At 34.8% G+C, this 57,671-nt stretch carries 47 protein-coding genes; 16 read left to right on the plus strand and 31 right to left on the minus strand.

Annotated features, from left to right (window positions below):
* Positions 1-307: 307 nt before the first annotated feature.
* Together ABEG63_RS18255 and ABEG63_RS18260 are read right to left on the minus strand one after the other, a co-directional pair.
* Positions 308-1,858 (minus strand): GMC family oxidoreductase N-terminal domain-containing protein, encoded by a 1,551-nt coding sequence (locus tag ABEG63_RS18255; RefSeq protein ID WP_346586717.1) that lies wholly within the window; start codon positions 1,856-1,858, stop codon positions 308-310.
* Positions 1,859-2,027: 169 nt separating this feature from the next.
* Positions 2,028-3,434: an aldehyde dehydrogenase family protein gene (locus ABEG63_RS18260; protein ID WP_346586719.1), complete on the minus strand. Its 1,407-nt coding sequence runs from the start codon at positions 3,432-3,434 to the stop codon at positions 2,028-2,030.
* A 103-nt stretch (positions 3,435-3,537) separates the two neighbouring features.
* On the opposite strand from ABEG63_RS18260, the gene ABEG63_RS18265 reads away from it, so the two are divergent.
* The gene (locus ABEG63_RS18265; RefSeq protein ID WP_346586721.1) at positions 3,538-4,407 is read left to right on the plus strand and encodes an AraC family transcriptional regulator; all 870 of its coding nucleotides are present in this window, start codon (positions 3,538-3,540) and stop codon (positions 4,405-4,407) included.
* A 380-nt stretch (positions 4,408-4,787) separates the two neighbouring features.
* Here ABEG63_RS18265 and ABEG63_RS18270 read toward each other — a convergent pair whose 3' ends face one another.
* The 11 genes from ABEG63_RS18270 to ABEG63_RS18320 form a co-directional block, all read right to left on the minus strand.
* Positions 4,788-6,917 (minus strand): DNA topoisomerase 3, encoded by a 2,130-nt coding sequence (locus tag ABEG63_RS18270; protein ID WP_346586723.1) that lies wholly within the window; start codon positions 6,915-6,917, stop codon positions 4,788-4,790.
* A gap of 367 nt (positions 6,918-7,284) precedes the next feature.
* A complete protein-coding gene (locus ABEG63_RS18275) occupies positions 7,285-9,951 on the minus strand; it encodes a DUF4365 domain-containing protein (RefSeq protein WP_346586725.1) in 2,667 nt (888 codons plus the stop codon).
* A gap of 101 nt (positions 9,952-10,052) precedes the next feature.
* On the minus strand, positions 10,053-10,928 hold the full coding sequence (locus ABEG63_RS18280; protein WP_346586726.1) for a pirin family protein: 876 nt from the start codon (positions 10,926-10,928) through the stop codon (positions 10,053-10,055).
* 444 nt (positions 10,929-11,372) lie between these two features.
* Entirely contained in the window at positions 11,373-11,957 is a 585-nt protein-coding gene (locus tag ABEG63_RS18285) for a Crp/Fnr family transcriptional regulator (protein WP_267406957.1), read from the minus strand.
* Between the two features lie 10 nt (positions 11,958-11,967).
* The gene (locus tag ABEG63_RS18290; protein ID WP_346586728.1) at positions 11,968-12,279 is read right to left on the minus strand and encodes a hypothetical protein; all 312 of its coding nucleotides are present in this window, start codon (positions 12,277-12,279) and stop codon (positions 11,968-11,970) included.
* A gap of 188 nt (positions 12,280-12,467) precedes the next feature.
* Positions 12,468-14,078 (minus strand): Na+/H+ antiporter, encoded by a 1,611-nt coding sequence (locus tag ABEG63_RS18295; protein WP_346586730.1) that lies wholly within the window; start codon positions 14,076-14,078, stop codon positions 12,468-12,470.
* A gap of 118 nt (positions 14,079-14,196) precedes the next feature.
* Positions 14,197-14,544, minus strand: a complete 348-nt coding sequence (locus tag ABEG63_RS18300) for a hypothetical protein (RefSeq protein ID WP_346586731.1) — start codon at positions 14,542-14,544, stop codon at positions 14,197-14,199.
* A gap of 237 nt (positions 14,545-14,781) precedes the next feature.
* Positions 14,782-15,402 carry a dienelactone hydrolase family protein gene (locus ABEG63_RS18305; RefSeq protein ID WP_346586733.1) on the minus strand — a complete coding sequence of 207 codons (621 nt, stop codon included), beginning with the start codon at positions 15,400-15,402 and terminating at the stop codon, positions 14,782-14,784.
* Between the two features lie 2 nt (positions 15,403-15,404).
* Positions 15,405-16,358, minus strand: coding sequence for a VOC family protein (locus ABEG63_RS18310; protein WP_346586735.1), 954 nt, complete (start codon positions 16,356-16,358; stop codon positions 15,405-15,407).
* Positions 16,359-16,410: 52 nt separating this feature from the next.
* Positions 16,411-16,707 carry a GNAT family N-acetyltransferase gene (locus tag ABEG63_RS18315; protein WP_346586736.1) on the minus strand — a complete coding sequence of 99 codons (297 nt, stop codon included), beginning with the start codon at positions 16,705-16,707 and terminating at the stop codon, positions 16,411-16,413.
* Positions 16,708-16,766: 59 nt separating this feature from the next.
* The gene (locus ABEG63_RS18320; protein ID WP_346586737.1) at positions 16,767-17,699 is read right to left on the minus strand and encodes a ring-cleaving dioxygenase; all 933 of its coding nucleotides are present in this window, start codon (positions 17,697-17,699) and stop codon (positions 16,767-16,769) included.
* Positions 17,700-18,272: 573 nt separating this feature from the next.
* Here ABEG63_RS18320 and ABEG63_RS18325 point away from each other — a divergent pair.
* From ABEG63_RS18325 to ABEG63_RS18340, 4 genes are all read left to right on the plus strand, one after another.
* Entirely contained in the window at positions 18,273-19,301 is a 1,029-nt protein-coding gene (locus ABEG63_RS18325; RefSeq protein WP_346586739.1) for an ATP-binding cassette domain-containing protein, read from the plus strand.
* A complete protein-coding gene (gene metI, locus ABEG63_RS18330) occupies positions 19,294-19,950 on the plus strand; it encodes a methionine ABC transporter permease MetI (protein WP_346586741.1) in 657 nt (218 codons plus the stop codon). Before ABEG63_RS18325 ends, metI begins: the two co-directional genes overlap by 8 nt.
* A gap of 170 nt (positions 19,951-20,120) precedes the next feature.
* Positions 20,121-20,930, plus strand: a complete 810-nt coding sequence (gene metQ, locus ABEG63_RS18335) for a methionine ABC transporter substrate-binding lipoprotein MetQ (protein WP_346586743.1) — start codon at positions 20,121-20,123, stop codon at positions 20,928-20,930.
* A gap of 751 nt (positions 20,931-21,681) precedes the next feature.
* Positions 21,682-23,946, plus strand: coding sequence for a glycoside hydrolase family 3 C-terminal domain-containing protein (locus ABEG63_RS18340; protein ID WP_346586745.1), 2,265 nt, complete (start codon positions 21,682-21,684; stop codon positions 23,944-23,946).
* Between the two features lie 443 nt (positions 23,947-24,389).
* On the opposite strand, the gene ABEG63_RS18345 is transcribed toward ABEG63_RS18340, so the two are convergent.
* The 10 genes from ABEG63_RS18345 to ABEG63_RS18390 all read right to left on the minus strand — a co-directional run bounded on the left by ABEG63_RS18345 (position 24,390) and on the right by ABEG63_RS18390 (position 37,366).
* A complete protein-coding gene (locus ABEG63_RS18345; RefSeq protein WP_346586746.1) occupies positions 24,390-25,346 on the minus strand; it encodes a Fic family protein in 957 nt (318 codons plus the stop codon).
* 113 nt (positions 25,347-25,459) lie between these two features.
* A complete protein-coding gene (locus ABEG63_RS18350) occupies positions 25,460-26,008 on the minus strand; it encodes a DUF2652 domain-containing protein (RefSeq protein WP_346586748.1) in 549 nt (182 codons plus the stop codon).
* Positions 26,009-26,066: 58 nt separating this feature from the next.
* A complete protein-coding gene (locus ABEG63_RS18355) occupies positions 26,067-27,485 on the minus strand; it encodes an efflux transporter outer membrane subunit (RefSeq protein WP_346586749.1) in 1,419 nt (472 codons plus the stop codon).
* 151 nt (positions 27,486-27,636) lie between these two features.
* Positions 27,637-30,777: an efflux RND transporter permease subunit gene (locus ABEG63_RS18360; RefSeq protein WP_346586751.1), complete on the minus strand. Its 3,141-nt coding sequence runs from the start codon at positions 30,775-30,777 to the stop codon at positions 27,637-27,639.
* Positions 30,778-30,786: 9 nt separating this feature from the next.
* Complete coding sequence (locus ABEG63_RS18365) at positions 30,787-31,932, minus strand: efflux RND transporter periplasmic adaptor subunit (protein ID WP_312395487.1); 1,146 nt, start codon at positions 31,930-31,932, stop codon at positions 30,787-30,789.
* 443 nt (positions 31,933-32,375) lie between these two features.
* Entirely contained in the window at positions 32,376-33,293 is a 918-nt protein-coding gene (locus ABEG63_RS18370) for a helix-turn-helix domain-containing protein (protein WP_267405298.1), read from the minus strand.
* 48 nt (positions 33,294-33,341) lie between these two features.
* Complete coding sequence (locus ABEG63_RS18375) at positions 33,342-34,034, minus strand: hypothetical protein (protein ID WP_346586754.1); 693 nt, start codon at positions 34,032-34,034, stop codon at positions 33,342-33,344.
* Between the two features lie 3 nt (positions 34,035-34,037).
* Positions 34,038-34,397 carry a saccharopine dehydrogenase NADP-binding domain-containing protein gene (locus tag ABEG63_RS18380; protein ID WP_346586755.1) on the minus strand — a complete coding sequence of 120 codons (360 nt, stop codon included), beginning with the start codon at positions 34,395-34,397 and terminating at the stop codon, positions 34,038-34,040.
* Between the two features lie 569 nt (positions 34,398-34,966).
* A complete protein-coding gene (locus tag ABEG63_RS18385; RefSeq protein WP_346586757.1) occupies positions 34,967-35,713 on the minus strand; it encodes a metallophosphoesterase in 747 nt (248 codons plus the stop codon).
* 264 nt (positions 35,714-35,977) lie between these two features.
* Complete coding sequence (locus ABEG63_RS18390; protein WP_346586758.1) at positions 35,978-37,366, minus strand: MFS transporter; 1,389 nt, start codon at positions 37,364-37,366, stop codon at positions 35,978-35,980.
* Positions 37,367-37,509: 143 nt separating this feature from the next.
* On the opposite strand from ABEG63_RS18390, the gene ABEG63_RS18395 reads away from it, so the two are divergent.
* Together ABEG63_RS18395 and mnmE are read left to right on the plus strand one after the other, a co-directional pair.
* Positions 37,510-37,980 carry an Lrp/AsnC family transcriptional regulator gene (locus ABEG63_RS18395; protein WP_346586760.1) on the plus strand — a complete coding sequence of 157 codons (471 nt, stop codon included), beginning with the start codon at positions 37,510-37,512 and terminating at the stop codon, positions 37,978-37,980.
* An 87-nt stretch (positions 37,981-38,067) separates the two neighbouring features.
* Positions 38,068-39,453, plus strand: coding sequence for a tRNA uridine-5-carboxymethylaminomethyl(34) synthesis GTPase MnmE (gene mnmE, locus ABEG63_RS18400; RefSeq protein ID WP_346586761.1), 1,386 nt, complete (start codon positions 38,068-38,070; stop codon positions 39,451-39,453).
* A 66-nt stretch (positions 39,454-39,519) separates the two neighbouring features.
* On the opposite strand, the gene ABEG63_RS18405 is transcribed toward mnmE, so the two are convergent.
* From ABEG63_RS18405 to ABEG63_RS18425, 5 genes are all read right to left on the minus strand, one after another.
* Positions 39,520-40,215 (minus strand): DUF1826 domain-containing protein, encoded by a 696-nt coding sequence (locus ABEG63_RS18405; RefSeq protein WP_267405292.1) that lies wholly within the window; start codon positions 40,213-40,215, stop codon positions 39,520-39,522.
* Positions 40,216-40,532: 317 nt separating this feature from the next.
* On the minus strand, positions 40,533-41,111 hold the full coding sequence (locus ABEG63_RS18410; RefSeq protein ID WP_346586763.1) for an NAD(P)H-dependent oxidoreductase: 579 nt from the start codon (positions 41,109-41,111) through the stop codon (positions 40,533-40,535).
* On the minus strand, positions 41,108-42,133 hold the full coding sequence (locus tag ABEG63_RS18415) for a saccharopine dehydrogenase (protein ID WP_346586765.1): 1,026 nt from the start codon (positions 42,131-42,133) through the stop codon (positions 41,108-41,110). Before ABEG63_RS18415 ends, ABEG63_RS18410 begins: the two co-directional genes overlap by 4 nt.
* A gap of 54 nt (positions 42,134-42,187) precedes the next feature.
* Positions 42,188-42,754: a Crp/Fnr family transcriptional regulator gene (locus ABEG63_RS18420; RefSeq protein ID WP_346586766.1), complete on the minus strand. Its 567-nt coding sequence runs from the start codon at positions 42,752-42,754 to the stop codon at positions 42,188-42,190.
* Positions 42,755-43,070: 316 nt separating this feature from the next.
* Complete coding sequence (locus ABEG63_RS18425) at positions 43,071-44,840, minus strand: aminopeptidase P family protein (protein ID WP_346586768.1); 1,770 nt, start codon at positions 44,838-44,840, stop codon at positions 43,071-43,073.
* 593 nt (positions 44,841-45,433) lie between these two features.
* Here ABEG63_RS18425 and ABEG63_RS18430 point away from each other — a divergent pair.
* The 5 genes from ABEG63_RS18430 (at position 45,434) to ABEG63_RS18450 (ending at position 49,922) form a co-directional block, all read left to right on the plus strand.
* Positions 45,434-45,871, plus strand: a complete 438-nt coding sequence (locus ABEG63_RS18430) for a DUF6526 family protein (protein ID WP_346586770.1) — start codon at positions 45,434-45,436, stop codon at positions 45,869-45,871.
* A 205-nt stretch (positions 45,872-46,076) separates the two neighbouring features.
* Entirely contained in the window at positions 46,077-47,180 is a 1,104-nt protein-coding gene (locus ABEG63_RS18435; RefSeq protein WP_346586772.1) for a DNA topoisomerase IB, read from the plus strand.
* A gap of 248 nt (positions 47,181-47,428) precedes the next feature.
* Complete coding sequence (gene pruA / locus ABEG63_RS18440) at positions 47,429-49,054, plus strand: L-glutamate gamma-semialdehyde dehydrogenase (RefSeq protein WP_346586774.1); 1,626 nt, start codon at positions 47,429-47,431, stop codon at positions 49,052-49,054.
* Positions 49,055-49,284: 230 nt separating this feature from the next.
* Entirely contained in the window at positions 49,285-49,476 is a 192-nt protein-coding gene (locus tag ABEG63_RS18445; RefSeq protein WP_346586776.1) for a cytochrome C551, read from the plus strand.
* Between the two features lie 248 nt (positions 49,477-49,724).
* Positions 49,725-49,922 carry a hypothetical protein gene (locus ABEG63_RS18450; protein ID WP_312395443.1) on the plus strand — a complete coding sequence of 66 codons (198 nt, stop codon included), beginning with the start codon at positions 49,725-49,727 and terminating at the stop codon, positions 49,920-49,922.
* 108 nt (positions 49,923-50,030) lie between these two features.
* Here the strand turns inward: ABEG63_RS18450 and ABEG63_RS18455 are convergent, their stop codons facing one another.
* The gene (locus ABEG63_RS18455) at positions 50,031-50,924 is read right to left on the minus strand and encodes a hypothetical protein (protein ID WP_346586778.1); all 894 of its coding nucleotides are present in this window, start codon (positions 50,922-50,924) and stop codon (positions 50,031-50,033) included.
* Between the two features lie 319 nt (positions 50,925-51,243).
* Positions 51,244-52,080 carry an AraC family transcriptional regulator gene (locus ABEG63_RS18460; RefSeq protein WP_346586780.1) on the minus strand — a complete coding sequence of 279 codons (837 nt, stop codon included), beginning with the start codon at positions 52,078-52,080 and terminating at the stop codon, positions 51,244-51,246.
* A gap of 236 nt (positions 52,081-52,316) precedes the next feature.
* Here ABEG63_RS18460 and ABEG63_RS18465 point away from each other — a divergent pair, with 236 nt between their 5' ends.
* Entirely contained in the window at positions 52,317-53,477 is a 1,161-nt protein-coding gene (locus tag ABEG63_RS18465; protein WP_346586782.1) for a thioredoxin family protein, read from the plus strand.
* A gap of 121 nt (positions 53,478-53,598) precedes the next feature.
* Here ABEG63_RS18465 and ABEG63_RS18470 read toward each other — a convergent pair whose 3' ends face one another.
* A complete protein-coding gene (locus tag ABEG63_RS18470) occupies positions 53,599-54,621 on the minus strand; it encodes a beta-ketoacyl-ACP synthase III (protein ID WP_346586784.1) in 1,023 nt (340 codons plus the stop codon).
* A gap of 72 nt (positions 54,622-54,693) precedes the next feature.
* Here ABEG63_RS18470 and ABEG63_RS18475 point away from each other — a divergent pair, with 72 nt between their 5' ends.
* The 3 genes from ABEG63_RS18475 (at position 54,694) to ABEG63_RS18485 (ending at position 57,658) form a co-directional block, all read left to right on the plus strand.
* Positions 54,694-55,593, plus strand: coding sequence for a CorA family divalent cation transporter (locus tag ABEG63_RS18475; RefSeq protein ID WP_312395429.1), 900 nt, complete (start codon positions 54,694-54,696; stop codon positions 55,591-55,593).
* A 198-nt stretch (positions 55,594-55,791) separates the two neighbouring features.
* Positions 55,792-57,378: a patatin-like phospholipase family protein gene (locus ABEG63_RS18480; RefSeq protein ID WP_346586786.1), complete on the plus strand. Its 1,587-nt coding sequence runs from the start codon at positions 55,792-55,794 to the stop codon at positions 57,376-57,378.
* Positions 57,379-57,394: 16 nt separating this feature from the next.
* Positions 57,395-57,658: a hypothetical protein gene (locus ABEG63_RS18485; RefSeq protein WP_267405276.1), complete on the plus strand. Its 264-nt coding sequence runs from the start codon at positions 57,395-57,397 to the stop codon at positions 57,656-57,658.
* Positions 57,659-57,671 lie beyond the last annotated feature (13 nt).

The raw sequence follows: 57,671 nt of genomic DNA on the forward strand, positions 1-57,671 counted from the left end.
CCAGATAAACCTACTTTTGCTTTTGTTTTTAAAATGCCTAAGAAATCTGACTGCCCTTCATAATCAGCCTTTGCAGCCTATGCTTAGATCCCTACGGCTGGCTTTGCCAGCCCGAACCGAATCCCTAAAAAAATAGCGAGTGCGAAGAGCGGGAAAAAGCTTCAAATAAAAAAATATAAACTGCTTTTCGATGGAATCAAATTGCTCCTAAAAAAAGATAAAATAATAATTCGACGAAGTCAAAAAGCTTCCAAATAAAAATGGCTATTCAAATCATTGAACAGCCATTTGTTTTACCTAAAATTATCTAAGCCAAAGAAAAATTTTCGGAAAGATTTTGTGTTTTCAGACCATAATCTTCTTTTATCATATCAGCGGCTTTTTCGCCAATCATAATCGTTGGAGCATTGGTATTGCCGGAAACGACATCCGGCATGATGGATGCGTCGGCAACTCTCAACCCTTTGATACCATATACTTTTAAACGAGGGTCTACCACCGACAGGCTGTCGATTCCCATTTTGCAGGTTCCCGTCATGTGATGATAGGTGGAACACGATTTCTTGATATAATCGATCACTTCCTCTTTCGTTTTGCCTTCACCAGGATAAATCTCACCGTCATTCCATTCTTTCATGGCTTCGGTTCTTCCCATTTCGCGACAGATTTCCACGCATCGATACAAAGCATCAAGATCAGATTCTTCGGAAAGATATTTTGGATCTATTTCAGGAGAAACGAATGGATCTGAAGAAGTTAATTTAATATATCCTCGACTTGCAGGTCTGATGAATCCGGCACAAAAAGTGAAGGCATTTTCAGGTCCGGTAAACCCAGGACTGTAATACGGAAGCCCCATGAATAAAGGTTGTAAATCCGGGAAAACCATTTCTTCTTTACTTTTCCAGAATAATTGAGCTTCCAAAAGATTAGCTTCGGGAGCCGGAATTTCTTTTTTAGCTTTAAAAATAACACTCGTCAGCAAATGATCCTGAAGGTTTTTTCCGACCCCTTTCAAATCTTTAACCACGGAAATTCCCACAGTCTCCAATTCTTCCTGATCACCAATTCCGGAAAGCATTAGAAGTTTTGCTGATTCTATCGTTCCGCATGAAACTATGACTTCTTTATCCGCAGTTGCTTCAACCAGTTCCCCATTTTTTAAATATTGAATTCCAACACATCGATCACCTTCAAAAAGTAATTTCTGAGCCAATGCATGGGTATGAATTTCCAAATTAGTTCGTGATCTTGCAGGATCTAAAAACGCTTTTGCAGTAGAACATCTCAAGCCATCTTTTCCAACGCTCAGATGATTCAGTCCGGCACCCCAGATTTCTTTATTAAAATCATCGGTTTCGGGATAACCTAATTCTTTACAGGCCTCAATCGCGCTGATGGAAATAGGATTCGGACGTTTGATTCTGCTTACGAAAAGTGGTCCGTTTCCTCCATGCACCTCATCTTCGCCTTCTTCATGCGTCTCTGATTTTTTAAAATAAGGCAATACACTTTCCCAGTCCCAGCCCACACAACCGTTGTAAGCCCAGTGATCATAATCCTGACGGTGACCTCGAATATAAATCATCCCATTGATTGAACTCGAACCGCCCAACGTCTTTCCCCGAGGCCAATATCTCGTATTTCCGCCCGCACTTTCCTGAGCAACGGTATGATATGCCCAGTCTCTCTCTGTATTCCAGATCGCCGGCCAGCCCGCCTGCGCCTGAACTTCAGGAACATGATCATCCGCTCCTGCTTCGAGAAGAAGTACTTTTATATTTTCGTTTTCGCTTAATCTATTGGCTATAACAGCGCCTGCCGAACCGGATCCGACAACTATAAAATCGTAGTTCATAAGTTTTAATTTGTTCTTTCTATTTTTTGCTAAAAATCATTTTTTAACGCAAAGCCCCCAAAGTTTTTTTTTAAACTACTGACCGCTTTTAAGTTCGCAAAGCCGCTCTGCTTAGCAAAGCACACGAAGATTTTTAGCCATTGTATTTTGAATAATTCTGAGATACTGATTACTTTTTAATACTGATCACTTTTGGAATGGTAACGGCTTTCAGGCCTTCCACACCGAATTCTACTCCATATCCTGATTTTTTTGCTCCGCCGAATGGTACAAAAGGATTAATCGCTCCATGCTGATTGATCCAAACTGTGCCTGCTTCCAACTGAGCTGCAATTTTTTGTGCTTCCTCAAGATCATCACCCCAAACCGAAGCTCCTAAGCCATTTTCAGAATCATTGGCTTTTTCTACGGCTTCCTCTAAAGTTTTATATTTAATGATTGGTAGCACAGGTCCGAACTGCTCTTCATCCACAACACGGCTTCCGTTGTCTACATTTCCGATCAGTGTAATCGAGATAAAATAGCCCTCTTGATCCGGTTTTTGACCTTTAAATAAGAAATCAGCATTATTATTTTCAGCATCATTCAGCAAATCCTGAATTTTATCAAACTGCATTTTGTTCTGTATCGGTCCCAATACATTATTTTCATCAGCCCCATTCCCCATCGGGATATTGGCGGAATAATCGGACAATGTCTTCACCACGTTTTCATAATCGTTTTCATGAACGTACAATCTTTTTAAACAGGCACAGGTTTGTCCCATATTTAAAAATGCACCCCAGAAAAGGTTTTCGATGTGTTTTGAAAGGTCAAGTCCGGGAAGAATAATTCCGGCATCATTTCCGCCACATTCCAATGTCAGCCTCGCCATATTTTTAGCAGATGCTTCAATCACTTTTTTTCCTGTCGCAATAGATCCTGTAAACATCACTTTCCCGATTTCAGGATGTGCAGTAAGATAAGATCCCACTTCTCCCCTTCCTGTAACTACTTGCAGAACATTTTCAGGTAAAACACGATTAATCACTTTAATCATTTCCAATGTGCTGAAAGTTGTATATTCCGATGGTTTTAAAATCACCGTATTTCCCATTCTCAAAGAAGGAATAATCTGCCAGATTGCAATCATCAATGGCCAGTTCCACGGGGCAATGGCTGCAACAACACCGATCGGTTTTCTGTACAAAATATCTTTTCTTGTATCATCTTCAAAAACAACTTCTTCGGGTAAATCCAATGATGCCGGAACTTGAGTCCAACCTACGCAGGCCTGCATTTCAAAATTAGATCCCGGTCCACTCAATGGTTTTCCCTGCTCACGTGTAATCCATTCTGCCAGGTGCTTAGAATTCTGCTGTAATGCTTCTGCCACCTTCAGCAATATTTCTTTTCTTTCTGAATCCGGTCTGGCTGACCATTGTTTTTGGGCAATTTTTGCATTCTTTATTTTACGATCTATTTCGTCTGCTGATGTATTTTCTACTTTCCCGATAACCTCTAAGGTAGAAGGGTTTAGCGATAAAAATTCTGTATTTACAGTTGTCGTTTCTTTTGCAAATGAAGTATTTTCCATTGTTTCGATTTATTTTGTATTTTACACACCCCGAAAATGACAAAAACATGACATAAATCATTTACTTATTCTCTATATTTTTTAACTTAAACTCTACGCTATAATGGAAAAGATCGAAGAAAGAACCGTTTTCAGCATTCCTTTCGGTGAATTGAATGTGTTTGAAACCAATGTTGTATGCCATGATTTCCCATTCTTTTTTGAGAAACCCGTGATCACTTTAATGCTGAGCGGAAATAAGATCATCAGAAGTGAGGAAGAAACTTTTGAGTTTAGGGAAAGAAGCGTATTTATTCCACCCTGTAATAAAGAATTAAGTATTGATATTCACCCTATTTTTCAGGAACCGACCAAATGTCTGGTTTTAAATATCGAACAGGAATATATCGACCATGTTTTTTCGGAAGTCATCGAAAACTGGCATCCCGACTGGGAGAAAACCGGAATTATGATGCAGGAAAATACCGTGAAAAAGTTTGTAAGTTCTGATGTTTCGTTATGGCAAAGTTTAACCAATCTTTACAACCGAAGAATTGACGAGAAAATGCAGGGTACTTCAGATTTTCTTTTAAGTCTAAGCTTAAAGGAGCTGATCTATGAACTGATGAAAACCAATGCCAAACATCTTCTTTTAAACAGCAATAAAACAGAAAATCTTCAAAACGGGCTTCAGGAAGTGGTTCATTTTATTAAACAAAACTATCGCGAACCGATCACCATCAAAAAGCTGGCTTCAATCGCCGGAATGAGCGAGGCCAATTTGTTTAAAAAGTTCAAGCATTCTTACAATTGTACACCTGTGGAATATATTATTGAGTTGAGAATAGAACGTGCCAAGCAACTACTCATCAACAATCCTGAAATTGATATCAAAAATATCTGTTTTGAATCTGGATTTAATACGTTGGAATATTTCTACCGAAAGTTTACGCAAATGACAGGAAAATCTCCGAAGAAGTTTAAAATTAGTTGATTTTATATTAATTATTTTGAACCATTAAGATTTGAGTTAAGAAGTTAAGAATATTAATTTAAGCTTCCCTTCTAAATTAAAATCTTTGATTTTCTTAATTCTACTTAACTCCTTAATTATCCCTTAATGGTTTATAAAAGAAAATCTAATAGAAAATTAATTTTACTTTTGTCTTGAAACAAAAAATTCAAGACTGGAATCATTCGCTAAAAATTTCAATGTATTCCTAAAATCCCCAAAACTTGCGCGAATTCAGAATTTTGCTTCGATTCCTAATTAGTTTCGTGCTTCGAACAGTGGGATTTTTTAACGGACTAAATTTCAATTTTCTTAACGCTACTGCTTCCTAAGTCAATGTATCAGAAAATAATCAAAAACCGTTAAGCTAATGAAACGGTAAATTCGGGAGATAGTGAAGCTACACCTTCTGTTATATTTTCAGGATGTGTGGTGAAGCCTTTTAATTTTGAGGTTTTTCCCTTTATAACTAAATCCAAAAGCTGCTTATCTGATAATTTTTTACCGAAGATTTCGAAATCCAGTTTAAATCCGCAATTTTTAAAATCAGAACATCCAACGGCTGTTTTGCCTTTCATTAAATGATGTTCTTTACATTTCGGACATTTGGTTTCTTCCCAGGACTGCAGTTCTTTTTTTACAGCGGGTTCACGTTTTTTCTTTTCCTTAACCTCTTCTTTTTCTTCATACAAAGTGATCACCTTCCCTTTTCCATCAACCACTTTTTTGGTCAGTTCCGTTACCATCTGAATCAATTCTTTCTTAAACTGATTGGCTTCATATTCACCACTTTCAATTTTACGAAGCTTTGACTCCCATTCTCCGGTAAGTTCAGGACTTTTCAGCAATTCGTCTTCAATCGTATCGATCAATTGAATTCCGGTTTGAGTAGCAATCAGATTTTTTCTTTTCTTCTCAATATATTTTCTTTTAAAGAGCGTTTCGATAATATTTGCACGGGTTGAAGGTCTTCCGATACCGTTATTCTTCAACATTTCTCGAAGTTCTTCGTCTTCCACCTGCTTTCCGGCAGTTTCCATGGCACGAAGAAGCGTCGCTTCCGTGTATGGTTTTGGCGGTGATGTTTTTCCCTGGTGAATCATCGGATCATGTGGTCCGGTTTCGCCAACAATAAATTCAGGAATCGTCTGTTCTTCTTCCTTTTCTTTTTCTTTATCCTTATCTGTGGGTTCCTCTTTCGGTTCTTTAGCGTAAACGGCTCTCCAACCTGGTTCCAGAATTTGTCGACCACTTGTTTTAAAAGGAATTGTGCCTACTTTTCCTTCTACCAATGTATTTGAAATTTTACATTCAGGATAAAAAACAGCGATGAAACGTTTGGCAATTAAGTCATAAATCAACTTTTCTTCCCTGCTCAGATTGTGCGAAGGCGGAACTTCAGTCGGAATAATGGCATGGTGATCTGTCACTTTTGTATCATCAAAAACCGCTTTTGATTTTGGAATCGGAGCTTCCAATAACGGAGAAATCAGTTCCTGATAAGGATACATTTTTCTAAGAATTCCTTCTATTTTCGGATATAAGCTTTCGGATAAGTAAGTCGTATCAACACGCGGATAAGTCACGTGTTTTTTTTCGTACAAACTTTGAATATAATTTAAGGTATTCTCCGCAGAATAGCCGTATTTTTTGTTGGCTTCCACCTGAAGTCCGGTCAAATCAAAAAGCCTCGGATTTTTCTCTTTCCCTTCTTTAATTTCAAAAGAGACGATTTCAAAAGGATTAACTTTCAGATATTCCAACCCTTTTTCGGCACGTTCCAAGGTTTTTAAACGATCAATCGCAGCGTTGAAAATAACGTCACGATATTTGGTTTTCAGTTCCCAATATTCTTCGGTGGTAAAAGCATCGATCTCCTTCTGACGCTGAACGAGCATCGCCAAGGTCGGAGTCTGCACCCTTCCAATTGAAAGAACGGCTTTATTTCCGCCAAATTTTTTCGTAAAAAGTCGTGTTGCGTTGATTCCCAACAACCAATCTCCGATGGCTCTTGCATTTCCTGCGAGATACAAATTTTTGTAATCTTCAGCAGGTTTTAAGCTTGCGAAACCTTCTTTAATCGCTTCTTCGGTAAGAGAAGAAATCCACAAACGCTGAATGGGTTTGTTGCATTTGGCCTTCTGCAATACCCAACGCTGAATAAGTTCTCCCTCCTGACCGGCATCCCCACAGTTGATGACCTCTTCACATTCTTCGACTAACTTTTCAATGACTTTAAACTGATTTTCCACGCCTTTATTCGGGATCAGCTTAATTCCGAAGCTGTTAGGAATAATCGGCAGCAAAAACAAATTCCAGGATTTGTATTGCGGACCGTAATCATGTGGTTCTTTCAGGGTACAAAGATGCCCGAACGTCCACGTCACACAATAGCCGTTTCCTTCCATATAGCCTTGTTTCGGCGTGGTAGCGCCCAATACTTTGGCGATATCTCTGGCAACACTGGGTTTTTCGGCAATACAAAGTTTCATGAATATTCGGAATTATTGAAGAGGGCAAAAATCGGGATTTTTTTTGGATTTTGCTAATTTGCTGATGGTTGTTGGTTGATGGTTGTTAGTTAATGGTTTAGCGTTAAGATAATTAAGTTTTAGTTAAAAAAAATGTTATGAAGAGAAAATTCTATTCCACATCGTTCACTTTATAAATTACATCGCAAAAAGTATATCTTACAATGGAAGAATGTAACCTTACATCGCAAGAAAGTAACTTCACATCGGAAGAATGTAATTTTACAACACAAGAATGTAAATTTACATTGAAAGAATGTAATTTTCTATCAAGAATATTTTAAATGATGTAGGAAGAATACTATATAATCTCAATAAAAATAGAGAATTATACAAACTCTCTAAAATATATTTTTGCAACACCTTCTATATAATTATTCTTCAAAGACTTTTCTAATTCTTGTTTTAATTTATTTGATTTTCTAAATCGTTGATTATAATACTTTGTTTGACTATTAAGAATCCAATAAGAATTAAATTTTGAATAATCAAAATTTTCTATATCCATGAGCCATTGATAATATTCTTTTTCTTTATGATAAACTTTATCTAATTGAGATTTTATTCTTTCATTTATTTCTAATTCATACTTAAAAACAATACTCATTATATTGTACAAATCTAAATTTTGATATGTATGAAATGGAAATTTTTTTTCATCAAAATTTGACATATCAATAATATTAGATAAATATTTATCAAACTTTAATCTATCTAAATCAATCAAATCATAAAGTAATAAATTGGTATATAATGAGAAATTAAAATCTTCATCCAAAATTTCATTAAATTTATTTTTTAAAGTATTTCTGGCTTCCAAATCCAATAAAGAAAAAGAATATAATAAATCTTCAAAATGTTCATTCTTATCATTTATACTTTTTAAATCGTCTATTTTTAAAACTTTAAGAATTAGTTTTTTGAGTTCATTGGGAGTACATATTTCAAAATAATTTTCTAAAACAGTTATATATTTATACCTCTGATTATTCAAAATAAATATATCAACTATTTTTTTTAAAGTCTTTTTTGTAATACGTGATTTTTCTCTTATCGCATATAAGTACAATCCACTAAAAGGAATTAGGTGATGCTTTGATAACTTTTTAAAATTATTTAAAACTTTTAATAATATAATTTCTTTTTGATCATATTCAATATCAATAAGAGTTGTGATTGCTACAATATTGTTAAGTATTTTATCTAATCTGATGGGACTAAAAATGCTTGAATATTTAGAAAATTCACTATACGAATTTAATAAATTATCTATTAATGAATTCAATTCCTTAACAACATCTGCGTGTACTCGAATAGTTGTAACTTCATATTTTTGTAATAGATATGTTAAAAATTCTTCATTTGCATAAAAAATCCAAAGCTCTAATGCGTACCATTCAAAAAATTCATATTTTTCAGCTTCAGGATTCTTCAAAGAATGGACAACAAATAAACTTTCTAAAATCTTTTTTGATAAATCAATATACTCTTGATAATGATTAAAAATGATAAAATTATGTTTTAGATAAGAATTGAACCTTAAAAAAGATGATTGTAAGTCACGATAAGCAGTACCAGATTCACTACCTCCGTGTTTATCTCGATAATAAAGTTTTTGAATTTTTAAAAAGCTTGTATCTATTTTATCAAATACATCATCATAAAATTTCTGTTCTTTAATATTTTTATATATGTCAACAAAATGTGGTGCATACTCTTTTACAAATCTTTCATCATTATCAAATCTTATATTCTCTAAGTTTTTGATAATTTCACTTCTATCCGATTCATAATAAAATGACTTGATAAAACCTCTCAATTTAATCAAGTTATATTTAGAAATTGTGAAACTAATAGGATTTTGGTTTTTATTTGCATCATTGTATATTTTATAAAAAACTTCATATGATTTTATATAATCTCCTAATAAATAATAAGTATAACCTCTTCTTAAAAGCTCGTAATTGGTATTTGCACTTTTTGTAATTAAAATTTCTTGTGTCTTTAGTAAGTCAAGTCTTTCTAAGCTGCATCTCTCGCAATTACACTCACCATGATGAAATAAATTATGGAGGCAAATTTGTTTTTTAAGAGTATTTCCAGACCATCTTATATGATAAATATTATTGACTTGAAAGAAGTCTACTATTTCTCTTAATTTATCATTTTCATCCAACTCAATACTATCCAAAGTTTTCAATTTATCATTTTCTAAAATGATTGAATTCATAAAAGAAAAAAATTCCTCATTATTCGTTTCAAACCCCAAATCTGAAACCTTCGTTCTAGCAGAATCTCCTTTAAAAGGATATAACTGATAGATTACATTTTCTGGAAGGACTTTTATTCCTTCAAATAGATTGATGGTGTATAAAATTTTATCAATCATCAACATATCTTTACTATGATTCTCTATTAAAGAATAATCAGCCTCTAAATTATTTAAACCTCCTTTTTTCCGTATCTGATTATACTTTGCATAGCTCCTTTTCTTTAATAAAACACTAAAAGTTTGTTGATTCAAGACATTTTCTAAAGGTATATATATTGTTATCGAATTTATTGATCTATTTTTCTGCTCAGTAATTCTTTCAGGTAATAATGGATCATTTTGGATATCATACCAATAAACTTTCGCATTATTAATATCACAAATTGTAAATAACAAAGCTTCATCCAATTCATAATAAAAATATTCTACATGTCTAATTGAAAGTGGAAATGAAATTTTACCAAAATTTTCATCAGTTTTAGTAGTAATTATTTTTAAATTCTCTGTCCCTTTATTTTGATTATATATATGATAAAGATGTTTAGGCTCTTTAGGAAGACTATCATCAAAAACTTCAAAGTAATAGTCAATACCCATATCCTCATCTGCTGTAGATGGATTTTCTTTCAGATTCTTATTATCGTCATAAAATAATTTTCTCAATTGACTAGTAAGTAAATTATTCGCTTCTTTTCTGATGTAGCCATTATCTTTTTTCTTCATTTTATTAAAATATATTCTATTTATAAATATATAAAAAAGACTCCCTTAAAAAGAGAGCCTATCAACAATATTATGAAACGAGGTTCATTATTTTAATTTTATTACATCGTCATCGGAACTTCCATTAAAAGGATTTCTGTGTTTTCTGATGTTGTTTTTATATTCAGATCGGCAATATCCCAAACACCAAAACCATCTCTTTCTTCGACTTTTTGGCCTTCGATTTCTGCACTTCCTTTCAAAATAAAAGCATAGACACCGTTTCCTTTTTTTCTGATCTGATAATTGATTTCGGCATTATTTTCAAAATTTCCTAAATGAAACCATGCATCTTGGTGAATCCAAACTCCTTCATCATCGGCATTTGGAGAAAGTATTTGCTGAAATTTGTTTTTACTTTTTGATTTGTCAAGTGTGATTTGATCGTATCGCGGAGTAACATTTCTTTTATTTGGATATACCCAGATTTGCAGGAATTTTACCAAACTGTCTTGGTTTTTATTGAATTCGCTGTGCATAATTCCGGTTCCAGCACTCATCACCTGAATATCTCCGCTTTTGATAATAGCAGAATTTCCCATGCTGTCTTTATGCTCCAAATCCCCTTCCAACGGAATACTGATGATTTCCATATTGTCGTGAGGATGCGTTCCGAAGCCTCTTCCCGCCTCTACTTTATCATCGTTCAACACTCTCAGCACACCAAAGTGCATTCTTTCGGGATTGTGATAATTGGCAAAACTGAACGTGTGATTACTCACCAGCCAGCCATGATCTGCCTTCCCTCTTGAATCTGCCTTATGAATGACAGAATTATCTTTAATTTTTGAATCGGTATTCGGTAAATGATTGTATCCGATAGGTTCCAACGGCTCGATCTCATCAATTTCGTTTTTCATTGTATTGCCCAATGAAGCGGATGCCACAAACATTCCTGTTCCCAATAATCCTTTCTTTAAAAAATCTTTTCTGTCCATATCTGTTAGTTGTTTATTCGTTTTGATAGAACAAATTTCGGAAGATTGAAATTGTTGGGCATTTAACTAGTTTAATAAATTTGAATTTCTTTTGTCTTGAAACAAAAGTTCAAGACTTGGAAACTTTCGCTAAAAAATATTTTTGTTCTCTAAAAACCCAAAACTCGTGCGATGTCAAGATTTGTTCTTCGGTTCTGAGTTTGTGTCGCGCTCAAACAGTAGAATTTTCTTAACGTTCACATCAGTAATTTTCTTAACGCTACATTTTCCTATGTCGGTTTGCGGTGTTAAATTCCCCTTCTTTGAAGGGGTGGATTTTTGTGCAACAAAAAGACGGGGTAGTTTTTAAGATTACTAAAAACCGCCCCGTCAAAAATTCTTTGAATTTTCGACACCCCTCCAATGGAGGGGAATTTATGTGTGTATATTTTCTTTGTGGGAAATTTATTTTTCTTTTGAAGCTAAACGTTTTCTGATTGTGCTGACAAATTCTTTGGAAACGCCAAGATAAGACGCAATATAATATTGTGCGACTCTTTGTGGAATGGAAGGATATACTTTGATGAATTCTAAATATCGGTCGGTTGCCGCTTTGGAAATCGTGTTCACCAAACGGTTTTGTAAAGTGGAAAGATTTCTCTGAACCAACATTCTGAACACTCTTTCAAATTTCGGAATCTCGGTTAATAATTTTTCTTTCGTAGTAGGATTCAGCATAAATATTTCTGAATCTTCCAGGGTTTCAATGTATAATCGGGACGGTTTCTGTTCCTGAAATGAAGCAATATCGCTGATCCACCAATCTTCAATGGCAAATAATATCGTTACTTCAAAACCGTTATCATCAAGGTAATACACCCTCACACAGCCTTTTTGGATATAGCCTTCAAACTGGCAGATTTCACCTTCCCTTAACAGAACGGTCTTCTTAGGAAACGTTTGGAGTGTTAATGAATCGGTGAAAAATTTTTCTTCTTTTTCGCTAAGTTCTATGAATCGGGTGACATTTTTGACGATATTTTCAGACATAAATTTAAGTTTACGGCTGCAAATTAGGAAAAAGTGTGTAAACTTCGTTCTTTAGCAGTCCGCTTCCTCCGCCATAATGGTCGATTACCTTCACGTCTTTATCTAAATTTTCACAAAAAGTCTTCATATTATTTTCAAATTCTTCATCCAATCCGGAGCTTAATAAAACAATATCTACCTGATTGTGTTTGATATATTCATAACAAAAATTTTCATTGCTTTGAATTTCGGCCGTCCAACCTTCATTATTTTCGATAATTCGTTTTAATGTATCTAAAATTTCCTGATTTTTTCCTATCACAAGGAAGTTGAGTGTTTTCATAAGATTTGTTGTTTGTTGATGGTTGAGAGTTTTTAGTTGATGGTTTTTGGTGTGTGATTTTTGACTTCAATATGAATGGAAATCTATTTTAAGTTCAGAGATTCCTTACTTAATTTTGAATGATAATTTCATTTTAAAATTCAGAGTTAATCATCCAACAAACATCAACTAAAAACCATTAACCAAAATTACATGTGTCTGCTGCCTGTAATTTTCAGTTCATTTAAATCCAATTGAGATTCCGCTTTTCGGATTTCGTCATCGGTGAAGTATTTTTCACGTTTTATATTGAATAATTCTTTCCTTTGAAGTGCGTAAATATCAAGCATAATTCGATGATATTCATTGATGTCATTTCGTCTGTTGGTACACATTTCCAACGATTCCAGATGACTTTGCTGTAAGGAAATATCATTTTCAATCGTATTCTTAAAATTTTCAACCAGACTGTTGGTTTCAATATTTGTTTTGTATTTCTCGTTCAGCCTGCTTAACGCCAGATTATCCAATCTTATCTGAATACTTGCCTGCTGCTCGTGTGATGGTAAAATAGGATCAATTTCTCCAATTTTGGTTAATTTAATAATTAAAGGAAGGGTTAATCCCTGAAAAACTAATGTTACAAAAATAACCACGAACGTGATGAAGATAATTAAATTTCGCATCGGAAATTCTGCCTGATCATTCATCATTACCGGAATTGACAATGCTGTTGCCAGTGAAACCACGCCCCGCATTCCTGCCCAACCGATTATCAAAGGATTTTTCCATCCCGGGCTCGGGTCTTTTCTTACTTTTTTACTCAGCCATCTCGGAACGTGTGCCACGGGATAGATCCATAATAATCGAACAACAATAACAATTAAACTGATAATTAAACCATATTTAATACCTTCCATTAAAGAAGTTTCTCCTAAACCATGGATAATATCAGGAAGTTCCAGACCAATTAAGATGAAAACCAAAGCATTCATCACAAAGATCAATGTATTCCAAACGCCTGTCATATTAATTCTTGTTACCCCCGTTTTGAACATCTCATGCGAACGGAATGACATGAATAATCCGCCACTTACGACCGCCATTACTCCCGAAAAGTGAAAATGCTCCGCAGAAAGGAATAAAATATAGGGTGTCATAACGGTTAATGCTGCATCAATCGCCGGCGTTGTTGGTAAAAATCTGTGAATTGCGTAGAAAATATGTGCTCCTACAATTCCGACAACTACTCCCATCCCAGCTACTAAAAAGAATTGTCCGGTTGCTTCCTGCATAGAAAACATTCCTGTCATCACCGCGGCTAAGGCAAATCTGAAAACAATTAATGATGATGCATCGTTAATCAAACTTTCTCCTTCCAGCATTGCAATCGTACGTTTTGGAACCTTTAACCCTTTTAAAACGGTTGTTGCTGCAACAGCATCCGGGGGCGAAACAATTCCTCCTAATAAAAACCCTAATGCTAATGTAAAACCAGGAATCAAAGCCTGTGAAGCAAATGCCACGACCAGCGATGTTAAAAACACCAATCCGAAAGCCATTAATCCGATGGTTCTTTTCCATTTCCAGAAATCGTTCCACGAAGTGTACCAAGCTGCTTCGTACAACAAAGGCGGTAGGAAAATTAAAAAGATGATTTCGGGATCAAGTTTTAGAACCGGAACTCCTGGAATTAAACTGATTCCCAATCCCGCCAATACCAAAAAGATGGGATACGCGATCCTGATTCGTTGTGCCAGCATTACCAGCATCATCACGATGAGGAGTAAGCCGAGTATTAAAAGTAGTTGTTCGTGCATATTTTATATTTTTCTTTTGTCTTGACACAAAAGAAACAAAAGGTTAAGACTTGGAATCTGAATGCTAAAAATAAATTTTCTAAACGCTTCAGCTTCCTATGTCGGTTAATTCTTTACTCTATAAATGAATGAAAAGCGAAGTTCGTTCCCTCTTTTCAAGGTTTTTGGTTTTATGTCCTTTTCCTGAAATATCTTCCACCAAAAGGATTTCACCGGTTTGGAATTCTCTGATCTCGCCCAATGATGTTTCAATTTCGATTCCACCATCCAAAAGTACAATAAATTGTTTCTGCGGAGCGCAGTGAAAATCATAATCGTAATCTGCAGAAACTTTTCTGAATTGTAATTTTTTAACGTCTATATTTTCAGATAAAAATCCGATATCGTCATGATCGATTAATGGAATTTCAAGATTTTCGAAGTGAGAGTCGCCGTTTTCGTCGCTGAATATTTTTGTGATTTTCATAATTTATTTAATTTTTCTTTTGTCTTAACACAAAAGAAACAAAAAGTCAAGACTTGAAATCTGAATGCTAAAAATTAAAATTTAATCCTAAAATTTCCAAAACTCGCACGAATTTATCATTTGTCCTTCGGTTCTGATTTTTCTTCGTGCTCAAACAGTGGAAATTTTTTAACGGTTTAAATTTTAATTTTCTTAACGCTTCAGCTTTCTATGTCTATTACTCTATTTTTCAATTATTTATTTAAAAATTAATTCATTTGCCAGTTCTATTTCTTCCTGATTAATGGAATGTCCGAAATTAGTATAGACTTTTTCCGTAACATCAGCATTCATTTCTTTTAAAATATTCGCTGTAGCGTACACTCTTTCAACGGGAACATGAAAATCTGGATTACTCGTTCCAAGGAAAATCGGGGTTTGATTAAAATCGCCTTTATAATTTTCACGATTGATCTTATCACCGATAACTCCACCAATAATCGCTGCTGCTCCACCAAACCTCTGAGCATTTCTTGCTAAAAATTCTAAGGTTAAACACGCTCCTTGAGAGAATCCGAAAAAGTAAATATTTTCAGTTTTTATGCCTGCATCCAAAGCAGTTTGAACTGTTTTTCCAATCGTTTCAATCGCTGATGACAACCAAGGTTCGTTTTGCTCAACCTGAGCCATGAATGAAAATGGATACCAAGTTCCGTTCGTTGCCTGCGGTGCTAATAAAGCATAATCTTCCACATTTAAATGTTGTGATAAACTTAAAATATCCTGCGCGCTTCCGCCTCTTCCGTGAATCATGATTAAAACTTTTTCAGCTTCCTTCAATGATTTTCCTCCTGTTTTTATATCTAAAATATGACTCATTTTTATCTGTATTTTTCTGTCGGATAATTAATTTTTGGTAAAACTTCTACCAAATGTTCTCTTTTTTCTTCAAATTGTGATGGCAGATTTAAATATTCACCTAAAGAAGCCCATTCTTCATCAACATCGAATCCCGGACCTGAAGTTGCGATTTCAAACAAAACGCCGCCCGGCTCTTTGAAATATACAGAAGTGAAGTATTTTCTGTCTTTCACTTCGGTATGTTCCAATCCGAATTTGTTTAATTTTTCAATCATTTCAAACTGAGTTTCAGCGTTGGGTGTTGCAAAAGCCACGTGATGAACGGTTCCTCTTCCTGCCAGACCTTTTAAAGCAGAAGGTGTGCAAAGCAAATCAACATATTTTCCCGGCGCATCTTCTGTCGCAAACCTAAATCGGTCTGAACTTTCGGCAATTAATTGATGATCCATCTGCGTGGTCAGTAAAGCCGCCGTTCTTTCATAAGCATCCAGCCAGATTTCAACATGATGAATTCCTTTGATGGCATAATCTTTAGGAATAAATCCGTTGGAATAGCCTTTTCTGCTATCTTTTTCATTGAAAACCAATTCTAATCCCAACCCATCAAAATCTTCCAGATAAATAAAAATTTCGCCAGAAAATCTCTGTTGTGGATGTTTAAAAGGAATATTAAACTGCTCCAAACGGCTCGTCCAATAATCCAATGCCTCCATCGATACTGAAAAAGCGGTGGTATTCAACATACCTTTTCCATGTCTTCCGTTCACCAGTCCTTTTCCGTACAGGAAAGTCGTCATAATGGTTCCCGGCGTTCCGAATTCGTCTCCGAAATAGAAATGATAAACGTCTGAATAATCAAAATTGATGGTTTTCTTTACCAACCGAAGTCCTAAAACTCCGGTGTAAAAGTCTATATTTTCCTGTGCGTCGCCTGTGATGGCGGTAACGTGGTGAAGGCCTGTTATTAATGACATTTTTATTTGATGGTTTTTGGTTATTTGTTGATGGTTGAGTTATTAGTTTTTACTATTTAGCTTCTTTGAACCAAACATCCTGATATTCTTCCGGATTGCGTTTGAATTGGGCATGAACATAAGGACATAACGGTACAATTTTCAAATCATTTTCTCTTGCGTAAGAAACCAGCTGGTTTAATAATAATTTAGCAAACCCTTTTCCGGCATATTCTTCGTCTACTTCGGTGTGATAAACCGTTAATTTATCTTTGATCACCGAAATATCCATTTTTCCTGCTTTTTTATCGTCTGAGAACAATTGAACTTCTCCTCTTGCGTTTCCTAAAACTACTTTTGTTGTTTCCATATTGTTATAATGTTTAATGTTTAGCTAAATTACCTAGTTTATTAATGATGATGAATGATCTATGATAACTTCGGTAGCACTTCTTCAATTCTTGCACGTAATCCTTCGTGTTGTTTTGGAAGTTTTAAGTTGGTTCCCAATTCGTTCAAAGGCTCATCAACAGTGAATCCCGGATTGTCTGTAGCAATTTCAAATAAAACACCACCCGGTTCACGGAAATACAATGAATAGAAATAATCTCTGTCAATTTTCGGAGTGATACTCAGCCCAGCGGACATTACTTTTTCACGGAATTCCATTAAAACTTGGTCATTTTTTACTCTGAAAGCAACATGGTGATTGGTTCCTGCCGCATTTCTTCCGGTTACAATTTTATCATTTTCAATAATATCAACAAGATTGGCCGTTTCGATGGCGTCGGTTGCAAATCTGTATCTTTCGCCTTCCTGTTTTTGAAGATCATATCCGAAAATATCAGTTAACACTTTAATGGTCGGATCAGCTTTTTTCAAAGTTAAAGTGATATTATGAAAACCTTTCAAAGCATTGTCATCTTTAATATCATCGGTTGTCCACACTTTTCTGTCATCCGGTGTTGAAGACTCAATGAACTGTAACTGTAAACCATCAGGATCTTTAAATGAAATAAGTTTTTCACCAAAAATCTCGCTTTCTTCAACTTGTACATTAAATTGTTGCAATCTGCTTTTCCAAAATTCCAGGCTTCCTTTTGGAACCGAATATCCGATGTGAGTTGCCAAACCAGATCCGTTCGTTCCTTTTCCAATACCTTCCCAAGGAAAAAATGTAAGAATTGTTCCCGGTGTTCCCTCTTCGTTTCCGAAATAAAAGTGATACGTTCCCGGATCGTCAAAGTTCACCGTTTTTTTCACTAATCTTACTCCTAAAACCTGAGTATAAAAATCTAAATTTCTTTTTGCGTTGTCTGCAATCGCAGTGATATGGTGCAGTCCTAATATTCTATTTTCCATTTTGTCTGTTTGTTTAATTTTGATATGACAAATGTAGGACGATTGAGAACCCTGCACATTTAACTAGTTTAATAAATCACCGAATCTGCTTTTTTTATGAAATTAATGTAATTTTGCATTTTGATAAGTGAATATTTTAAACCATTTAAATCCAATTTAAGATTTAATATCTAAACTTAATATATAAGGCATTTATTTGGTATATTCGCTATTAACAATAAAAATAGGATAAGAAATTGCATTGCTAATCAGCAGATTATTTCAGATTTAAAATACTGTTTAGCAAATAATTACCAACTTATCAAAACATTTTTTATTTAAAAGTCTACTTTTTTAGTGGACTAATAAAATTTATGCCTTATATTTGCAGACATAATTACAGAAGTCTATACAATGAAGGCAGAATTGAAATATAATTCAGATAAAAAACATGACATCACGAATATGATGTGCTGTTTTATGCCTGTTTTGAAATACAACTGTGGTTAACCTTACTTTTATATGACATATTTTAAAGGCCTTACCACGTTGTAAAGCCTTTTTTAATTTTAAAATGAACGTATTTATAATAAAATGATAGAGATAAAGAATATTTCAAAGACTTTCCATCAGAAAAAACAGTCTTTTAAAGCGCTGGATGATGTGAGCCTGAACATTGAAAAGGGCGACATCGTTGGAATCATTGGATTTTCAGGGGCGGGAAAAAGTACGTTGATCCGAACGGTTAATCTTCTTGAAAGACCCGATCATGGCGAAATTATCATCAATGGAAAAGATTTTACGAAATTAAATTCTAAACAATTAGCCAATGAAAGAAAAAAAATCGGGATGATTTTTCAGCATTTTAATCTTCTTTCTTCAAGAACAGTATTTGAAAATATTGCACTTCCTTTAGAGCTTGATCATGTGAATAAAACGGAGATCAGCCGAAAGGTTAGCGAACTTTTAAAAATTGTAGGCCTGGAAGAAAAAGCCAATGATTATCCTAAAAGTCTTTCCGGTGGGCAAAAGCAAAGAGTTGCCATTGCGAGAGCTTTAGCCAACGATCCTTATCTCTTACTTTGTGATGAAGCAACCAGCGCGCTGGATCCTGCAACCACTCAATCTATTTTGCAGTTGTTGAGAGATATTAATCAAAGGTTGGGCATCACTATTTTATTGATTACCCACGAAATGGAAGTCATTAAAACGGTTTGCAACCACGTTGCTGTAATCGACAAAGGAAAACTTTTAGCTAAAGGAACTTTAGGCGAGATCATCTCCAATAAAGAGAATCCTATCATAAAACAATTTTTAAATGCCGGTGTAATGACTATACCACAAGAACTTAATAAAAAACTACAAAAAGAACCTCAGGATGGATTATTTCCGCTTGTTGAGGTTGAAATTAATGATAGAGTGTCTGTTGAAGAATTACTGTCTATCGTTTATGATCAATATAAAATTCCTTACCAGCTTTTAAAGGCTGATGTAGAATATTTAGGGAATGCCAACTTCGGAAAAATATTGCTGCAGCTGAAAGGTAAAGATGAAGAAAACCAAAAGGCAATTTATCATTTCAATCAAAATAAAATTCAAAATACAGTAAGAGGATATGCTTAGTGATACGGTAATTTCGCTTTTGTCAAAGGGAATTTGGGAAACAGTTTTTATGACATTCGTGTCCGGATTTTTTGGATTTGTCTTAGGACTGCCCGTTGGAATTCTTTTATTTTTAACCCGAAAAGATCAGTTGCTGGAAAATGTAATTTATAATAGAGTTTTATCTGTTTTGGTTAATATTTTCCGTTCCATTCCTTTCATTATTTTGATTGTCTGGATGATTCCTTTTACAAGAAGTATTGTAGGCACATCAATCGGAATGAATGCCGCACTCGTTCCTTTAAGCATAGGCGCAGCACCTTTTATTGCGAGATTGGTTGAAAACAGTCTGCTGGAAGTTCCTCATGGTTTAATTGAAACTGCAAGAGCATTGGGAGCCACTCCCCTTCAGATCATCAGAAAGGTTTTGTTGCCGGAAGCACTTCCTTCATTAATTAACAATGCCACGATCACTTTGATCACTTTAGTCGGATATTCCGCGATGGGTGGGGCTGTTGGAGCTGGTGGATTAGGACAAATTGGTTATCAGTACGGATACATCGGTTATGATGCAGTCATCATGAATCTCGTGCTTGGTCTGTTGGTCGCGATCGTTTTTATTATTCAGTTTGCGGGTGACAGATTGGCGAAAAGGTTTGATCACCGATAGTTTTGGGTTTGAGCGTACTAGTGTTTGAGAGTATGAGAGTTTTAGAGTTTGGGCGTGAGAGCGCTTAAGCTTTACCATACAATATATGTGAATGTGAAATAGTGTTGATAAAGGGCTTCTTTGCAATAGCTTATTAGCCTTTATCATTTTTAAAAAGAAAATAATTTATAATGAAAAAAATAAAAATCTTAGGATTCTTTGCAGCAGGTTTATTGTTGTTTACCGCTTGTAATTCATCAAAAAAAGAAGATCCCAATTTCATCAAAGTAGGTGTTACTACGGGGCCTGAACAGGAAATTGCGGAGACTGCTAAAAAAGTAGCCAAAGAAAAGTATAATCTTGACGTAGAGCTTGTTGCCTTCAATGATTATGTGGTTCCCAACGAAGCGCTGAACAACGGAGATATCGATGCCAATGCTTTTCAGCACGTACCCTATCTGAACGAACAGTCACAACAAAGAGGTTATAAATTAGCAGTGGTAGGGAAAACCTTCCTGTATCCTATTGTTGCCTATTCTAAAAAAATAAAAAATATCAGCGAGCTTAAAAACGGAAGCACCGTTGTTATTCCAAATGACCCGACTAATGGTGGTCGTTCGCTTCTTCTTTTACAGAAAAACGGATTGTTAAAATTAAAAGACGGAATCGGATTATTACCAAAAGTAACCGATATCGTAAACAATCCGAAACAACTGAAAATCGTTGAAATCGAAGCTCCGCAATTGCCAAGAGTATTGGATGATAAAGAAGTTGTTTTAGCGATCATTAATAATAATTTTGCCGCTCAGGCAGGATTAGATGCCGAAAAACAGGGAATTCTTACCGAAGATAAAGATTCACCTTATACAAATGTTGTAGTGGCAAGACATGACAATCAAAATTCCGACAAAGTAAAGAATTTCGTAAAAGCGTATGAATCTGATGAAGTGGTGAAAAAAGCACACGAGATTTTTAAAGGAGGTGCCATCCAAGGTTGGTAGTTTTTAAGCAATAAGCCTTAAGCAGTAAGCTTTCTGCTTTGAAAATATTCTATTATTATATATTCAGACATTGTTTCAGATTATTGAAATGATGTCTTTTTTTTGTTTATCTAAAATTTATTTTTAAATTTGGAGAAACTATATTTTAGGAAAGCATTTATGTTTATCCTGTACAGACAGGCGAAACCCTGTCTATTTTTTATATTAATTTCTTGTTAAGCTTTACAAAAGCATTCAATATCATTTAATCTTGCCAGATCCATTTCAAAACTTGATGAGAAAATTGATAAAATATCTGTGGTTTTTTATAAGTGGAATGGCTTTGTGAAGCTTAAAAAGTTAATATTCAATAAAAACTTTGTGCCCTTTGTGTCCAAGGCTTAAGATTTTAATAATCTGTTAATCCATTGCTATCATTTGATGAGTGAAGCGCCATTGCGACCGAAAATATTCGGAATTAAATACTAAACCTTAGTGATCGATAGCGTTGAAAAAAAAGAAAAAGTCTCTTTTGTAATACTACGTCTAGATCCCTACGGGGATGACAAACTTTGTTGATATAAGCAAAGTTGATCTCACTTTTTGAAACTAAGCCCTTTTACTCCCTTTTTTTCTTGCGCTTTTATCTAAAATTTTTAGATTTCCAAATTAAGATATTGGTCATTAATAACCATTTATGAAATTTTTCATTTTCTCAATTTGAGATAATAAATATTTTTGCTATTTTTGTTACCAATCAAAAAAGGCTTTTATGTTAAAGAGAACTGCCATTGTAAGTTTATTCACCCTTATATCTGCTTCGTATATGGCTCAAACAAATACTACTTTACCCGTTTATTTAGATGAATCAAAACCTGTGGAACAGCGTGTTAAGGATGCACTTTCCAGAATGACGCTGGAAGAAAAAGTGGCAATGCTGCATGCACAGTCGAAATTCAGTTCACCAGGTGTTCCAAGATTAGGAATTCCTGAATTCTGGACAACCGACGGTCCTCATGGGGTAAGACCTGAAGTAATGTGGGATGAATGGGATCAGGCAGGTTGGACAAATGACTCTATTATCGCTTATCCTGCACTAACAGCACTTTCTGCGACATGGAACAAAAAAATGTCTTGGAATTACGGTAAAGCATTGGGAGAGGAAGCCCGTTACAGAAAAAAAGATATTATTCTGGGACCTGGAGTTAATATTTATAGAACTCCATTGAACGGAAGAAACTTCGAATATATGGGTGAAGATCCTTATTTAACATCGAAAATGGTCGTTCCTTACATCAAAGGAGTACAGTCGAACGGTGTTGCAACTTCTGTGAAGCATTTTGCGCTGAACAATCAGGAAATGTTCCGTCATACAAGTAACGTAAATGTAGACGACAGAGCATTGTATGAAATTTACCTTCCGCCTTTCAAAGCTGCGGTTACAGAAGGAGATTCTTGGACGTTGATGGGTGCTTACGACATGTACAAAGGTCAGTACGCGAGCCAAAATAAATATCTTTTGAATGATATTTTGAAAGGTGAATGGAAATATAAAGGCGTTGTCGTTTCCGACTGGGGCGCTGTAAATAATACAGAACAAGCTATCCACAACGGATTGGATCTTGAATTCGGAAGCTGGACAAACGGTCTTTCTGCCGGCACAAAAAATGCTTACGACAATTATTATTTGGCAAAACCTTATTTAGATTTAATTAAATCGGGAAAAGTAGGAACTCAGGAGCTTGACGATAAAGTAACAAGACTTTTAAATCTTGCCTATAAAACAACGATGAATAGAAACAAGCCTTTCGGAAACATTGCTTCTGAAGAGCATCGAGCTGTTGCCAAAGAAATCGGTGAAGAAGGAATTGTATTGTTAAAAAACCAAGGAAATGTACTACCTATAGATATTAATAAAGCTAAAAAAATCGCTGTCATTGGTGAGAATGCGATTAAAATCATGACTGTTGGTGGAGGTTCTTCTTCATTAAAAGTAAAATATGAAATGCTTCCTTTAGACGGAATTAAAGCGAGATTCGGAAAACAGTCTGATGTACAATATGCAAGAGGTTATGTTGGAGATATCGGTGGAGAATACAACGGCGTAAAATCTGGTCAGGATTTAAAAGATACCCGTTCTGAAACTGAATTACTAAACGAAGCGGTAGAATTGGCAAAAAAATCTGACTACGTAATTTTCGTTGGAGGTTTAAATAAAGCAGATTTCCAGGATAGCGAAGGAAACGACAGAAAAAGCTACGAATTGCCTTACAATCAGGATAACGTGATTGCTGCATTGGCAAAAGCAAATAAAAATCTTGCGGTAGTTTTGGTTTCCGGAAATGCTGTTGCAATGCCTTGGATCAAAGAAGTTCCGACTGTTGTTCAAGGTTGGTATTTGGGTTCTGAAGCTGGAAATTCAATCGCTTCAATTCTTGCAGGAGATGCAAATCCATCAGGAAAATTACCATTTACTTTCCCTGTGAAACTGGAAGATAATTCTGCTCACAAATTAGGAGAATATCCTGGGCAAAAAGATGAATTAGCGGCAGGAAAAGGAAAAGATCAGAAAAACCCGATCAATATTACCTACAACGAAGGAATTTTCGTTGGATACAGATGGCATGACACGAAAAAAATTAAGCCATTATTCAGCTTCGGACATGGTTTAAGCTATACAACTTTCGAGTTTGGAAAAGCTAAAGCCGATAAAACGACAATGTCTCAGGACGATAAAATTACGTTAACAGTTTCTGTAAAAAATACAGGTAAAAAAGCCGGAGCGGAAGTGGCTCAGCTATACATCACCGATGTAAAATCTTCTGTGGAAAGACCTTCAAAAGAACTGAAAGGTTTTGAAAAAGTATTTTTAAATCCTGGTGAAGAAAAAGAAGTAACGTTCACGATTGATAAAACAGCGCTAAGTTTCTTCGACGCTCAAAAGCACGACTGGGTAGCTGAACCGGGAGATTTCGAAGCACAAATCGGAAATTCTTCTGATGCTATTAAAACGAAGGTGAAGTTTACGTTAAAGTAATCTTACTTATATATTTCTAAAACCAGAGAGTCCTTTTATTGGGCTCTTTTTTATTTTTTTGAACATTTTTTCAGATTAATTTTATTGCGTTGTTGGGTAAAAATTGTTTTACCCAACAACGCAATAAAATAGTCACATTTATCAGGAAGAGAGGAACTGAAAATATCTAAGCCTTTTGCAATTTTTTTCTCTCCATTAATTTCAAAATAAAAACTTGGAAGTTCAATTTGATTTAATCTGAAATTAAATTTTCATTTAAAACCTCCATAATCAAAATTGTATCATTTATAGTTTTTTTTTCATAATCTTGCTTTTTCAACGACATTGTATTTTCTCTATGTTTTTGAGAAAAACATTTGAAATTTATAAACATACTAAACAAAATTAGCAATAGTTTAATCTGTTTCATAATAGCTAAAGTTTAGACAAATTAAATTAAAAAATTACAAAAACTGATATATTGTCAATCTCTGCTCTCCCGATTTCATCAAAATATTTTCATCAACCGCCCATTTCAAATCTCGGCTAGCAGTTGGAGCAGAGATGTTTTTAAATTGCTGTAAATAATCTTTTCTGCTGAATTTTTCTTCCCCAATCTTCTCTTTAAATAAAAATATTCTGTCTTTTGTACTTAAATTAATATTTTGAGATTGTAAAACCTGTTCTAAAGATTGCAAAATAATCGCCAACATAAATTCAATAAAAGGAGTCGATTGTCCCATTTTATCAGATTCCGAAAGCTTATTGTAATATTCCTGCTGATTTTCTTTGATTAAACTTTCAACGGGCAAATATTCAAAAACAGGATATTGCTGCATCAAAATCAATGTCTGCCAAAGTCTTCCCATTCTTCCATTTCCATCTACAAAAGGATGTATAAATTCAAATTCATAATGAAAGACACAGCTTTTGATTAAAATTAAATCTTTATCATTCTTTAAATAAGAAAAAAGATCATTCATCAAACCTTTTACCATCGTACCACTTGGAGCAAGATGTTCAACTTTTGAACCTTTTACTATCCCGACATTTGTTGTTCTAAATTTACCTGAGTTCTCCACCAAACCTTTCATTAAAATTGAGTGAGCCAACTCTAGGTCTTTGATTTTATGAGGATTAAAAATTTTCAAATCCTGATAAACTTCGATTGCATTCTGAACTTCAAGAATATCTTTTGCCGGGGCAATGACCCTTTTATTTTCGAGTAAAGCAGTAATTTGCTCCTCCGTCAAAGTATTTCCTTCAATCTCAAGTGAAGACTGAATTGTTTTGATACGGTTTTTCTTCCGAAGTTCTGTCGTCGGTTTATAAAGATGGTTTGCATTAATTTCTCCAATTTTTTCTGAAATAGAAGTGATTAATGTTAAAATCGTATCGGTAATTTTATAAGGTGGCTTCAAAATATGATAGTATCAAATGATACTATCAAAGATATAATTTTTAAATCAAAAAGCGCCCGAATTTCTCCGGACGCCTGCAATTGCAAAATTACAAGGAATTAAAAAATATAAATCTAAGTCTCGAAATAATGGATCACTCCAACTTCGGGATGATGTTTTTTCTCTGAATTAAAATCATGTTCACGGTTCTGGCTGCTTTCCAGAAACGAATTGCTGAACAAAACATACGACGGATTTTCTGCTAAACCGTTCTTCAACATTTGATGAGCCTCAACGATTGTTTTGCCGTATAATTTTCTAAAATTTCCGATGTTGTATTGCGAAAATTTACCATAATGAACGATAAATTTTAATGATAAATCGATCACCATGCTTAATGATGTACTCAATTCTTCCACTTTTTGGGTAAAAGCATTCTGCATACTCCTCAACATCTTTGAAATTTTTTGGTACGATGGTTTTTCATCATATCGATAAAATAAAATGGCATCGCCTTCGATTTCCGAAATTTCAAAATACTCATTATTCATATCAATGAGCGTAGAAAGTAGTTGTCTTACAATATATTCTCCGGTATAAAGTTTAGTATTGAATACAAATTCCGTAAACCCGCTGAAATCCGGAATAAGAATAATGCCATCTTTAATATTTGTATTCTCCATAATAGTTTTGGGGTTAAAATCCTGTTACCTCCTTAGACGTAACAGGATTGATTTTACTTTATTGCCATCCTCCGCCAACAGAGCGGTAAAGGGTTGTTATGGCATTTAATCGTTGAGCTTTCAGAGAAGCCAGATCTAATTCGGTTTGCAGTTTATTGGTTTGAGCCAAAATAACCTCAACATAAGTCGCTGAATTGTATTTAAATAACAAATCTGCCTTTTGCACCGCTTCATTTGATTTTTTAACTAAACCTTCTGCAATTTTCTCCTGTTCTTCCAATTTTTGAATCTGAACTAAAGCATCCGAAACCTCACCCACAGCTTTTAAGACCCACTGTTTAAAATTGATTTCCGCCTGTTCTGATACAATTTTTGACTGTTCGTATTGCGTTTTCAATTGCTTACCATTCAAGATTGGTTGTGCTAAAGTTCCCAATACAGAACCGAAAAGAGAACCGGGAATATTGAACCAATTACTTACTTTAAAAGCATTCAAACCACCTTGAGCAGTGATATTGAAAGACGGATACATATTGGCTCTTGCTACATTTACGGAAGAAACGCTTCTTCTTACTTCGAGCTCAGCACTTTTAATATCGGGTCTGTAACTCAACAATTCGGAAGGAATTCCCGTCGCGATATTTTCAGGTGATTGAACATTATTTAAGCTTGCGCTTCTTTTAATTTTATCTGGCATTGAACCTGTTAAGATACTCAACGCATTTTCCTGAGTGGTGATCGAACTTTCAATAGCGGGAATTGATTTTAAGATCTGATCTTTGACAATCTCCTGCTGTTGAACGGCTAAAGCCGTAGTTAAACCTAATTCCTGTTGCTTCGTTAAAAATTTCAACGTGTTATCAGAGTACGTTAAGTTAGATCTGGTAATTTCCAGTTGAGTATCCAGCATCAGCAGATTATAATATCCCTGAACAACAGTTGCTACCAACTGCGTTTTCACTGCTTTTGCTGCTTCCTGAGTTTTCAGATAATCTGCTAAAGCCTGTTCTTTTCTGCCTTTAATTTTTCCCCAAATATCTGCTTCCCACGAAATATTGATAGAAGTTGTGTAATCCTGCATGTATCGGCTTCCCATAAACTGTCCCGCCATCATTCCGTTCATACTGTTGTCTGAAGGTCGGTTCACGCTTGCATTGGCGATGGTTGCGCTTACGGTCGGCACATTTCCCCATTTGCTTTGATTGTAGGCTAATGAAGCAAATTCGATTTGTTTTAAAGCGACCTGTAAATCATTATTCTGAGCCATTGCCTTATCAATTAAACCTACCAGAACCGGGTCTTTGAAGAAATCTTTATAACTTATTTTAGCGATATTTTCATTGTGATCCTCCGTTATACTATCGTTTCTAAAGGCTTCAGGCATTTTCACTTCAGGCTGTTCATATTTCTGAACTTTACAGGCGATGGCCGTTCCTGAAATTAATGCGATATATGCTATATTTTTAATTGAATTCATTTTAAAAATCATTTGAATGAATAGAGGTTATTTTTAGTCTCCCACAGATTTTTTTTGATTGAGCAGATGATAAAATTAGATCAGCCAACTCCTTTTTAATCTGCGAGAATAAATACATTATTATATTTATTTAGATTATAACCTCTGTGAATTAATATTCCCAATCGGCTTCTGTCACCACTCTGCCGTTGATTTTCTCATGCAATGCCTGGAATACCACAAACAGAACAGGAACCACGAAAACTCCTAAGATTGTTCCGAATAACATCCCTGAAATTGCAGCATAACCAATAGAAAGATTACCCATTGCAGACGGGCCTACTACAAAAATCAATGGAATTAAACCTGTGATAAAAGCCAATGAAGTCATCAAAATCGGACGAAGACGCGCCTTTGCTCCTTCTACCGCTGAAGCAATCAGGCTTTTCCCTGCTCTACGTCTCTGGATGGCAAATTCTACGATAAGGATCCCGTTTTTCGCTAATAGACCAATCAACATCACCAAAGCGATCTGTACGTAAATATTGTTGGATAATTCCGCAAAAGTAATTCCCACAAATACCCCTGATAAACCAACCGGAATTGCGATCAATACCGCAAACGGAAGAATATAACTTTCATACTGTGCCGATAATAAAAAGAATACAAACACGATACACAATCCGAAAATCATCACCGACTGTGAGCTTGAACCCGCCTCTTCACGGCTCATTCCTTTATAATCATAGGTGTATCCCGGAGGAAGAACCTGCTTGCTCACTTCTTCAATCGCTGCCATCGCTTGTCCCGTACTGAATCCAGGAGCCGGCATCACCGTTAAATTTGATGAGTTGAATAAGTTGAAACGGTCTACCACTTCTGCACCGGTTACCTGTTTCAGGCTTACCAAAGTGTTTACAGGAACCATTTCGCCTGAACTGTTCTTCACGAAAATTCCGTTTAAGGATTCTTTATCCTGTCTGGTTTCCGGAGTCGATTGTACCAAAACTCTATAGTATTTCCCGAATCTGTTGAAATCCGAAGACTGAATACTTCCGTAATATCCCTGCATCACCCCTAAAACATCAGAAACGCTTACGCCAAGCTGTGCTGCTTTCACTTCATCTACCAACACTTCGTATTGCGGATACGTTACATCGAAAGTGGTATATGCCAATGCCACTTCAGGTCTTTGCATCAAAGCGCCCATCATTCCGTAAGAGATATTTCCTAAATTCTGAAGCTCACCGTTTGTTCTGTCCTGAAGAACCAGTTCCATTCCACTTGTGTTTCCGAAACCATCAACGGTTGGAGTATTAATTACAAGGAAATTCGCTCTTTTATCCTGAGAAAGCATTCCCTGAACCTGACCGATAATATCGTTGATATTGCTTACCTGACCTCTTTCTTTACCATTTTTCAGTTTAACGAAAATCGAAGCTGCCGAAGAAGACATCGAACCACTGAAAAGATTCAGTCCGTCTACCGAAATTACTTTATCTACCGCAGGATTTTTCATTAATTTATCTTCCGTATCCGAAACCACTTTCGACGTTCTGTCTTTTGAAGCTCCCGGAGCCAGATTGGCTGTTACAATGATGAAACTCTGATCTTCATCAGGAATAAATCCTTTAGGCGTTGTCATCGACATCCATGCGAACAATCCACCAAATACCAAAACGATAGCTAAAGCGATCCACTTTCTTTTCAATAAAAATAAAACAGCTTTTCCGTAACGGAAGGTCAGTTTGTTGAAACTCGCATTAAATCCGGCAAAGAAACGATCCTTGAAATTCATTTTTTCATGAGAATCTGCATGATGTTGTTTTAAGAAAATCGCACATAAAGCAGGACTTAAAGTCAAGGCATTAATCGCGGAAATTACAATGGCAATCGCTAATGTTAAAGCAAACTGCTGATAAAATAATCCTGTCGAACCACTCATAAACGCCACCGGAACGAATACCGCAGACATAATTAAAGTAATCGAAACAATCGCTCCCGTGATCTCACTCATCGCCGACATGGTTGCGGCCCGCGGGTTCAGTTTTTTATGTTCCATTTTAGCATGAACCGCTTCCACGACGACAATGGCGTCATCCACCACAATACCAATGGCCAGTACGAGGGCAAATAACGTTAATATATTGATAGAGAACCCGAAAACTTTCATAAAGAAGAACGTTCCTACGATAGAAACCGGAACTGCAATCGCCGGAATCAGAGTCGAACGGAAATCCTGCAGGAAAATATAAACCACGATGAATACAAGGATAAACGCCTCAATCAAAGTATGAATTACCTGCTCAATCGACTGATCTAAGGCATCTTTTGTCGCATACGGAATTTCATATGCCATGCCTTCAGGGAAAGATTTTTCAAGTTCTTTCATTCTTTCTTGAAGGGCAATCTGCACTTCATTCGCATTAGAACCTGCCATCTGGAAGATCGCCATCGTTACGGATGCTTTTTTATTATATTTCGAAGCAACGGTATAACTGTATGCTCCGAATTCTACTTTAGCAACATCTTTTAACTTTAAAACAGAACCATCGCTTAATGCTTTAATCGTAATATTTTCATATTGCTCAGGCTCGGTGAATTTTCCTTTGTAACGAAGGACATATTCCATGGCCTCTTTACTTCTTTCCCCGAATCTTCCCGGTGCTGCTTCTAAGTTTTGAGTTTGAATCGCTCTTGAAACATCAGAAGGTGTTAAATTATAGGAAGTCAGTTTATTGGGATCCAACCATACTCTCATCGAGTAATCTTTATTTCCGTAAACCATTGCATCTCCTACTCCTTTTACCCTTTTCAGTTCCGGAACAATATTGATTTTTGCATAGTTTTCAAGGAAAAGATCGTCCATTGTACCGTCTTTACTCGTTAAGGAAACCATTGCGATCATACTGTTCTGTCTTTTCACTGTGGTAATTCCTGCCTGAACCACCTCCGAAGGAAGCTGGTTGGTCACCTGAGCTACCCTGTTCTGAACGTTAATAGCCGCCTGGTCAGGATCTGTACCCAATTTAAAAATAACAGTAATTGATAATGAACCATCATTACTCGCCGTGGAGGTAATATAATCCATATTTTCTACCCCGTTGATGGCATTTTCCAACGGTGGTGCCACAGATCTGGCAATCGTTTCGGCATTGGCTCCGGGATACGCTGCCGTTACCATGACGGTGGGCGGTGCGATGTCCGGAAATTTTGTAATCGGCAGACTTACCATACCGACAATACCCAAGATGACAAGCAATACAGAGATAACCGTCGCCAGTACGGGTCTTTTTATAATTTTCTTTAACATGATTTTTTCTTACGATTTTTTCGGTTGAGCCGTTTTCTTTTGTGCCACGACAGGAGTTCCCGGCTGTAATCTGTCGAAACCGGTGGCGATGTACTGATCTCCGCCTTTTAATCCTTTGGATACGATGAAATTGTCGCCTGCTTTTCCGCTTACTTCAATCGGAAGCATGGCTGCTTTTCCGTCTTTAATGGTGAACACAAATGTTTTATCCTGAATGGTTCTCGTAGAAGCGATCGGTAATAAAATAACATTGCTGTAGAATTGATCCAATACAATTTTTCCTGTATTTCCGCTTCTTAAAAGATTTTTAGGATTGGTAAATTTTGCTCTTAGCGTGATGGAACCTGTCGTTTTATTAAACTGTCCTTCCACCGCATCAATTTTTCCTTTCTCATCATACTTTTCGCCACCGGAAAGCAATAAAGAAACCATCGGTGTATTTTTAATGATCTCGTTGATGCTGCTTCCTTCCGTTTGTCTTTGGAAATTATTAAAATCATTTTCACTCATGCTGAAATAAGTGTAAACATCATGAATATCTGACAATAATGTAATCGCTTCTTGATTGGAAGGCGTCATTAAACTTCCCAAACGGTAATTAAATCTCCCGATATAACCGCTAACGGGCGCTTTAATGGTTGAGAAATTAAGATTGATCTTTGCCGATTCAATGGTTGACATCGATTGACTTACCGCCCCTCTCGCCGCATTATAAGCCGCTTCTGCTTCTTTCACCTGAATATCAGAAACCATTTTATTTCTGAATAATTCTTTTTTACGGTCTAAATCTATTTTAGAAGTTGAAAGATTGGCCTGCGCTGTGATTAAAGCTGCCTGAGCGCTTTTTAATTGTTCCTGAAAAACACGGTCTTCAATTTTAAACAAAGGCTGTCCCGCTCTCACAAAATCTCCTTCATCAACGAAAATTTTGCTTAAATATCCCGTTACCTGCGGACGGATTTCCACATTAGAAACACCTTCAATAGAAGCCGCATATTCTCTTGAAACGGAAGCATCGCCCTGCTTCACAATTTCTACCGGAAGTTCCGGAGCCTGCTGCTGATAGGCCTGATTTGGATTATCTTTTTTACACCCGGTAAATACCAATAAGGTTACTCCAAGTATAATCGATTTCTGAATAGAAAATCTCTGCATAACACTTTTCCTTTAAATTTTACGGGGCAAAATTCGTTTGAAAAAAGTTTTATGGAAATACTCGAAAAACGTCTAAATTTGTCAAAAAGACTTCTAATTTTAATGAATTATGAGAAATATCATGCCTTTATAATTTGGGGGTTTGTGATTTTTGTATCAAATATTTTTCTTTTGTCTTGAAACAAAGAAACAAAAATTCAAGAGTTGAAACCTTCAGCTAAAAATAAAACATGTTTCCTAAAATTCTAAACTCGCGCGAATTTAACTGTAACCTTTTGATTCAAGTATAGTATAGCCTCGCACTCAAACATTAGAATTTTCTTAACGCTTCAGCTTTCTATGTCAATTTTTAAAAAGACATTGCTTCTAATAGAATCATTTTTCCAAAAGACATCATTAAAATAATTAGCAAAAATCTTTTGACTTTTTACTTTTTACTTTTATCAAAACAAATCATCCTTTTTATATTCTAAAGGAGATTTGCCGGTGTGTTTTTTGAAAAACTTGCTGAAAGCGGCCTGATCTGAGAATTTTAACTGCGAAGCGACTTCATTTACATTCGCATTGGAGTCTTTCAGTAAAATCTTAGATTCAATTAATAAAACATGATGAATGATATCTCTAGGAGATTTATAAATAGTTTTATTAATGACTTTGGTTAAATATTTTCGGCTGATAAATAGCTGATCTGCATAAAACTGAACATTATGCTGCTCTTTAAAATGTTGTCTTACAAGGATGAAAAAGTTGGTGGTGATCTCGTCTTCACGATAACTCACTTTATTTACTTTCTCGGTTTTCTTCATATAGTTATCCATCTCATAAATAACGAGAGAGAAGTGATGCCAGATCATTTCGTTGAAATAATAATTCTCTTTTTCGGTGTCATTTAAAGATTTAAGCTCATCTAAATGAAAATGTATTCTCTTATAAATTTCCGGTTCGTTTCGGATAATATTGGTGGGATCTTCTGAAAGACTTTTCAGAACATCATTTGATTTATAATTGAAACCTGCATTAGAAATAAAGTCGAGGGAAAAGAAAATATACTTGGCATTATAATCATCAGAGATTTCTTCTACCCAAAAAGTTTCTGCAATGGGACAAAAAATGATATCACCTTGCTGAACATCGTAACTTTTATCTGATAACCGGAAGCGAATGTACCCTTTTTCAATTAAAAAAACAGTAAAATAGTCGGAACGATAAGGCATATTGAGCTTCACTGAATAATTTACCTTATCGATATTCATCACCACGAATTCTTTTATTCTTAAATCGAATTCTACTTGATTTAATAATTCTTCGAAAGTAAAATGAGAAATGAAACTTTCTGTTTTCGGGATGAATTTTTTAGACATGAACGGTAAAAATTTAGGCGAAATTAATAAATAAAAAAGGGTAAACCATTAGATTTTTAATTGAAACCCTGAATCATATTGTTTGAGATTATTTAAAAATAAAGAAATGTCTTTTACTATTTGATGGCTGTGAAAAACTCCGTGAGGAAGGTCATTATTCAGAACAATCATCGCTATTTCTGTAGCGACAATGGCTGTTATTTTACCTTCATTGTTTCCGTTAATGCTTAGCTCTTTTATATTTCCTGAATTATTTTTTGCTATAATTTTTACGGCGTAAAGATCTGTACCTAAAGTGAAGTTATGAAAACTTTTAATCGCAAGATTTTGGATTTTTTCGTTTTTAAATAATTTAGTAATCTTTAATTTTCTAAGAATGGAAGTAAGATTTGTAAACCATTTTACATCAAAAGCCATTCTGGTTTCAACTTTTGGAATTTGTAAAGTATTTAATAAAACATGCTGATCTGAAAAATCAAAAAGATAGAAACTTCTTTTACCTAAAAGCTCGGTTTGAATTGGTTTTGTGAAGCTTTTCATGATTTTGTTCTTTCCGTTTTCTGAAAGTTGATATTGTGAATCAATATTATTGAAAGTCCATTTATAAGCAGCTTCGCCATGTTTTTCTCCTAATCCAAGAAGAACAAATATGTCGATGGAAGTTGTGTTTTGAAGTTCAGTAGTCGCATATTTTGCTAAAAGATTTGTAATTCCTGGGGCAAGACCTACACTTAAAACCACTGTCTATTTGTTCTCAATAGCCAATGATTTTAAATTTTCAATGCTTTTTAATGTTTTATACTGAGCAGAAATATCAATATAATGTATGTTTTTAGAGATGCAGTATTCAACAAAACTTATGTTAGGCTGATCTAAACACATGATGACCAACTGAACATCATTAATGATTGAAAAATCAGTTATATTATTGATATCTAATTGATAAGGAATGACTTTATGGTGAAGTTTCTCTGCTGTTTTTTTAGCCTTGGAAAGATTTCTGCCCGCAATGATAATTTGACTAGGAAATTTTTTCGATAAATTGTCTGCAATGATGCTTCCTACAGCTCCGTACCCTCCAACGATAAGTATTTTGTTTTTCATAGCAATAATCTTTTTGCAAAGATTATCATTGGGCATATGAATTTGTTATAAAATTCAGGGAGTATGTTGTGCAATTATGGAAAAGATAATTTGTGGGAATATTTTTTTATAATTGAACTTCTATTAATTATAATTTAAGATACTATTTTAAATATTGTCCTTATTAGAGGTATACTCTATTTTGATAAATATAAGATTTGATTTAATAAAAAAGCAAATTACGATACATAATATGCTTTTTATGGTTCTTATTTTATAGTTGACGGCTCTTGTTTTATCTTTTACCTTAGCAGTTTTAACTTTTACGATCTTGGGTTTATAATCAACATCATCAAGTTTATCTTATGTGATGCTCATTTTATACTTTACTGTGATCGTTTTATATTTTACATCAACAGTTTTAACTTTTACTACGCTAAGTTTATTATTAACGTTACTCAATTTAACTTGTACAATGTTCGTTTTGTTTTTTACGGCAACTATTTTATATTTAACTATGCTTTGTTTATTTTAAATTTTGAAAAATATATAAAAATCATTTCGTTAAAAAGTTAATGCCTCCATAGAATTTACAATTCAATAATTAATTCTTTATTATAACCATTGTATTTTTCATCGATATATCCGTGTGGATTACAAATGATTTCAGTATTTAAAATCTTATAGCGTGAAGGTGTATGAATATGCCCGTGAATCCAAAATAAGGGTTGATGTTCTATGATAAAACTTTCTAAATTTGAAGCATACGCAGAGGTAATCGGATCTTCTTTATACTCTTTCGGAACCGATTGCAGACTTGGCGCGTGATGGGTAACGACAATATTTTTGAATCCTTTTGAATTTTCCAGACTTTCCTGTAACCATAGTTTTGAGAACTGATGAATTTTAAACGTGTCTATCGTTCTCATTTTTGAATACGACGGATCTCTGGTAATTTTCTTGTAATCATTCATCTTAGATTGACACAACATTCCGTAATATCGTGGATCTCCAAAGATGGAAAAGTCCGTCCATAATGTTGCGCCATGAAAACGAATATTTTCTATGTCTACAAAAGAATTTTCCAGTACATGAATGTTTGAATCCTGGGCTGCAGCTTTTATTTTATTCAATGTTTTCGGATAAGAACCTTTATAATATTCGTGATTTCCAAGAATATAAATCACGGGCTTTTCTGGAATTTTTGTTTTCACCCATTCGATGCCTTTGGTTCCGAGATTGGTATCTCCGGCGAGGATCACAAGATCTGCATTATCGAAAGATAGATCTGTGATGCCAAATTCCTGATGGAGATCGCTGATGATTTGAATTTTCATGCTGATAATATGGGCAAATTAAAGTAAAATATTTTAGATTGTCCTATTTTTTTGCTCAATAAATGGCAAGTGTGATATTGATTTTATTTCTCCCTGATTTTGCAGATTATGCAGATTTTAAATTGTTTGAACATGAAGCTTATATCTGTGAAAATGGGCGGAAATTAAAAAAAACGTGAATTCGAGGCCAGTAAATTCCTTGAAAAAACAATTCGGAGACACCATTAGATATCTCCGAATTATTATTAACAATATATCAATGAATTATGAAACTGCCATAGTGGCTTTTTTTATTTTCGTTTCTTTCAGAATCAGATAGATTAATATTCCTAATGCGATGACAGCATAACTGATCAGAATTTCTAAACTTAAACTTCCGACGGCAAATTGTGATGGGAAAACTTGGCTCATTAAAGTCATAAAAGATAATCCGATTCCTGCTCCTAAAAAGTAACTTGTGGTGCTTAAACTGGAAGCTACGCCGTAATGTGCAGGCTGAATATCCTGAATTCCCAAGATTGATAATCCTGTGAAGCAAAACGTCATCCCAATTCCGGAAATGCACGCCGCTCCTAATAAAACAATAGCCAACGGATGCCCTGTGTACACTGAAATAAATAGTAATGATGAACCCAACAGCATAAATGACCAGCCCAAAATTCCAATCTGTGTGGAGCTTAATCTTTTAGAAACGTGTGGTAATATAAATTTTGAAACCAATGCCGACAAAATACTAAACGGAACCAATAACAATCCTGCCGATGCCGAACTGTGGTGCATATCTTTTTGTAACATCAATGAAATCAGAAATAAAAATCCAATGAAAAATGCTCCCAATGTAAAGAAAACGATATTTGCTACCATTAATGATCTTTGTTTTACCAATTGAAGATCAATCAACGGTTGAGAAATTGTTTTTAATCGATAAAAAACCAATCCTAACAGCAGAACAGATAAAGCTAAAGACCCGATAATGTAGAACGGATGTTCTTTAATTTGAATTAACTCGTGTGTTCCGTAGGTTAAACTCAGCAATCCTAAAACCAATAATATTCCTGAAATAAAATCTGTATTTTGAGGTTTTTCGTTTCTTTCGTCTTTTGGTAAAAATTGATAAGAAAAAATCAATGTAAAGAAAAGAATCGGAACATTGATAAGGAAAACCCAATGCCAGCTTAGATAAGTGGTGATAATTCCCCCGATCGACAAACCGCTTCCCGAACCAATAGCCGCAAAGGAACTGAAAATTCCCACCGCTTTGTTTCTCTCCTGCTCTTCTCTAAAAGTGTTGGTAACAATAGACATGGCAGACGGCATAATAAAAGCTGCGCCTAATCCCTGCAATGCTCTGAAGATGGCCAATGCTTCGAAATTTGTAGATAAACCCGCTCCCAAAGATGTCAGCATAAAAATTAAACCACCGATTAGGAAGATTTTCTTTCTTCCGATTTGATCTGATAATTTACCTCCGATAATTAAAAATCCGCCAAAAAACAATACATATAAAGTCTGCAACCACTGTACAGTAGAAGCGTTGATATTAAATTGCTCCTGAATGGAAGGAATCGTTAAATTAATAATAGCAATATCCAAAGCCTCCACAAATGTTCCTACTGATGCGAGTATTAATATTAAATTTTTCCTAGAGTTCATATCATTCAAATTTCCTGCAAAATTAAAATTAACAGAACGTTTATAAAAATTATATGTTAAATTTGGAACATATTTAATTTTAAAAACAATTCAAAAGAACAAATATTCTATTTAAGATTATTAAACTTTCAAAAACAGAACAAATGGCTACAGAAAATTATACTCCCGACGAAAAAGATCTTTCTATCCTGAGACTTCTGCAAAAAGATGCTAAACTGAGTGTAAGAGATATTTCAGCAAGAATTAACCTCAGCCCTACCCCAACCCATGAGCGCATTAAACGTATGGAAAAGGCCGGAATCATTAAAGAATACACAACCGTTCTTGACCGAAAAAAGGTAAACAAAGGCATGATGGTGATTTGCATGATTGCTTTGAATGTTCATAATAAAAAAACCGCCGGAAAATTCATTGAGGAAGTTGGAAAACTAAAAGAGGTCGTTGAATTTTATAACATCAGCGGAGATTTTGATTTTATGCTAAAAATTCTGGCTCCGAATATGGATGAATTTCATGAGTTTTTTGTGAATAAACTTTCTGAAATTGAAGGCATTGGGCAAACAAAAAGCATTTTTGTGATGAACAGCATTAAGGAAAGTGTACAGATTTTGTAAATGAAAGGAAATTAAATCATTACATTAAAATCATTACCATAGAGAAAGGATATAATGGTTTGCAATTAAAATCCGTAAATTTGCCGCATGAATAACGATACCATTTGTGCGCTGGCTACGGCCAATGGAATAGGTGCTTTAGGCATTATCAGAGTTTCCGGAAATGAAGCTTTATCTGTAGTTCAGAAATCTTTTCCTGGTAAAAACCTTGAAAAACAAAAATCCCACACCATTCACTACGGATATTTTATGGATGGCGAGGAGGCGATTGACGAAGTAATGTTGTCTATATTTTTAGCACCTCGAACTTTCACCACAGAAAATTCGGTTGAAATTACCTTCCACGGTTCGCCACATATTGGAAAACGTATTCTTGAAACTTTGATTAAAAATGGCGCAAGAATGGCAAAAGCCGGAGAATTTACACTTCGTGCCTTCATCAACGGAAGGATTGATCTTTCTCAAGCGGAAGCCATTGCCGATGTTATTGCGTCTGAAAATGAAGCATCCAGAAAAGTCGCTATCAATCAGTTGAAAGGTGGAATCACCAATGAAATATCATTTTTAAGAACAGACTTATTGAATTTTGTTTCATTGATTGAACTTGAACTGGATTTTGCAGAAGAAGACGTGGAATTTGCAGACAGAACAGCTTTGAATCAGCTATTAAATAAAATAGAATTAAAATTAAATTCGTTAATTGAAAGTTTTCAATACGGAAACGCAATTAAAAACGGAACTGCTGTTGCCATCATAGGAAAACCTAATGCCGGAAAATCGACGTTATTAAATGCTTTGTTGAAGGAAGAAAGAGCGATTGTAAGTAACATTGCCGGAACTACGAGAGATACCATTGAGGAAGTTTTACATATTAAAGGACATGCTTTTCGTTTGATTGATACAGCCGGATTGCGTGAAACAATGGATGAAATTGAAGCAATCGGTGTAAAAAAAGCCAAAGAAAAAGTAGAAAATGCCAATATTCTTGTATACTTAGCGGATGCAGCAACAGAAGATTTTTCTGAAGATATTGAAATGATAAAATCTTTGTTGAGAGAGGATTTGAAATTGATCATTTGTGCTACAAAAATTGATGAAGTTTCTCCGACAACGTATGAAAAAGTGGAAGATATTTTCAGAAATGAAATTGCTCACGAATTCGATTTTATTAAAATTTCTGCCGTTGAAAATCAAAATATTCAGGATCTGAAAAACGAATTATCTTCTTACGTAGAACAACTGAAAGCTTCTGAAAATAATGTAATCATTACCAATCAACGTCATTTTGAAGCCCTGCAAAAATCTTTGGACGCTATAAATAAAGTGAAAGAAGCCATAACATTTCAAATCTCAACAGAATTACTTGCTTATGAACTTAGAAATGCTTTAGAGCATCTTGGTGAAATTTCAGGCGAAGTAACAAATGATGAAGTTTTGGGGAATATTTTTTCTAAGTTTTGTATCGGAAAGTAACACATTTTCACATAAAATAAAACAGCCATTTCTCTTCGAAATGGCTGTTCATTTATACAAAATCATTTAACAAATCAAAAGTAGGCGGTATTCTCCGTCATTTTCGATGGGAGCTCTGTGAATACAAGGCAGAACTTTTTGTTGCGGATGATCTACGGCTAATCTCCAAAGATTTTTCAAACCTAGATTAATCGGTTGGGAATCAGGTTTGGGCTCAAAATGTAAATCAAAATAATTCTCTTTCAGAAAAGATTCAAAATCTTCTTCTGAGCCGTCATGCAATTCTTTAAGCTTTTCGCGAATTTCAGGAATCAAAATTTTTAGTATAGCCTGATCGTTCGGTAAAATATCACTCGACGCCCCATAATAGGTACATAAGAAAGTATCGGTTCCGATCGGAGAACGGTCAACATGATAAGAATACACATCGGTTGAGATAAAATCAAACTCATCATCTCGATCATAATTTTTAAGCAAATTAAGTGAAGGAGAAGCTCCGAAATCGGTTAGTGACTGCAAATCATCTAAGATAATTTTCCGGGCTTTACTACCCTTTTCAGATAATTCCAGCGCTAAAAGATCTTCAGCGAAAACTTCGGTAATATTATCTTTTAACTTAAGTTTAGAAACAATTTCTTTAAAATCTCCCTCTAAATTTCTCTCCCAGCATATTGCATTTTGGGTACCTTCAAAAGCGGTATTTATCAACTCAGCAAAGGAATAAACTACTTTTACCTGATTATTAAAGATTTCATTTTTCATGTATTCACAGATGCCTTAAATTAATTCTACAAAAATAAAGAAGAATTCCAAGCTAATAAATAATTATTGAGAATTCTACTAATTTAAGTTTATTTCTAAAGATTTAATAATAAAAAAATCAACCCAGAACGAGATGATTTTACTGTAATTGAAATTTACTTTAGTAATATGAAAGTGATTAGTGTAGATTTTTTGTAGGTTTTCTAGAGGCGGCTGGCTTCGCCAGCCGCCTCTAGAAAACTTAAAAATGAGCTCAAACAAATGCTCCTATCACGGCTAGGATCTCAGTCGTTCTATTCAAATTTTACCATTAGACACTACTTTTGTTTTTGTCCAAGTACTTGTATTTTCTCCAACCACTTTTTCCTTATAGCCTCATCAGAAGTCTTCACAATTCCCACATACGTCACTTTTCCAGGTTTTATTCCACAAAATTCTAAAACAGATTTTTTAAGCTGATTCACACTTGGTCGACCATAAAACCATCTATAATACCAACCCGGCTGATCCAAAGTCGTTATAATATGAGCAGACTTGCCTTTCAGCAGTTTGTCCCACAAAACCGAACTTTCACGATATTTAAAAGCCATTCCGGGAAGAAAAAGTCGATCAATGAAGCCTTTTGTGATCGCTGGAAGTCCGCCCCACCAAACTGGATGAATCCAAACCAAATGATCTGCCCATTCAATTTTTTCCCATGCTTCGAGCAAATCAGGTTCAAGTTCCATTCTTTTCTGATAACCGAATTGCAAATTGGGATTAAACTTCAAATCAGCAATGACAATTTCCTTCACTTCTACCCCCGATTCCAAAGCTCCTTTTTTATAAGCTTCAGCAAGACCAAAATTAAAAGACTTTTTGTTGGGATGACCATTAATAATTACGATTTTCTTCATGATTCAACCTGAATTATAATGGATGGATAATTCATCAACGATTCTAGTAAAGATGCTGATTCATGAAGCTGATGACTGAAATACACTTTATTTTCAATATCAGTTTTCAACAGTTTTTCAGTATGTAAAACAGCAGACAAAGCCGTCAGTTCCGCTTGCCCTTCTCTACTTTGAAGACTGATTTTCTTCGTTTCTTCTTTATTTTTAATGATAATTTCAAAAACAGTCTGATCACCATTTCCACTGGCTGCAAAAATCATTTTTCTTTCTTTTAAAGATAAAATATTATAGAGTTTTATTTTCTGAAAAGCACCCAAAATCCAGGTTACAAATTTTGAACTGTATGTCATTTTTACATTTACCGTCGGGATATTTTCAATTTGATTTAGAATATACAGATCGGGAACATCAAAATTATAAACCTGTCGCTTTCCAATTCCAAAAGAGAAATCAAAGTATTCGGAATCTAGGAAATGTTTTATCGAAACAGGTTGATTATTTTTATAATTTACAAAAGGGTTAGCTACATTTTCTGCCATAAAATGAGCCGAACTTTCACCTGCTTTATCTTTCACAGAATAATAAACAAAAAGTTTTACTTCATCAATAGATTTCATTTTCAACGAAGCAACATTCACCAAACCTGCCACAATTCCGCCCATCCAGCCAGAACTGAAAACAATTTTGCTATTTACGGAATGATTTTTCGCAAACTTATAAGCTTTCATCAAATCAGGAGTAGGTTTTGTGATATCTAAATAATCTATTTCATGATCGATAGCAAAACGAAGCACATGATCTTCTTTATCATTCACAGAAAGAATAATTAGATGAATATTTTTCTCTAATATTTTTTCAAAGGTTGAAATTTTAGTCACATCAATGAATAAATTATTTTCACTGTTTCCACCTTTTCTGCCACCGATAAAAATCGTAAGTTCTGGATTTCTTGAATGTAAAATTCGGGCAACGGTTTTACCCACCAATCCGGTGCCTCCGATAATTAAAATATTTGACTGCATTTTATTTTTTTCACAAAACTATTCAGTCACGACCTCAATCAACAGGACAAATGTCTAAAAAGAAATCTCTTTTCGAATTCGGCTCAAATGGCGTTGGGTAATGCCTAAATAAGAAGCCAGATACTGCAAAGGAATATCCTGAATATAATTAGATTGGTTTTCAAGCAAAGCTTCATAACGCTTTGCTGCACTATCTTTTTGAAGTTGGAAAAATCGTTTTTCAAGTTCCAGATATTCCTGTTCTGCAATTACTTTTAAAAATAAAATCCAATTCGGATTATCATTAGCCAACGTTTCAATTTTATCTTTTTTGATGATTAAAATTTCGGCATCTGAAATGGCCTGCATATTTTCCATGCTCGGTTTTTCAGAGATAAATGAAGAATAAGAAGCAATCAGATCATTCGGAAATCTGAAGCAGTACGTCATATCTTTTCCGTCATCAGCAATATAATAAGATCTGAAAATCCCGGATTCTATAAAAGCTATCTCTTTACATTTTTCTCCTTCACGAACAAAAAAATCATTTTTATTGAGTTTTTTTCTTTCAAAAAGCTGTAAAAAATCGCCGATTTCATTTTCTGAAAAAATATTGAAACTTTGAAAAAACTGATGGATCATTATTTTAAATTAAGTCTGAGGAAAAGTAATTTTCAAACAAAAATACATAAAAAAATCACCCCAGAACGAGATGATTTTACTGCAATTGAAATTTACTTTAGTATATATGAAAGTGATTAGTGTTGCTTTTTTGTTGATACAAAGATACCTTCAATCACATTCTTAGCATTCAGGATAATTACTAAAATTGTTTCCGTAAAAATACGGTTGTGAAAAATAAAAACGTCTTGCAATAAGTTTTACAAGACGTTTTTTATCTAAATTAATGAATAAGGTGAATAATATAATTCACAATTCATCATTAACTGTTCACTTTCTATAACGGACTTACCAATCCAAGGAACCAATCTTTCACCTCGCCTTCCAAAAATGGAGCTATTTTTTCTTCACATGTTTTGTGATAAGTATTTAACCAAGAAATTTCTTCTTCAGAAAGAATTTCTTTTACGATAGTATCTTTAAAGAATGGGCAGAAAGTCAATGTTTCAAACTCATAAAAAGTTCCGTGAATCGTTGTTTCAGATTCTTTTACTGCGATTAGATTTTCGTGGCGAATCCCGTAATCTCCTTCCAAATAATAACCCGGCTCGTTGGAACAAACCATTCCCAACAAAAGCTCCTGCGGATTCATATCTTTTCTGATATTCTGAGGACCTTCATGAACGTTCATAAAACTTCCGACACCGTGACCAGTTCCGTGGTTGTAATCTTTACCTTCCATCCATAAAGGAAGTCTAGCGATTGCATCAAGCTGAACGCCTCTGGTTCCTTTAGGGAATTTCACCATCGATAAACGGATCAAGCCTTGCAAAACCAATGTTGAATTTCTTTTAAAATCATCAGAAACAGCACCTAAAGCCAATGTTCTAGTAATATCCGTTGTTCCTTCAAGATACTGACCTCCGGAATCCACTAAAATACTTGCATCATTGGTCACTTCTTTACTGCCTTCACTTTTAGCGGAATAGTGCATAATAGCACCATTATCTTTATATCCAACGATGCTTCCGAAGCTTTCTCCCACGAAATTTTCACCTTCTGCACGGAAACCTCTCAGTTTTTCACCAATTGAAAATTCCGTCATTGTTTCTTTTCCTGCATTGTGAGTAAGCCAGTAAAGGAATTTCACCATCGCTACTCCATCTCTCACCATTACTTTTCTGAAACCTTCCAGCTCTGTTTCGTTTTTCTGAGCTTTCATCAAGTTTCCAGGAACTGCTGCTTTGATAAACTGATTATCAGATTTTAAAGCCTCATAAATAGATTGATTACTGTTTGGAGAAACCAAAACCGTTTGATTTTTATATTCCTTTAAATGATTGTAAAACTCTTCGTAGGGCATCATTTTCACAAAAGACTCATCCATTTGCTTTCTTGCTTCCACTTCCATTTTTTCTAGATCGGTAAACAGGATTGCATCATTTTTAGTAATGATGAGATAGCCTAAAAATACAGGGTTGCTTTCTACATCGCTTCCTCTTAAATTCAATGTCCATGCCACGTCGTCCAGACTTGCAATTACATGAACTGTAGCCTCCTGCTCTTCCATTTTCTGACGGATTGCTGCAATTTTATCAACCACAGATTTCCCTGCTCTTTCTACAGGATGCACAAAAATCGGATTTTTCGAAGGCGTTCCTCTATCCGTCCAGATTTGCTTCAAAAGAGGATTATCTACCAGCGTAATATTTTTAGCGTTTAATTTTTGAGTTAGCAGTTCCCAATTAGCATGAGCAGTCGCCAAAGCATTTACCGCTACTTTTCCGTTTGTTGGAATTTCAGAAATAATCCAGTCAATATAATTTGGAGTTCCTTCCATTCCATCTTTAAAAAGATCGATTCCTGAACCGGCCAATTCAATGGGAGCCTGCGTAAAATATCTTCCGTCTGTCCAAAGTCCTGCTTTATCTTTCGTTACCACCACAAAACCTGCTGAACCTAAAAAACCAGACAACCACGCTCTCTCCTGCCATTCCTGCGGCAAATATTCACTCATGTGCGGGTCTGCAGAATATACTATAAATGCATCAACATTATTTTTCTGCATTTCTTCACGAAGCGCAGCTACTTTTTCCTTTGAAGTCATTTTTCAATAATTTTTAAAGAGGTGAAGTTACGAATTTTTTGAGGCTCGAAAGAGAATTTTAGGAGTTTTTTAATGCCAGAATTAAAGCATTTTTTTAAGTCAATTTTCAATCTTTATCTTACTTTCTTTTTTATTAAGAGCTTTTTCCCGCTTTCCATTACAATCTTTTTTTTCAAAAAAGGATGTTCATTGCAATCGGGGCTAGGGTTACTGTTTTCCTCACTATATTTTGGAATTACACAATTGAAATTCCCCTTCTTTGAAGGAGTGGATTTTTGCATCACAAAAAGACGGGTAGCTTAAACAAAAAAATACAATTCAAATTTCTAAAACCACCCCGCTAAAAATTTCTTTGAAATTTTCGCCACCCCTACAATGGAGGGGAATTTTTAGACTGTATATATTTTGGCGAAAATTGATTTTTCATTGCATTTTGCTCCATTTACAAATAATAAAATAAATACAATTTCAGTATCAAAAAATGATTAAAAATTTTAATTATTTAAGACAAAACAACAGGAATTACATACCACAAATTGCAATTATTATTAAATATTTAACATTTTGGAAAGGTTCTTGCTTATATACACATTATGGAAAGTCAGAATTATAAAAATCACAGGAAATTTTATCCTCCACATCATTTCATTTATCTTCCATTATTAATTCTGCTGGAAGCTTTTGGAATCTTTAAGATTTTTAATGATGAAGCAAATCAATTAATTTGGATACTTTTTTCTGTTATCATATTCCTGATTTTCTATCTGGCAATTATGCTGAGGCAGCATTATGCGTTGGGACTTCAAAACCGAATGGTAAGACTCGAATTTAAGCAAAGATATTTTGAAATTTTCGGTCTGAGGTCTGATGAAGTGGAAGAAAAACTGAAATTTGGACAAATTGCCGCGTTGAGGTTCGCCAATGATGATGAGTTTAAGGAACTTCTGTATAAGGCTCTGCACGAAAATATTTCCGGTGATCAGATCAAAAGATCAATTAAAAAATGGCGACCGGATAACCACAGAATTTAAAATAATAAACACCAAAAAATAAAGAATTATGAAAAAATGGAGCTTATATAGTATGACCATATTATGTTTGTTAACATTAACAAGTTGTGAAGCAGTAGAGACAATCTTTAAAGCCGGAATGTGGTGGGGAATCATATTAGTAGTTGGCGTAATAGGCATCATTGCATGGCTATTTTCAAGGGGTAGGAACTCTTAACCAAATCTTATGGAAAATTCAGACTTAGACCTCATCACGCATCTGAAACCTTCTAAGATTGTCAAAATTATGAAAGATCCGGTAGCATCTGCAAAGGCGGTACATCTTATTTATACCACCGATGCAGAGACAGCCGGTATCACCCGAAAGAAAACCGGAAAAAAGTACTCTTACTACAGAGACGGTGAAAAAATCAAAAACAAAGAAGAAATTACACGCATCAACAAACTAGTAATACCGCCGGCTTGGGAAAATGTGTGGATCTGCGCTTTGGATAACGGGCATCTTCAGGCAACAGGTTTTGATGTTAAACACAGAAAACAATACCGCTATCACCCACTTTGGAGTGCCTTGCGAAATCACACGAAATTTTACCGAATGCTTCAGTTTGGCTATGCTTTACCTGAAATTCGGCTTCAGGTGGAGAAAGATTTAGCTTTAAGAACATTCGAAAAGAGAAAAATTCTTGCCTTGATCGTTAGTTTAATGCAACGAACCAATATCAGGATCGGAAATAATACGTACGAAAAATTATACGGTTCTTTTGGTTTAACCACTTTAAAGGATAAACACGTTCAGATAAAAGGACAAAAAATTACTTTTCATTTTAAGGGAAAAAAAGGAGTCATGCACGATATCGATCTTAAGAGTAAACGACTTTCAAGATTAATTCAAAAATGCAAAGATATTCCCGGAAAAGAGCTTTTTCAGTTTATTGATGAAGAAGGAAACCGTCATTCGGTAGATTCCGGAATGGTGAATGACTATATTAAAGAAATCAGCGGTGAAGATTTTACGGCAAAAGATTTCAGAACATGGTCGGGAACTGTAAGTGCATTAATTGCTTTTAAAGAAATTGGCTACGCTGAAACGCATACCGAATACAAAAAAAAGGTAAAAGAAGCTTTAGACATTGTCGCAAGACATCTTGGAAATACAAGTGCCGTTTGCCGAAAATATTACGTACATCCTTTGGTTATCAATCTCTACGAAAATAATTCCATCAAAAAATATCTTGATGAATTGGAACAGATTGAGGAAAACGACGGAAAAGCAGATCTTACACAAGAGGAAAAACTTGTGCTGAAGATCTTGGAGAATGAAAAGATGTAAGGTAAGATTTAAAATCAAGAATTCTCCCAGTAATTTTGAACATAATTATTACTTTTTTTATTTTAATTGAAATATCAGAATGAAAACATTACACTTTCTTACATTACGTATGGTGAAAAATCATATTTTTTAAACATACCTTATCAATTCGATTAATTTTATATCAGAAAGCTGTATTTTTTCTTTCCTTTAATTATCGTAAATTTGTATACCAACATATTTTTAAAATTAAAATAATAAAACGTAATATGTCAAAAGCAATTTCGCAAGTACCATTTGCAGTAAATGAGCCGGTAAACTCTTATGCACCGGGAACTCCAGAAGTAAAAAGCCTTATCGCTCAATACAAAAAAATGTGGGCTGAAAAGATAGAAATCCCAATGGTAATTAATGGTGAAGAAGTAAAAACTGGTGATACAGTTCAGCTTCAGTCGCCTCAGGATCATGCTCATGATTTTGGTTTTTATCACAGAGGAACAATGCAACATGTAGATGATGCCATCAACGCTGCATTGGCTGCAAAAAAAGAATGGAACGAGCTTGGTTGGGAACACCGTGCTGCTATTTTCTTAAAAGCTGCTGATCTTTTGGCGGGACCTTACAGAGATGTAATCAACGCGGCGACGATGATCGGACAATCTAAAAACGTTCATCAGGCTGAAATTGATGCTGCTTGTGAGTTCATCGATTTCTTAAGATTCAACGTAGAATTCATGACAGAAATGTATTCTGAACAGCCGGTTTCTGATGCAGGAATCTGGAACAGAGTTGAATACAGACCATTGGAAGGATTCTGTTTTGCGGTAACTCCGTTCAACTTTACAGCGATTTCTGGAAACTTGCCAACTTGTATGGCAATGCTTGGAAACGTAGTCGTTTGGAAACCATCTGACAAGCAAGTATATTCTGCAAAAGTAATTATGGATGTTTTAACTGAAGCGGGTCTTCCAAAAGGGGTAATCAACATGATTTTCACGGATGGAAAAGAAACTGCTGAGAAAGTTTTGGCACACAGAGATTTCGCAGGTCTTCACTTCACGGGTTCTACAAAAGTATTTCAGGGAATGTGGAAAATGATCGGTGATAATATCCACAACTACAGAACGTACCCAAGAATCGTTGGTGAAACTGGGGGAAAAGATTTCGTGATCGCTCACCCGTCTGCAAATGTAGAAGCTGTGGCAACTGCTTTGGTAAGAGGTGCTTTCGAATATCAGGGACAAAAATGTTCTGCAGCTTCAAGAGCTTATATTCCTCAGTCTCTTTGGGCTGATGTGAAAAAAGTAATGGAAACTCAGATCGCTTCTATTAAAATCGGTTCTCCGGAGGATCCTTCAAACTTCGTAAACGCAGTAATCGACAAAAATTCTTTCGAAAAATGTAAAGGATATATCGACAGAGCAAACGCTTCAAACGAAGCAAATGTTGTAATCGGTGGAAATGTTGATGATTCTAAAGGATGGTTTGTAAACCCAACAGTTATCGAAACTACAAATCCTCAGTACGAAAGTATGGTTGAAGAAATCTTCGGACCAATCTTATCAATCTACGTTTATGAAGATGCAAAATGGGCTGAAACTCTACAGTTGGTAGATTCTTCTTCTCCTTATTCATTAACAGGTTCAGTTTTTGCACAAGATAGATATGCTGTAAATGAAGCATTCAAAGCGTTAGAAAATGCATCTGGAAACTTCTACATCAACGACAAACCTACAGGTGCAGTTGTTGGTCAGCAGCCTTTCGGTGGTGGTAGAGCTTCTGGAACAAACGATAAAGCAGGTTCTAAAATGAACTTACTAAGATGGACGTCTGTAAGATCTATTAAGGAAACTTTTGTTTCTCCTAAAGATTATAAATATCCATATTTAGGGTAATAAATGATAATTGATCATTGATAAATGATTGACAAGGCCTCGAAATTTTGATTTCGGGGCTTTTTTTGTTTTCGGTTGATGGTTGTTCGTTTTTGGTTTAAAGTTTCTATTTAAGCTTAAATAATTGAATATTAACAAATTTTAAATCACTTTATCAATATTTTAGTAATTCATTCTATGTATTAGGAATAATAATTGAACTTTTACTAATACACCAAAAAATAAATATTATGAAAAAGTTATTAGTAGTCTTTGGATTAGGAATCATCGCAGTAAGTTGCGGAACAAAGGAATCGTCTATGTCAACAAGTAATACAGACTCAACAACTGTTATACAAAGTGCTCCTGCTACCACAGATTCGGCGGTTATGAGTACGACACCTGACACTATTAAAATAGATTCTGCAACAACTGTTAAATAATAAAAGTTTAACCTAAAATAGAAAGTCCGTAGATGAAAGTTCTGCGGATTTTTTTGATTGATGGATATTTTATTGTTTGTTTGATAGGATTATCATCCTACCCTATTTTAAGTCGTCCCTTCGGGACTTCTTATTGATTTAAAAATCTATTAAATGACTTTTTACTTTTTACTTTTTACTTTTTACTTTTTACTTTTTACTTTAAATCATTATATTTGATTAATACTAAACATCAAAAATATTAGACTATGAAAAAATTATGGATTGTAGGCGTTTTAGGCTTATTAACTTTAGGAAGCTGCGCTGATAAAAAAGAAAACAGAGAAGAGTTCAAAGCAGAGCACAATAAAGATTCTATAAGAAATACGATGGGAGATTCGGCGGTGGCCAATTCAGAACCAGCACCTGTTGATACACTAAAAAAAGATAGCACAGTAACGAAATAGAAATAAATCCGCAGAAAAAAATCTGCGGATTCTTACTTAAAAAAACTTGACTGAAAAATCGGGCAATCAACCCCGATTGTTGTATAGAAATTTAGATTCTATTAAAAATTATTCGCCTAAATAGATAAATGTATTTACAACTAAATACGCAGATCTGTTATCTAAGGCATTTCCTGTTCCACCTGTCGGAATAGTAGCCGTACCTGCCAAAGCATGAGTATGCGCTCCTGAATTAGCCGTATTTCCCAGCATTCCTACTCCACCCCATGATGTTGGTGTCGAATTTCCCTGATAATGCCCTGAGCCATTATTTCCGGTACTTGTTCCACCTAACAAAAATCCACCTTCATTAGACGTGTGATTGTGCGTTCCTGCACTTTCTGCAATACCGCTGATAATCCCTGTAAGATTAATATTCGGTAAATTCGAACGGGTAAGCACCAGGCTGTTTGTTCCTCCTTCACTTCCTATCATTTCATTTCCACTTCGTGTTTTTAGAACCCTATCTGTAGCATCTGGCAGGATTGAGGTAAATCCTAAGCTCATCGCCGAACTCTGTGCCGTTGGTGATAGAGTTGAAATAGATCTTCCGTTAAGTAAATACCAACCGTTGTGATCTATATTTTGTGCAGAACTTTTAATGTCTCCCCAAGATTGTACATTCAGTTTCTTAGGGTCTCCGGAAATCATTTTCTGCCATTCTGTTCCGTCGAAATAATACAACCCTGCTGTTGTAATATTTGCTGTTTTGGCACTTGATGTACTTACGGGTGCGGTTGCAAATACAATGACTCCCGCTTGTACACTGGTATACCTGTCGTCACCCATTCTTATTTGATCTCCCGTAAGTCTGGGTGGCAAAATGCCTTCTGCTGTAGAGCCGTCGGTTTTTTTAGCTACGACATCTAAGCTCGCCAATGGATTAGCAGTATTGATACCAATTTGCGCATAGGCAAAATTAGACAACACAGCCGCCATAGCGAATGTTAAAGTTGTTCTCATCCGTTTAACTTGTTACTAGTTTAAAAGTAGTTTCATGGTTGATACAAAATACATGTCAGTATATTTTATACCTTTTAGTAGTTTTTAGTTTAGTGTTTAGGTTGGTAATACAAGACATATTCTTTTAAACAAGAATAATTTTTCCGGAAAAAATGTGACAGGCTGCAGAATATAGTCTGTCTCGTAAAACCGTTGCAAATATATGAAAGCTATGATTTTACATAAAACAAATGCTTATCCGTTTTCAGGAAAATGATAAGAATAAGGATTTTAAACAGGGAATTATTTAATTATTTTCAGGAAAATGAACAGATCCCACTCAGGCTTTTTTATCATCCAAATGCTTAATAAAAGCGGAAGGCGAAAAATCTGTAACTGCCTTAAATACTGACGCAAACTTGCTGTGTGAAGAAAAACCGCATTCGTCTGCCAAGATGCTTATTTTGTACTGGCGGTACTTTTCATCGTTAATTAGCTTATCAACAATATAATTTATCCTTAAGCGGTTTACATACGTTTTAAAGTCTGCACTTTTATGCTGATTGATCACATACGAAAGATATTTGGTATTCGTATTAAGCTCGCCCGCCAAAAAAGGAAGCGACATATTCTTATTATTGTAAAGATTTCCTTTTTCAAAAGTTTCCAGAAGTTCCAGTAATTTGGTTTCAGTTTCGGAGGTCATCAGAGATTCTGTTCTCTTTTTTATTTCTTCACTCTGCCCGATTTCAACCACTGATATATTTGAAAAGTCATCAATTTCCACCGCTTCATTATTATATGCAAAACTTACCTTCTTTTGGTTTCTGATGATATCTTTAAATTTAGCAAACTGTCTTTTCTGTTTAGAATTATAAAAAAAATAAAGCGCAATTAATGATATAATTAAAATAACAATTACGATATTTTTAATAAGATTTATTTGATTTTGCTTTTTATAATAAACAGCGAAATTATCATAAGCGTCTGCAATGGTTTCCTGAACATTATTTTGATCATTTTTCAGGTTTACAGATTCAGTTTTAGGAATTTCAGATAAAGATGTTTTTTCCTGAGCAGAAATAAAGACAGCAAATATTAAGAAAAAAGCAAGTTTTAGAAGATTTTTGAGCATTAATAATAAATTATTACTTTTTGTTTTATAATAATTCATCATTTTCATAGTTCTTAGTATTGTTTTGCACAAAAATACTAATATTTTATTTTTCAGTGAAATATCTACGTTATTTAATTTTTTTTAACACTAATTTTCACTTTTAAATTGAATTTGGGAAGCTAATTTAGTCTTATTTAAACTAAAAATTTCATTGAAATAGATTGTAACTATTTAAACACATTACACGACATATGTGTTAAGTTAATTATTACATTTGTAACCATTAAAAAGTATTTATGAAAAAAATAGCAATATTCTCTTCATTATTCATCGGTGCATTGGCTTTTGCGCAAGGAATAAAATTCGAAGACAGCAATTTCGCAACCATTTTAGCTAAAGCAAAAAAAGAAAACAAATTGGTTTTTGTTGATGCTTACGCCTCATGGTGCGGCCCTTGTAAACTGATGGTAAAAAACATTTTCCCGCTACAGTCTGTCGGAGATTATTATAATTCGCACTTCATCAATGCAAAAATTGATATGGAAAAAGGTGAAGGAATTGGTTTAGCAAAAAAATATAATGTGAAAGCGTTTCCAACGTATTTATTCATTAATGGTGATGGAGAGGAAGTTCACAGAACGTTAGGTTATGTTGAAGAGAATGATTTTATTCAGTTTGCAAAAGATGCAGGAGATCCTTCAAAAAGATTAACCGCTTTAAAGCAAAAATTCGAAAACGGTGAAAAAGATCCTGAATTCTTGAAAAATCTTGCAGGTCTTACGATGTATAATGATGCGGCATTTGCCAGCAGAGTTATGGAACGTTATTTTGCCGCAAAAACGGAATATGATCAGGACGACATTCAAATGTTATTAATGGGCGCTCAGAACATAGATAGCCCTTTATATAAAATTTTCCAGACCAAAAAAGCTGAAATTTCTAAGGTGATTACACCTGAAAGATATGCAGACCTTGACAAAAATATTAAAATCAGCAATATTTTTAAAAAGTCATATAACGCAGAAGCAAAAACCTGGAATGACGATTATTTCTTAACAGAAGCTCAGAAATTTTTGTCTAAACCTGAAGCAGAAACAATACTGAAAAAAGCAAGAGCTAATAGAGCTTTAAGAGCAAAAGACATCCCGACTTACGAAAAGCTGACGTTGGAATTATACAAAGATACGACAGCTAACAGCTCTGAAGAACTGAATTCATTGGCTTGGAATTTCTTTGAAAATGTAAATACAAAATCGTCTTTGGAAAAAGCAGTTTCGTGGGCTCAGGAATCTGTTAAAAAGAATGAAAATTATGCTAATACAGATACTTTGGCAAATCTTTATAATAAAGTTGGAGATAAGAAAAATGCTAAACTTTGGGCTGAAAAATCTATCGCATTAGCAAAATCTACAGGTCAGGATTCTGCTGATACTGAAAAATTATTGCAAAGCCTTTAGTTTTAAAGTTTTAAAACATAAAAAATCCGAAGAACTAATAAGTTTTTCGGATTTTTTTATTGTATTCTGCCACGTACGAATTGCTTATTTTAAATTATTAGTGTATTCGTAGCATTTATTTTTAATATTGAAACAAAACACTTCCCCAAGTGAAACCACTTCCAAAAGCTGAAAGAAGAACCAAATCTCCTCTTTTTACTTTTCCTGCTTCAATCGCTTCACTTAATGCAATCGGAATAGAAGCTGCCGTTGTATTTCCGTATTTTTGGATGTTGTTGAAAATTTTCTCGTCCGGCAAACCAAACTTTTGCTGCACAAACTGAGCAATTCTCAAATTTGCCTGGTGAGGAATGAACATATCGACATCATCGATTGTTTTTCCTGCTTTGTCCAACGCTTCCTGCATCGTTTCAGGGAATCTCGTTACCGCGTGCTTGAACACAAAATTTCCGTTCATAATCGGGTAAACTTCCTTGTTCGTTACATTTTCGGGATCTTTTCTCATTCTGTCACTCCAACCGAATTTAGAACCCGGGAATTGCGTACACAAATCATCCGCAAATTTACCTTCAGAATGCATATTCATAGCTAGAATATCCCCAGCATTTTCATCTTCTGTCGCCGAAAGAACAACAGCTCCTGCCCCATCTCCGAAAATAACAGAAACCCCTCTTCCTTCGTCTGAAAAATCAAGTCCGAAAGAATGAACTTCTGCTCCAACTACTAAAATATTTTTATAGGTTCCTGATTTAATGAAAGCATTCGCCACACTCATTGAATACACAAAACCTGAGCACTGATTTCTCACATCCAATGCTCCGATGGTATCGCAACCCAACATATCCTGAAGCAAAACGCCACATCCAGGGAAATAATAATCCGGAGAAAGTGTTGCGAAAATAATATAATCGATATCTTTTGAAGTTAAACCTGCATTAGCAATCGCTTTTTCAGCAGCTTTATATCCTAAAAAAGCACTGGTTTCCTGAGAATCATATCTGTTTTTTCGGTGTCTTCTTTCTTTAATTCCCGTTCGCTCCGTGATCCATTCGTCATTGGTGGTCATTAATTTTGCTAGATCATCATTGGTAACAACGTTATCTGGAACATAAAATCCGATCCCTTTTATTGTACTTTTAATCATATAGTTTTTTAATTTTGGCAAAGATAAACTTATTTAACACATAGTATTTCAAAATATTAGTATTTTTACTTTATGCCAATTGATACGATTTACAGAGATTCCCAGTGCGAATGGGTAGATGTGGAGGCTCCTACGCAGGAAGACCTGAAATTTCTTCACGAAAGATACGAGATCAACAACCTTCTTCTGGAAGATACGATGGATCCGAATCACCTGCCGAAATATGAAGAAGACGGAAATGTGAAATTTTACCTTCTTCGTGAAAGTACTGAACTGGAAAGGAAAAACCTCAACACCATAAGCGATATCAGCACAAAAATCGGGATTTTCCTAATCGATAATACCATCATCACCATTCACAGGATGAAGACCAAAAGTATTGTTGAAACCAAGAAAAGACTTTCCCTTTCAAAAGATGAGACCACTCCGCAAAACATTGCGCTGATGATGGCTTTGCTAATTATGAAAAGTTTTGATGATGAATCGGTGAGTCTTCTGGAAACGATGGATAATATTGAAAACGAAATTTTCCTGAAAAATACCAATCACACTAATCAAATCCGAAGATTGTATAAACTTAAAAGAAAGTCTGGCTTAAATTCAAGAGTTTTGACAATTTCTACTGATGCTATTGATAAGTTTAAATTGCTTGGTTTGCAGGATTCTGAAGTGGTGGATTTAAAAGATAAACATAAAGATGTGGTTGCCGATTTCGATCATCTGAATATTCAGATTACCAACTTAATCGGGATGTTTTTGGCACTTTCAGACCAAAAAGCGAATCAGGTGATGAAAGTTTTAGCAATTTATTCGGTTTACTTTTTGCCGATTACTTTTATCGCCGGCGTTTACGGGATGAATTTCGATAATATGCCTGAACTTCACAATAAATATGGTTATTTTATCACCATTGGTATAATGGCTTTGGTGGTGATCTGTACTTTTATTTATGCAAGAAGAAAACAGTGGTAATTTTGGCTAAAGTTTTCTTGATTATAAATTTTATTTAATTGACTTTCATTGTATATATGACAACATCCCTAGCCCCGATCGCAGCATCTGTTTGAGCTCATTTTTTTTGGTTTCGGCGCGGCAGCTTCGCTGCCGCGCCGAAACCAAAAAAAATAGCGAGTGCGGAGAGCGGGAAATAGCTTCAAAAAAAATTAAACCATGAAACCTGAAACCCTAAAAACCATTCTTGAAGAAAATACGCTTTCGAAAGCCTCAAAAGACAAATTGCAGGCTCTTTACATAAATATTTCAGCTAAAGAATTTTCTGATTTGTTGGATGCCAATGGCAATCAATATGTTGAATTTGTACAGGAAGGCGGTGGCGTTTGGGGAAGTGCATTAGTAGGTTATTTGTATGGATTGGAAATTTTTGGAATTAGATTTCTGAAAGTAGCCGGAACAAGCGCCGGAGCTATCAACACAATGCTAATTGCGGCCTGTAAAACCAAAGAAGAACAGAAAAGTGATGTAATCAAAGAAACTCTTTTCAACTGGAATTTCGCAGATTTCATGGATGGTAAACCGTATGTGAGGACGACCGTTCATTCGATTTTAAACAATAAAAATTTCATTAAAATCAATGTTATTCTCGCTGTTATTTTAATGGCTACACTTTTGGTAATTCCATTTGCAACCCCTTCTGAAACTACGTTAAGAGCTAAACTACTTTTTCTGGTTCCTTTGATTCCTGTTATCATCGCATTGATTTGTTTTGTGAAATTTTACAATGATTTCAGGAAACAAAACAGCGGATTGAATCCCGGAAATACATTTCTTACTCAAATGACAGAAGTGATGAACGGTTTTGGAATAAAAACAGTTGCGGAACTGAACGAAAAATTTGTTCAGAAAGAGCATCAACTCAACTTAAACTATCGTTACGGAAATCAACAGGAATATTATCACAATGCTTTACAGAATATTGACGAAATCAGAGAAAATAATAAAGAGCACATTGACGAAACGCGATATAAAATTTTCTATGAAAGCATTGCCAATAATGATTATTATAAAGATAATCCATTTTATCAGTTAAAATCAGAATACATTGTCGTCACAACAGATATTAACGCTAAAATAAAGGTCGAATTGCCTACGATGGCCAATTTATATTGGTCTGAAGAGGAATTGAAACACATCAGTCCGGCAGAATTTGTCCGCGCCTCGATGTCGGTTCCCTTCTTTTTTGAGCCTTTTCAAAAAACAATCAATAAGAATGATGATTCGGTGAAATATGCCTGGAAATTCTGGATGAATACGGAAAAAGAAAATATTTATCCGGTCGGAGTTTTCATCGATGGCGGAAGTATTTCGAATTTCCCGATCGATCTTTTTCATGACAGTGAGGTTTTTTATCCGAGGATGCCTTTGTTCGGAGTTCAGCTCACAAGCAATTCTGACATCGCTTCCAGTAAAGTAAAAACGAGCGAGCAAATTATGAAAACTCCATTTTCCTTTGCCGGAAATATTATCAGCACGATGCAAGGGTTTAACGATAAATCTTTTTTAACCAAGCATACTTTTTATCATCTTTACAGCATTCAATCTGTAAATTGTGGCGACAGCAGCTGGCTGAATTTCTTTATGAAAAGAGAGGAAAAAGAAGATCTTTTTAACAGAGGTTTTCAAGCTGCCCTTGATTTTCTTCATCAGTTTGATTGGCAAAAGTACAAATGCGAAAGGATGATGCTTTCTATGAAAGAGAAAAAAGTGTTGAAGGAAGAAGATACGCCGACGGTGGGGTAAATAATTGAAATTAACTATGGATAAAGAAACACTAAAATATATCATTACCTATTATAGTAATTTAATGACTACTGACGAAAAAATTCATTTAAAACATAAAATATTCATCCCTGAAAATGATTATGAAGAATTTGAAATCAATATCGCAAATCGAATTATAAAAGAAAGTTCTCAAAAGATATTTTTTAATAATTGTCCGCAATGCGAAAAACTGGCACGAACACCTTTTGCAAAGCAATGTAAATATTGTGGTCACAGTTGGCATTCAGTTTCTTTTTAATCTTTAAACACAC

The organism is Chryseobacterium sp. C39-AII1, assembly GCF_039672645.1.
In the GTDB taxonomy this organism is placed as follows: Bacteria; Bacteroidota; Bacteroidia; order Flavobacteriales; family Weeksellaceae; genus Chryseobacterium.

Coding starts and splice junctions, on each gene's coding strand:
- metI (WP_346586741.1), top strand. CDS start 19,294: ATGCTTAGTGATACGGTAATTTCGCTTTTGTCAAAGGGAATTTGGGAA.
- ABEG63_RS18475 (WP_312395429.1), top strand. CDS start 54,694: ATGCCAATTGATACGATTTACAGAGATTCCCAGTGCGAATGGGTAGAT.
- ABEG63_RS18360 (WP_346586751.1), bottom strand. CDS start 30,777: ATGTTAAAGAAAATTATAAAAAGACCCGTACTGGCGACGGTTATCTCT.
- ABEG63_RS18290 (WP_346586728.1), bottom strand. CDS start 12,279: ATGAAAACACTCAACTTCCTTGTGATAGGAAAAAATCAGGAAATTTTA.
- ABEG63_RS18280 (WP_346586726.1), bottom strand. CDS start 10,928: ATGGACAGAAAAGATTTTTTAAAGAAAGGATTATTGGGAACAGGAATG.
- ABEG63_RS18415 (WP_346586765.1), bottom strand. CDS start 42,133: ATGCAGTCAAATATTTTAATTATCGGAGGCACCGGATTGGTGGGTAAA.
- ABEG63_RS18310 (WP_346586735.1), bottom strand. CDS start 16,358: ATGTCATTAATAACAGGCCTTCACCACGTTACCGCCATCACAGGCGAC.
- ABEG63_RS18275 (WP_346586725.1), bottom strand. CDS start 9,951: ATGAAGAAAAAAGATAATGGCTACATCAGAAAAGAAGCGAATAATTTA.
- ABEG63_RS18435 (WP_346586772.1), top strand. CDS start 46,077: ATGGAAAATTCAGACTTAGACCTCATCACGCATCTGAAACCTTCTAAG.
- ABEG63_RS18265 (WP_346586721.1), top strand. CDS start 3,538: ATGGAAAAGATCGAAGAAAGAACCGTTTTCAGCATTCCTTTCGGTGAA.
- ABEG63_RS18315 (WP_346586736.1), bottom strand. CDS start 16,707: ATGGAAACAACAAAAGTAGTTTTAGGAAACGCAAGAGGAGAAGTTCAA.
- ABEG63_RS18425 (WP_346586768.1), bottom strand. CDS start 44,840: ATGACTTCAAAGGAAAAAGTAGCTGCGCTTCGTGAAGAAATGCAGAAA.
- pruA (WP_346586774.1), top strand. CDS start 47,429: ATGTCAAAAGCAATTTCGCAAGTACCATTTGCAGTAAATGAGCCGGTA.
- ABEG63_RS18325 (WP_346586739.1), top strand. CDS start 18,273: ATGATAGAGATAAAGAATATTTCAAAGACTTTCCATCAGAAAAAACAG.
- ABEG63_RS18285 (WP_267406957.1), bottom strand. CDS start 11,957: ATGTCTGAAAATATCGTCAAAAATGTCACCCGATTCATAGAACTTAGC.
- ABEG63_RS18420 (WP_346586766.1), bottom strand. CDS start 42,754: ATGATCCATCAGTTTTTTCAAAGTTTCAATATTTTTTCAGAAAATGAA.
- ABEG63_RS18470 (WP_346586784.1), bottom strand. CDS start 54,621: ATGATTAAAAGTACAATAAAAGGGATCGGATTTTATGTTCCAGATAAC.
- metQ (WP_346586743.1), top strand. CDS start 20,121: ATGAAAAAAATAAAAATCTTAGGATTCTTTGCAGCAGGTTTATTGTTG.
- ABEG63_RS18370 (WP_267405298.1), bottom strand. CDS start 33,293: ATGTCTAAAAAATTCATCCCGAAAACAGAAAGTTTCATTTCTCATTTT.
- ABEG63_RS18455 (WP_346586778.1), bottom strand. CDS start 50,924: ATGAGAACAACTTTAACATTCGCTATGGCGGCTGTGTTGTCTAATTTT.
- ABEG63_RS18355 (WP_346586749.1), bottom strand. CDS start 27,485: ATGAATTCAATTAAAAATATAGCATATATCGCATTAATTTCAGGAACG.
- ABEG63_RS18445 (WP_346586776.1), top strand. CDS start 49,285: ATGAAAAAGTTATTAGTAGTCTTTGGATTAGGAATCATCGCAGTAAGT.
- ABEG63_RS18350 (WP_346586748.1), bottom strand. CDS start 26,008: ATGGAGAATACAAATATTAAAGATGGCATTATTCTTATTCCGGATTTC.
- ABEG63_RS18305 (WP_346586733.1), bottom strand. CDS start 15,402: ATGAGTCATATTTTAGATATAAAAACAGGAGGAAAATCATTGAAGGAA.
- ABEG63_RS18380 (WP_346586755.1), bottom strand. CDS start 34,397: ATGAAAAACAAAATACTTATCGTTGGAGGGTACGGAGCTGTAGGAAGC.
- ABEG63_RS18255 (WP_346586717.1), bottom strand. CDS start 1,858: ATGAACTACGATTTTATAGTTGTCGGATCCGGTTCGGCAGGCGCTGTT.
- ABEG63_RS18365 (WP_312395487.1), bottom strand. CDS start 31,932: ATGCAGAGATTTTCTATTCAGAAATCGATTATACTTGGAGTAACCTTA.
- ABEG63_RS18385 (WP_346586757.1), bottom strand. CDS start 35,713: ATGAAAATTCAAATCATCAGCGATCTCCATCAGGAATTTGGCATCACA.
- ABEG63_RS18480 (WP_346586786.1), top strand. CDS start 55,792: ATGAAACCTGAAACCCTAAAAACCATTCTTGAAGAAAATACGCTTTCG.
- ABEG63_RS18405 (WP_267405292.1), bottom strand. CDS start 40,215: ATGAAAAATGAAATCTTTAATAATCAGGTAAAAGTAGTTTATTCCTTT.
- ABEG63_RS18485 (WP_267405276.1), top strand. CDS start 57,395: ATGGATAAAGAAACACTAAAATATATCATTACCTATTATAGTAATTTA.
- ABEG63_RS18270 (WP_346586723.1), bottom strand. CDS start 6,917: ATGAAACTTTGTATTGCCGAAAAACCCAGTGTTGCCAGAGATATCGCC.
- ABEG63_RS18430 (WP_346586770.1), top strand. CDS start 45,434: ATGGAAAGTCAGAATTATAAAAATCACAGGAAATTTTATCCTCCACAT.
- ABEG63_RS18260 (WP_346586719.1), bottom strand. CDS start 3,434: ATGGAAAATACTTCATTTGCAAAAGAAACGACAACTGTAAATACAGAA.
- ABEG63_RS18450 (WP_312395443.1), top strand. CDS start 49,725: ATGAAAAAATTATGGATTGTAGGCGTTTTAGGCTTATTAACTTTAGGA.
- ABEG63_RS18465 (WP_346586782.1), top strand. CDS start 52,317: ATGAAAAAAATAGCAATATTCTCTTCATTATTCATCGGTGCATTGGCT.
- ABEG63_RS18300 (WP_346586731.1), bottom strand. CDS start 14,544: ATGAAAATCACAAAAATATTCAGCGACGAAAACGGCGACTCTCACTTC.
- ABEG63_RS18460 (WP_346586780.1), bottom strand. CDS start 52,080: ATGATGAATTATTATAAAACAAAAAGTAATAATTTATTATTAATGCTC.
- mnmE (WP_346586761.1), top strand. CDS start 38,068: ATGAATAACGATACCATTTGTGCGCTGGCTACGGCCAATGGAATAGGT.
- ABEG63_RS18295 (WP_346586730.1), bottom strand. CDS start 14,078: ATGCACGAACAACTACTTTTAATACTCGGCTTACTCCTCATCGTGATG.
- ABEG63_RS18395 (WP_346586760.1), top strand. CDS start 37,510: ATGGCTACAGAAAATTATACTCCCGACGAAAAAGATCTTTCTATCCTG.
- ABEG63_RS18390 (WP_346586758.1), bottom strand. CDS start 37,366: ATGAACTCTAGGAAAAATTTAATATTAATACTCGCATCAGTAGGAACA.
- ABEG63_RS18410 (WP_346586763.1), bottom strand. CDS start 41,111: ATGAAGAAAATCGTAATTATTAATGGTCATCCCAACAAAAAGTCTTTT.
- ABEG63_RS18340 (WP_346586745.1), top strand. CDS start 21,682: ATGTTAAAGAGAACTGCCATTGTAAGTTTATTCACCCTTATATCTGCT.
- ABEG63_RS18320 (WP_346586737.1), bottom strand. CDS start 17,699: ATGGAAAATAGAATATTAGGACTGCACCATATCACTGCGATTGCAGAC.